Here is a 54,762-nt window from a genome sequence, read left to right as displayed (position 1 = left end):
CATCCGGGCCTTGTCGATGAACGCCTCGATGATCCCCTCGGCGTCCAGGCCGAAGCCCTTGCGGTCCTCCGTCCCGGCGACCAGCCTCCCCGCCGCGGCATAGACATAGCCCGCGTCCACGAAGGCCGCGTAGGTGGACGAGGTGGTGGCGGCCTTGGCGAGGACGTGGGTGAGCAGCTCGTTGGTGCGCTCGATCCCGGCGGCGAGCGCGGCGAGGTCGGTGGGGCCCGTGGGCGGGACGTCGTTCATACGGGACCCATTGTCCGGGCGCCCGCTCGGCGGGCACAAGCGCTCCCCAGAGCAGTACTTAGACCGTCGAAATTTTTCTTTAGCGTAGGGAATGATTGCAGGGTGCGGCTCGTTGTACACATACGGAGCGCCTGGCAGCGAAGCCACGCGAGCCACACCATTCAGTTCTCCGCAGGAGGATCAGACGAAGGGAGAAGCCGTATGCGCTTCGAGATCATGCGCCTGGACGATGTCGACGGCACCGCCGTGGACAGCACCGTCGTGGACGCCGCCTCCGTCAACCGGATCGTGCAGCAGGCCGCAGCCATAGGCCAGCGCATCTACATCCGCCCGGCCGACACCGCCGCCCGCTAGTACCGACGCCCGCCCGTAACGACGCGGCGGCGCCCCCGTACGAACACGTCGTACGGGGGCGCCGCCGCGTTGCCGTCCTGCGGATCAGGCTCCCTCGATCACCTGCAGGACGCCGTTGATGATCTGCTGCACGGCGAGCGCGGAGAGCATCATGCCCGCCAGCCGGGTCACCAGGACCACCCCGCCGTCCTTGATCACGCGGATGATCACCAGCGAGAACCGCATCACCAGATACAGCACGACATGGATCGCCACGATCGCCGCCCAGACGGAGAGCTGCGCCTCGAACCCGTGCGCGTGCTGCACCGCGAGGATCACCGAGACGATCGCGCCCGGCCCGGCCAGCAGCGGCATGCCCAGCGGGACCAGCGCCACATTGACGTCCTTGGTCTGGGTCGGCTCCTCCGACTTGCCGGTCAGCAGGTCCAGCGCGACCAGCAGGAGCAGCAGTCCGCCCGCGATCATCAGCGCGGGCGTGGAGATGTGCAGCCGGCCCAGGATCTGGCGGCCGAAGAGCCCGAAGACGGCGATGACGCAGAAGGCGACGGTGGCCGCCTGCCAGGCCATCCGGCGCTGCACCTTGGCCGGCCGGCCGGAGGTCAGGGCCAGGAAGATCGGAGTGATCCCCGGGGGGTCCATGATCACGAAAAGCGTGACAAAGAGGGTACTGAAGACGGCGACGTCGAACACGGTGAAGGCCTTGCGAGAGGTGGTACGGGCGAGCGGGTCACGGGCCGGCGGCGGGGCGCGGGCCCGGGGGGACATGCGCGCCCGTAGGAGGACGCGCAGGGCCGTGGGGAGAAGGGGGAAGAGGGAAAGGGGCCGGGCTGCCCTCAGCCGCCCGCGCCGGGAACGGGGAAGGCACCGGTGGCACGGCGCACAATCTCGCCGTAGATCTCCGGGTCGGTGGTGTACTCACCGAGGCGGCAGGTCTTGCGGCTGCCGTGGTAGTCGCTGGAGCCGGTGGTCAGCAGCCCCAGGTCGGCGGCCATCCCGCGCAGTCGCGCACGGGTCGGCGCGTCGTGGTCCATGTGGTCGACCTCGATGCCGTCGAGGCCCGCCGCGGCCAGCTCGGCTATCGCGCTCTCGGGCACGCAGCTGCCGCGCTTGACGGCCAGCGGATGCGCGAAGACGGTGACCCCGCCCGCGGCCTTGACCAGCCGGATCGCCTCGAACGGGTCGAGCTCGTGCTTGTGCACGTATGCCCGGCCGTCGTTGGCGAGCCACTCGGAGGTGAAGGCGTCGGAGACGGAGTCGACGACGCCCAGCTCGACGAGGGCGGTGGCGAGGTGCGGCCGCCCCACGGCGCCGTCGCCGGCGATCCGCGCGACCCGCTCCCAGGTGATCGGCACGCCCAGGTCGCGCAGCTTGGCGACCATGGCCCGGGCGCGCGGCACCCGGTCGTCGCGCACCAGCTCCCGCTCGCGGGCGAGCTCCGGCTCCTGGGGGTCGAAGAGGTAGGCGAGCATATGGAGGCTCACCCCGTCGAGCCGGCAGGAGAGTTCGGCGCCGGTGACCAGCGTCAGGCCCGCGGGCAGCGCGGCACGCGCCGCGGCATGGCCGCCGACGGTGTCGTGATCGGTCAGCGCGACGACGTCCAGTCCGGCGGCGGCGGCGTTGCGCACCAGCTCGGCGGGGGTGTCCGTACCGTCGGACGCCGTGGAGTGGGTGTGCAGATCGATGCGCACGACGCGGACTCCAGACTGCTGCGGGGACGGACAGGGGACCCCAGAAGGATAACCGGGCGGCCCGGACGGCCCCCGCCCGGCGCGGCGGCCCGGCGGCGGCCCGCCCACGCGGGGCCGGACCTCAGCTCAGGATCCGCGGCGACAGCGCCCCGCACGGCAGCAGATCCACCTCGGCGCCCGCCTCGCGCAGATCCGTCAGCACCAGCTCGTCGTACATCAGCAGCCCGGCCTGCTCGGGCCAGGCGATGGCCCACAGCCACAGCCCGCGGGCCTCGCCGGCGAAGACCGCGCGGTCCGACGGCACGCCGTCGACGTGCCACAGCGCCGTCGGACGGCCCGCGGCGAGCACCTTGCCGTGCGGCTTTTCGTCCACCCGCATATGGGGGCCGGGGTCGGGGCCGTCGATGCCGGCATAACGGGCACCCAGGCCGACGCCCAGCTCCTCGGCGATCAGCAGGAGTTCGCCGGGGCCGCCGAGCGGTCCGGGCCCCGTGCAGGCCACCGCCGTCGCCCGGCCGCCGCTGCGGTCGTCGCCCGCGCACGCCACGCCGGTGAACAGCCAGCCCACCGGCAGCGGCCAGGGCATCCACACGGGAACCTGCGCACGGTGCACGACGACACCGAGCGCCTCGACACTCGGCGGGACGACCGGCTGGAGCGGGTGCACGGTGCCGTGTACGGCGCACTGCCAGGTGTCGGAGAAGAGACCGGGCGCCCTCACCCGGCCTCCGCACTTCGGGCAACTGGGTTCGCCCCTCATAAGGACCAACGGTCCTCCAGCCCCGCCGCCGCGTCAAGGACGATCACTCGACCGGTGTGCCCCGAATCACGTGCGCGGCCCCGCATTTGGACCGCCCTCCGCGGCCCGCGCGCCGGTCCGCATCCACAGGGTGTCCGGGGCTTAGGTACGCGGTGCCGTCCGCCGGGTCAGTCGAGCGGCACCCCCGCACGCAGCGGGTCCCGCAGGTCCGTGCCGTGCCGCAGCCAGCGCTCCCGGAGGGCCTCGGCGCCGTGCACCCGCTTCCAGGCGGCCTCGTTGGGCGTCATCGGCAGCAGCGGCAGGAAGCGGACCGGGTCCATCGGCTCGTCCAGCTCCAGGTCCTCGATCAGACCTCCGGGCTCGGCCACCAGGACCGAGGTGAACGCCGCCCCCGGCCACAGCGGCCCGCCCACGTCCAGCGAGGCACCCGGCGCCACGATCACCCCTTCGACCTGCGGGGACGCGGCGAGCACGGCGAGCGCCCGCAGCACCTTGTCGGTGTCCGCGCGGCCGCCCCGTACGGACAGCACGAGTTCGGCGCGCGGGCCGCGCAGCGGGTCGGCCAGCACGGCCGTGGGGTCCGCCATCGGCGCTGCGGACATCCCGAGCGTGGCGTACCTCACCACCCCGTCGTCCACGAAGCGGAGCACCTCGATGCGGTCGGTCCCCAGGAACGTGACGGCGGCGCGCGCGTCCGGCTCGCCCAGGCTCGTACGCAGCCGGGCTTCGACCAGCTCAAGAACGTCAGACATGCCGCGAGCATAGGCCGGACCCCCGCCCTCAACGAGCCTGCTCCCGGCCCCGTTCGGGGGAGCCGCGGCGCGGCACGGCGGGCTTCGTATCGAACAGGCAAAACGGCACCGGAACGCTTCAGGCGGCTGATAGCCTGGCCGTCTGGTCAGGGAATGACGTCGTCCCCCAGCGGGGACCGGCCGGAGGAGGTGGGGCTGCGGTGGATCCGAGTCGACCGTGCAGTACCGATAGTTCTCCCGTCATCCCCCTCGCGCAGCGCAGCTCCTGATCCGAGAGCTTCCGTACCCCGCCGTTGAACGGCGAAACACAGGAAGCGCCTTTGCGCCGGACGAGATGACGGAAGAGCGCCTTCGACTCTTTGTCCGTGTCTCTGCGAACTGCCGTCACTGTTCCGCACGGAGCGCCGCCCGCTTTGCGGACGTACAGCCGATGAAGCCTCGTACGTCCACGTTCCGGGCAGCGCTGCGCCCCGCGCCCGCAGCTGACGGCCGGCCCGTGAAGGAGCCTGCCATGTCGATGATCCGCGACCTGCGCGCCGCCGTACGCCCGTCCCGGCGCCGCGACGAATCCCCCTACCGCTACGCCGAGTCCACCCCGGCCTGCCCGAACAGCGCCATCGTCGACTGCGGTGTCTACCGCGAGGGCCGCCGGGTGAGCGACCACGTCAGCCCGGCCGAGGCGATGGCCCAGGTACGGGCCGAGGGCGGCTTCGCCTGGATCGGGCTGCACGAGCCCACCGAGGCCGAATTCGCCGGTATCGCCAAGGAGTTCGGGCTGCACCCGCTGGCCGTCGAGGACGCCGTGCACGCCCACCAGCGGCCCAAGCTGGAGCGCTACGACGAGACCCTGTTCACCGTCTTCAAGACGGTGCACTACGTCGAGCACGCCGAGCTGACCGCCACCAGCGAGGTGGTGGAGACCGGCGAGGTGATGTGCTTCACGGGCCGGGACTTCATCGTGACCGTGCGGCACGGCGGCCAGGGCTCGCTGCGCGCGCTGCGGCACCGGCTGCAGGACGACCCGGAGCTGCTGGCCAAGGGGCCGTCCGCGGTGCTGCACGCCATCGCCGACCAGGTCGTCGACGGCTATATGGCGGTGGCCGGCGCGGTGCAGGACGACATCGACGAGGTGGAGATCGACGTCTTCAGCTCGGGGACCAACGGGAAGGGCGGCAAGGGCTCGTCCGCGAAGGGCGGCGACGCCGGGCGGATCTACCAACTCAAGCGCGAGGTACTGGAGTTCAAGCGCGCGGTGTCCCCGCTGCTGCGGCCGATGCAGCTGCTGAGCGAGCGGCCGATGCGGCTGGTCGACTCCGACATCCAGAAGTACTTCCGGGACGTCGCCGACCACCTGGCGCGGGTCAACGAGCAGGTGCTGTCCTTCGACGACCTGCTCAACTCCATCCTGCAGGCCAATCTCGCCCAGGCGGCGGTCGCGCAGAACGAGGACATGCGCAAGATCACGGCCTGGGCGGCGATCTTCGCCGTGCCCACGATGATCGCCGGGATCTACGGCATGAACTTCGACTACATGCCGGAGCTGAAGTGGAAGTACGGCTACCCGGCGGTCCTGGTCGTCACGGTCGCGATCTGCTTCGGCATCCACCGCGGCTTCAAGCGCAACGGGTGGCTGTGACCCCGCCCCGTCTCAGGCCCTGGGCGGCCCCGGGCGGCCGCGTCCGGGGCCATTAGGCTGAGCCGTATGACGGAGACCGTGTCGCAGGCCCTGCAGGATCGGGCGCTCATCGAAGAGGCCACGAAGAAGTCCGGCCTCATCTGGGTGCGGGGGACGACGGGCCCGGCCCGCGCGCTGTGGCACGTGTGGCACGAGGGGGCCGCCTGCCTGATCGGGGACGGGCCCGGCGAGCAGCCGCTGGCCGACCTCGGGCTCACCGCCGGCTCCGTCGCCACGGTCACCGTACGCAGCAAGGACAAGGGCGGCCGGCTGGTCGTCTGGCAGGCCAGGGTCGTCGAGCCGGAGCCGGGCAGCGAGGCCTGGCAGGCCGCCGTCGAAGAGCTCAAGGGCAAGCGGCTCAACGCCCCGGACGCGGACGTCATCACCGAGCGCTGGCAGCGCGAGTGCCGGGTGCTGCGGCTGGAGCCGGCAGGTCACGAGGCCGAGCAGCGTCCCGGCCGGATGCCGGAGGTCTCGCACGCCGCGCCGCCGCTGGCGTCCCCCGCGATCACCCGGCGGCCCATTCCGGCCGCGCTGCCCAAGCTGCTGCGCCGGGGCCGCAAGGGCTGACCCGCGGGCGGGCGCCCCTGGCGCTCAGCGCGCGCCGGAGATCTGGGTGCCGTAGTCCACGACCTGGTCCTTGGGCGGCGCCTTGAGGTCCACGCGCTTGCCCCAGTCGGCGAGGCGGACCACCCCCGCGCCGCCGGCGCGCTGCAGCCGCAGCGGATAGGGCGTGCCCTCCAGCGAGACGTCCAGCGTGCCGCCGGAGCCGGCGGCGGCGGAGAGCCGGATGGTGCGGACGCCGCCGACGTCGCCGCGGTCACCGGTCGTCAGTTTGCCGTGCAGCGCGAGCAGGCTGGCGAGCAGGGTGTCCTTGTCGGTGAAGCCGCTGAAGCGCCGGTGGACCGGGTCGGCGGCGGGCACCTTGACGTACTTGCCGCCGAGCTTGCGGGCCGCGGCCTGGTCGGGCGCACCGGACGAGCCGCTCTTCTCACCCGCCCAGAAGGCGGCGTCCGCCTTCAGATAGAGCGCCTTGCCGACCCGCAGCAGCTGGAAGGCGGCCGCCTTGGTGGTCAGCTCGCCCTTGGCGCCGTCCTTGGCCAGGCTCATGTCGAGCTTGTACGTACGGCCGTGGCTGACGACGTTGCCGGACAGGCGCACCGAATCGGCGCGCTGGGCCGCCGCCCGCGCCTTGGACTCGATCTTGGCGGGGGGCAGCTTCCCCACACCGTTGGTGCCGGCGTCCGGGTCCTCCCCCGCACAGCCCGCCAGCGCGGCGGCCAGTGCCACACAGGCCGCCCCCGCGAGCGCGGCCCGGCCCGTACGGCGGGCTGGGGCCAGGGGGCGGGGGCCGGCCCCGAAGGGGATTGCGCTCACGTCGGCTCTGCCTCCTGATACGGGTGACCTCGACAGCCAGTACGGCAGCGTACCTGGGCCGTAAGTGCGCTTCAGCAGGGTGCGCGGCGGTCACCCTACGGCCTCGTTCGCCGCAGCGGCGCGGTCCGGGGCGCGTTAGCCTGAACCCGAATTAACGGCTCATTTCTGAAGGAACAGGGAGAAAGGGCGGCGCTCTGCATGGCAGTGGTGACTCCCCGGGTCTTTGTCTCCCACCTCTCCGGCATCGCCGTCTTCGACCCCAACGGCGACCAGGTCGGCCGGCTGCGGGACCTCGTCGCGCTGCTGCGGGTCGGCAGGCGCCCGCCGCGGCTGCTCGGGCTGGTCGTCGAGGTGATCAGCCGGCGCCGGATCTTCCTGCCCATGACCCGGGTGACCGGTGTGGAGTCGGGCCAGATCATCACCACCGGCGTCGTCAACATGCGGCGCTTCGAGCAGCGGTCGTCCGAGACGCTGGTCTTCGGGGAGCTCTTGGACCGCCGGGTGCGGCTGGTGGAGACCGGTGAGGAGGTCACCGTCCTCGACATCGGCATCATCCAGCTGCCGGCCCGCCGCGACTGGGAGATCGACAAGGTCTTCGTCCGCAAGGGCAAGGGCGGGGCGCTGCGCCGCAAGGGCGAGACGCTGACGGTGGAGTGGTCGGCGGTGACCGGCTTCTCGCTGGAGGAGCACGGGCAGGGGGCCGAGAGCCTGCTGGCCACGTTCGAGCAGCTGCGCCCGGCCGACCTCGCCGGCGTACTGCACCACCTCTCCCCCAAGCGCCGCGCCGAGGTCGCCGCGGCGCTCGACGACGACCGGCTCGCCGACGTCCTGGAGGAGCTGCCGGAGGACGACCAGGTCGAGATCATCGGCAAGCTGAAGGAGGAGCGGGCCGCGGACGTCCTGGAGGCGATGAACCCGGACGACGCCGCCGACCTGCTCTCCGAGCTGCCGGAGGAGGAGAAGGAGCGGCTGCTGGGGCTGATGCGGCCGGAGGAGGCCGCCGATGTGCGGCGGCTGATGTCCTACGAGGAGCGCACCGCGGGCGGTCTGATGACCACCGACCCGATCGTGCTGCGCCCGGACGCGACGGTGGCCTACGCGCTGGCCCGGGTGCGCGACCCGGACCTCTCCCCCGCGCTCGCCGCCCAGGTCTACGTCTGCCGGCCGCCGGACGAGACCCCCACCGGGAAGTACCTGGGCCTGGTGCACTTCCAACGGCTGCTGCGGGACCCGCCGTTCACCCTCGTCAGCTCGATCGCCGACACCGACCTGCCGCCGCTGCCGCCGGACACCGCGCTGCCGGAGGTGACCAGCTATCTGGCCGCGTACAACATGGTGGCCGCGCCGGTCGTGGACGAGAGCGGCGCACTGCTGGGCGCGGTGACCGTCGACGACGTGCTGGACCATCTGCTGCCGGAGGACTGGCGGGAGGCCGAGCTGCACGGCGAGGGCGCGGCCGGGCTGACCGGCGCCGCGCGCCTGGGGAAGGCCGCCGATGGGAGCTGAGGAGCGGGAGAGCGGTCAGCGCTCGCGGGCGAACGGCGCCTCGGCGGTGCGGCGGGGCGCCGCCGAGCGGCCCCGGGTGCGCCTGGACGTGCCGCGCGCCCCGCGCCGTACGTTCCTGCCGGAGTACGACCCGGAGGCCTTCGGGCGGCTGTCGGAGAAGATCGCGCGGTTCCTGGGGACCGGGCGCTTCATCGTCTGGATGACGGTCACGATCATCCTGTGGATCGCCTGGAACGTCTCCGTGCCCGGCTACCTGCGGTTCGACCAGTACCCCTTCATCTTCCTGACCCTGGCCCTGTCGCTGCAGGCCTCGTACGCGGCGCCGCTGATCCTGCTGGCGCAGAACCGCCAGGCCGACCGCGACCGGGTCACCCAGGAGCAGGACCGCAAGCAGAACGAGCGCTCCATCGCCGACACCGAGTATCTGACCCGGGAGATCGCGGCGCTGCGGCTGGGCCTGGGCGAGGTCGCCACCCGCGACTGGATCCGCGACGAGCTCCAGGACCTGCTGCGGGACCTGGAGCTGCGGCAGATGGTCGAAGCCGAGAGTGACGAACGCGACCGCTGACGGCCTTTCCGGAGGCATGCTCCTGCGCCGTACCATCAGGGCATGGCTACCGAGACGCCCACAGGCTCCGCCCCGAGCGAGGACGCGATCCGCGCCGCGCTCGCGACGGTGAACGACCCCGAGATCCACCGCCCCATCACCGACCTGGGGATGGTCAAATCGGTGGACATCGCGGCGGACGGCGCGGTGGCGGTCGTGGTCTACCTCACCGTCTCCGGCTGCCCGATGCGCGAGACGATCACCAGCAACGTGCGCGACGCGGTCGCCGGGGTCGCGGGTGTGACGAGCGTCCGGGTCGACCTGGAGGTGATGAGCGACGAGCAGCGCAAGGAGCTGGCGGCGTCGCTGCGCGGCGGCACCGCCGAGCGCGAGGTGCCCTTCGCCCAGCCCGGCTCGCTGACCCGGGTCTACGCCGTCGCCTCCGGCAAGGGCGGTGTCGGCAAGTCGTCGGTGACCGTCAACCTCGCCGCGGCGATGGCGGCCGACGGGCTGAAGGTCGGTGTCGTGGACGCCGACATCTACGGCCACTCCGTGCCCCGGATGCTCGGTGCCGACGGCCGCCCCACCCAGGTCGAGAACATGATCATGCCGCCGTCGGCCAACGGTGTGAAGGTCATCTCGATCGGCATGTTCACCCCGGGCAACGCGCCGGTCGTCTGGCGCGGCCCGATGCTGCACCGCGCGCTCCAGCAGTTCCTCGCCGACGTCTACTGGGGCGACCTGGACGTGCTGCTGCTCGACCTGCCGCCGGGCACCGGCGACATCGCGATCTCGGTGGCACAGCTCGTACCGAACGCCGAGATCCTGGTGGTCACCACCCCGCAGCAGGCCGCCGCCGAGGTCGCCGAGCGGGCCGGTTCGATCGCCGTGCAGACCCACCAGAAGATCGTCGGTGTGGTCGAGAACATGTCCGGGCTGCCCTGCCCGCACTGCGACGAGATGGTCGACGTCTTCGGCACCGGCGGCGGCGAGCGGGTCGCCGAGGGCCTGACGCGTACGACCGGTGCGCAGGTGCCGGTGCTCGGCTCCATCCCGATCGACGTGCGCCTGCGCGAGGGCGGCGACGAGGGCAAGCCGGTCGTGCTGACCGATCCGGACTCCCCCGCCGGCGCGGCGATCCGCGCGATCGCGGGCAAGCTGGGCGGCCGGCAGCGGGGCCTGTCGGGGATGTCGCTGGGGATCACCCCGCGCAACAAGTTCTGAGGGTGTGCGCCCTCGGCGTCACGGGAGCACGCAGGGCTCCTTGATGCCGGTTGAGGTAAAGAGGGGGCGGGCCCGCCGGGCCCGCCCCCTCATGCCTGCGCCGGCGCGCTCAGCCCTCGTACGCGCCCAGGTCCTTGATGACCGAGAAGCCCAGGCCGTAGGCGCTCATGCCGCGTCCATAGGCACCGATGTGCACGCCCTCGGGGTCCTCGCTGGCCGAGCCCGCCAGCACCCAGCCGTACTCCGACTCGCGGTAGGCGAACGAGGTCGGCACCCCGTCCACCGGCAGCATCAGCTCGCTCCAGGCCCCGCCCCCGAGGTCGTCGGCCAGCTCCCAGGCGAGCATCGTCTGCTGGTCCAGCCAGTCCTGGCGCAGCGCCCGGTCCATGTGGGTCGGCCAGGTCTGGGCGAGCAGGCCCGAGCCGGCGAGCCAGGCGGCCGTCGAGACCGAGGTGGCCTCCAGTACACCGGTGCCGTCGGCGCTGCGCCGTACGGGGCGGCTGGCGACCGTCACCACGACCGCGAACCGCTCGTCCTGCGGCGATTCCACCTTGATGGTGGGTCCCTCCCCATGCCCGGTGGCACCATGCTCGACGGTCCCGTCCGCGGCCGCGCCGACCTGCATCAGCCAGCGCGGACCGGTGAACGCCTCGTCGAGGCCGTACCACGGGAACGCGGCCAGCAGATAGCCGTCAACCTTCCGGCCGACCCCGGCGGACGCCGTGTGTTCCGCTGTCCGACTCGTCGTCTCCATCTGCGCGGAGCCTCCTTGTTGCCCTGTGTCGTGGGCGGCCCGCCCCCCTCAGGCGACCAAACCCCGGACACCCGGAGCATAGCCATAGGCGTCAACACAGCCCGGTCATACCGGAGTGTGTCAGGTGGCGTCGGCGTCGAACGGCGGACGCTCGCCCGGCTCCGTCACGGCGGGCTTCTTGACCAGGTCGGGACGGCCCGAGGCGGCCGGGGACTCCTTGGTCAGGCTCGGTCCCGAGCCGCTCGCGGAAGCGGCGGAGGAGGCGCTCTCGCGGCCGTGCACGGCGTCGGTGACCTCGGCCATCTCCTGCTTCAGATCGAAGCCGTTACGGATCTCCTGGAGCTCCTTGAAGCCGTACTCGTCCTTCTCCAGGACGTGCTTGCGCACGAAGTTCTTGGGCTTGAGGTCCTCGAACTCGAAGTCCTTGAACTCCGGCCCCAGCTCGCTGCGGATGTCCTCCTTGGCGCTGTCGGAGAACGCCCGGATCTTCCGGATGACGCCCGTGACGTCCTGGATGACCTTGGGGAGCTTGTCCGGGCCGAAGACGAGCACGGCAAGGACGACGATCGCTACCAGCTCGAGGGGTCCTATGTCGAAGAACACCTAGCAGCTCCTTGGGTCATCCGCGGCCTTCGTCGGCCTAGGGGCCAGGCCGCCTATCACGGTACCTGGCCCCGCGCGTCGGGCGGGAGTCGCCCGTGCCAACACCGTGCAAACGATCAGCCGGCGGTGGAGGAACCCAGCCTGAGCCGGATGGCCTCCTCCTTGCCGCTCCTTTGGAGGGTCAGGATCAGCGTGTCGCCCGGCCGGTGGCTGCGGATCTTCACGATCAGCTCCTCGCCGCTGTGCACCGGGGCGCCGTCCACCTTGGTGATCACATCGCCGGGCTTGATCCCGGCCTTGGCGCCGGGGCCGCCCGGAGTGACCGGCGGCTTTCCGTCCTTGCTGCGGTCGCTGACCCGCGCGCCGTCGCCGGCGTACTCCATCTCCAGCGTGACGCCGATCACCGGGTGCGTCGCCCGCCCGGTGTTGATCAGCTCCTCGGCCACCCGCTTGGCCTGGTTGATCGGTATGGCGAAGCCCAGCCCTATGCTGCCGCCCTGGCCGCCGCCGCCCTGGCCGCCGCCGTCCAGGCCGCTGCCGCTGTCGGCCGCGCGGATGGCGCTGTTGATGCCGATCACCCGCGCCTTGGCGTCCACCAGCGGGCCGCCGGAGTTGCCCGGGTTGATGGGCGCGTCGGTCTGCAGCGCGTCCACGTACGAGATGTCGCTGCCGTCGCCCTTCTCGCCGCCGGCGGTGATCGGGCGCTGCTTGGCGCTGATGATCCCGGCGGTGACGGTGTTGGCGAGGTCGTAGGGCGCGCCGATCGCCACGACCGGGTCGCCGACCCGCACCGAGTCGGAGTTGCCGAGCGTGAGCGGCCGCAGCCCGCTGACGCCCTCGACCTGCACGACGGCGAGGTCGTAGCCGCCGTCCTGGCCGACGACCTTGGCCTTGGCCGTCTGGCCGCCGCTGAACGTCACCGATATCTCGCCGCCGGCGCCGGCCGGCTGGACGACGTGGTTGTTGGTCAGGATGTGGCCCTGCCGGTCGAGGACGAAGCCGGTGCCGGTGCCCTGTTCGGCGTTGCCCCGGACGTGGAGCGTGACCACCCCGGGCAGCGCGGCCTGGGCGATCCCCGCGACGCTGTCGGGCTCGCGGCCGCCCGCGTCACCGGCCGCCTGCGGCAGCTTGATGTCGCTGATCCCGCCGTAGCGCTCGACGTACGCGCCGATGCCGCCCCCGACGCCGCCGGCGAGCAGGGCCAGTGCCACCGCACCGGCGACCAGCAGACCACGGCGGCTGCGGCGCGCGGGCGCGGCAGGGGGCCCGCCCTGCAGGGGCGCGCTCCAGGGGTCGTACTGGTGCCAGGCGCCGTGCGGGGCGGGCGCGTGGTCGTGGGTCGGGGCGGGGCCGTGCCCGCCGCCGGGCAGCGGCGGGTGCGGCTGGGCCTGGGAGCGGTCGGCGTACCCGGCCGCCGCCGGGCGGGGGCCGCCGTCGCCGGGGTGCGGCAGGAAGGCGGTGTCGGCGCCGCCGGGGGCCGGCTGCGCGGCGGCGGGCTGCCGGCCGGCGGACTCCGCGTCGGGCGTATGCGGGGCAGGGGTGTGCGGGGCGGCGGCCTGGGCGGGCGCGGCCGGGGCCTGCGCCGTACGGGGCTGCTGCGGGCCGGCCTTGTGCAGGTCCGGCCGCGGGGATCCGGCGGGCTCGGCGGCCGGCCGGGAGTGCGCGGCCTCGTCCGTGCGGGCCGGGGGCTGCTGATCGGCGGCGGGCGCGGCGGGCGCGCGGTCCTCGGCGGGCGCCGCGGGAGCGGGAGCGGGGGCAGGCTGGGCGGGCGGCGCGGCGGGGCCGCTGCCGTGCGGTCCCTGCGGTGCGGTGTGCGGCGCCGGCGGCGACTGCGGCGGGCCGGGGTAGCCCGCGGCCGGCGCGGGCGCTCCGTACGGGGGCAGCGGACCGGCGGACGGCGGCAGGACGGTGCCCTGCGCGGGGGTCGCTCCGGAGAGCGCGGGGTTCCAGCCCAGGCCGCCGGGACGGGGCTCCGGGCGCTGCACGGGCGGCGCCGGCGCCCACGGCCCGGGACCGCCGTAGGGCGGGGTGCCGTACGGGTCCTCGGGGTGCAGCGGCCGCGGCGGCTGCGGAACCTCGGCGGCCGCCGACTCCTCGCCCGCACCGGCGACTTCGGCCGCCTGGGCCCCACCTGCGGCGTCCGGCGGCGCGGCGGCCTCCGACGCCCCGGAGGGGGCCGGCGGCCCGGCCGGTGCCTCGGCCGCTGCCACCGCCTGCTCCGGCGGGCGCACGATCCAGTCGCCCGGCTCCTGCGCCTCGGGCGCACCGGATATGCCGGACGCTTCGGTCCGCACCGCCTCCGCCGGGCCGTCGGCGGGCGGCATCGCCTGCGGACCGGCCTCGGCGGACGGCTGCGTGCTCGGGGTGCGCCCCGGACGGCTCCACCACTTCAGCTTCGGCCCGGCGGCCTTACCGTCGTCCATGCTCTCCCCAGATTTCGCCCGCGATCGTGCGGGCCGCCACCACCTCACGGCACGCGCCCGGTCAAGGGCGCGCCGCCCGACAGCGATTCAACCAGTTCCGCCGGGGGCTGCGCAGGGGACGGTCAGCGCTGGCCGGTGGTCGTCCCCTGGGTGGCGGGGCCGGCCGCGGCCGCGGAGCCGATCAGCGGACGCTTCGGCTCCAGGGGCGGGAGCGCGGGCGGATGCGCGCGCACCGGCGTACCGGCGGTCGCGATCGCCAGCGGCGAGAGGTGGTACGGCGATCCCGGGCCGGTCGCGGCTATCAACGGTGAGAGGCCGAAGCGGCCGGCCGGGGCCGCGGGCGGCGCCGGCGAGGGCGGGGCGCCGGGGACCTGGAGAGCCATCGCGCTGGGAGCCGGGGCCCGGGTCGGGACTCCGGAGGAGGGCCCGGTGAGCTGCCGGGAGCCTGCAGCCTGCAGGGCCCCGCCATGCAGCAGCGAGCCGCCGTCGGCCGCGGGGCTGGCGCTGAGCGGGGTGACGGCCGTACCGCCGCCCTCGGGGCGTTTGCCCGGCAGATCGACGGCCGCCTCCAGCGGGAGGGCACCGCCGAGCGCGAAGGCCGCGAGCGAGACCGCACCGGCCGCCGCGAAGGCGAACCGGCGCCGCTGCGCGGGCCGTTCGGCCTCGTGCACACGGAAGCCGCGCGTACGGGGCTGGGTGGGGACTGCCGCCACCGCATGGGCGGAGTGCTTGTCGGACGGGACATAGCGGAACGAGCCGCCGCCCCGGGCGAATTCACCGGAGCCGAAACCGCCGCCGCCGGGACCGCCCGCGTCACCGCCGGGCAGCTGCTGCAGCCGCGCCAGCAGCCCCGCGGAGGGGCCGGGCGGCGCCGACTGGGCGAACACGCTCTTGAGCCGACGCTGGGCATCGGCCTCCGCCTTGCACTTTGCGCAGGTCGCAAGATGCGCGAGCACCCGCTCGCGCGCGTCATGCCCCAACTCGCCGTCGACCAGGGCCGCGAGGCGGTCGCCGAGATGCTGCTCGGCGGGGGACGGACCGCCAGTGAGGCTCACGCGATCCCTACCTCCCCCGTGGGCACCACGGCCAGCGCCCGGCGCTGCTCGCGCTCCTCGCCACGGGTGGCCGGGGCGCGGTGCTTGAGCGCCTTGCGCAGATGCGAGCGGCCACGGTGGATCCGGCTGCGGACCGTGCCGAGCTTGACGCCGAGCGTCGCGGCGATCTCCTCGTACGACAGACCCTCGATGTCGCACAGGACGACGGCGGCGCGGAACTCGGGCGCGAGGGTGTCCAGCGCCTGCTGGACGTCGGCGTCGAAGTGCGTGTCGTTGAAGTGCTGCTGCGGGGAGGGCTCGCGGCTGGGCAGGCGCTCGGCGGCGTCGTCACCGAGCGCGTCGAAGCGAATACGCTGACGGCGCCGGACCATGTCCAGGAAGAGGTTGGTCGTGATGCGGTGCAGCCAGCCCTCGAAGGTGCCGGGGGTGTACGTCGACAGCGAGCGGAAGACGCGGACGAACACCTCCTGGGTGAGGTCCTCGGCGTCGTGCTGATTGCCGGTGAGGCGGTAGGCGAGACGGTAGACCCGTGCGCTGTGAGTGCTGACGATCTCCTCCCAGGTGGGCGGAGTCCACGCCTGCGCATCCGCGTCTGCGGCGAAGGTCGCGGTCGTTGCGGAGTCTGCGGTGCGGATACGGTCAGCGGTGTTAGTCACGGATTTCGGCTCGGCGAACGACCTTCTCAAGCGCCTCAGCACTCCTCGGTCACCCGCCGCAGCCGCACCTCCCCTGGTGGCTCTGGTGGTGTCCAGTAGAGCCCCTACCATATCCACCTCGCCCGTTAGCTCCGGATAAGCAGTTTTGACCTGCATTTGGTGCTGCTTCTGGTCTTGATTCGTGTCTCGCGCGGTCTTCACCGGTGCGTCCCCCCGTCTTCCCCCTCCCCCTCCTTAACGCCCGGTCCCATCTGCGGGTTCCCGCACACAGCGGATACAGTCACGGTTGCGTCAACTACGGGGACAGGAGAGGGCCATTACCGGCAACCGGCAGACGAGCTTGGCATTCGCCGAGGCGTACGGCGCCGGGACCATCGACGACAGCGCCGAGGCCGCCCTGCGCTGGTCCCGGGACCGCGCCCGCGAGGCCGGCATCCGTACGGTGACCACCGGCACCGGCGCCGCCCTGCGCATGCTCGCCGCCACCGCGGACGCCAAGGCGGTCGCCGAGATCGGCACCGGCACGGGCGTGTCGGGCATCTACCTCCTGCACGGCATGCGGCCCGACGGCGTCCTGACCACCGTGGATCCCGAGCCCGAGCGGCAGACCTTCGCCAAGCAGGCGTTCCGTTCGGCCGGCTTCGCCGGCAACCGCGCCCGCTTCATCCCCGGCCGGGCGCTGGACGTGCTGCCGCGGCTCGCCGACGGCGGCTACGACCTCGTCTTCTGCGACGGCGACCTGATGGAGTGCCTGGAGTACCTCGCTGAATCGTTGCGTCTGCTGCGCCCGGGCGGCCTGGTGTGCTTCGAGGGCGTCTTCGCGAACGGCCGTACGGTCGACTCGGCGGTGCAGCCCGCGGAGGTGCTGCGGCTGCGGGAGCTGCTGCGGGCCGTCCGGGAGAGCACCTCGCTGGTGCCGTCCCTGCTGCCGGTCGGCGACGGGCTGCTCTGCGCGGTCAAGCGCGCCTGACCCCTCCCCGTCTGCGGTCCGCGCCGCCGCGCCCGCGCACGAAACGGCCCCGGCACGCGGCGCGTCTCTCCTGCGCGCCGCGTGCCGGGGCCGGGGTGATGTCGGCTGGGGATACCGGGTCAGCCCGGGAATCCGCCGGATTCTCCGCCCTCGTCAGACGGTGACCTTCTCCAGTGCCTCACCCAGGGCCTTGGCTTCGTCGGGGGTCAGCTCGACGACGAGTCGTCCGCCGCCTTCGAGCGGAACGCGCATGACGATGCCCCGCCCCTCCTTGGTCACCTCGAGCGGGCCGTCACCCGTCCGCGGCTTCATGGCCGCCATGCTCGTTCCCCTTCCTGAAACCAGCTCATCTCAGCCGACGGCCCGGATAGGCACGTGTCACCGGCATCGAACACATTGCTTCCAGGCCATTATCCCGCATCGAACGACCCGATGACCAACATCGGGGAGCATCCCTTCGGCAACGCGCTCTCTCAAACCCACCCAATTCGGGGAGGGGGCTGCGATACTCCTCCACCCGCCGACGTCCGACGCGCCCGCTTTCTTTGATGTACGTCACATGCGAACGGCCGATGATCTCCGGCATCCTGAGCGCTGACTGCCGCTGCCCGGCAGTCCGATCCGCGACGGAGGGGACTCCCACCATGGCCGACACCGTGCTCTATGACGTGACCGACGGACTCGCGACGGTCACCCTCAACCGCCCCGACGCGATGAACGCGATGAACACCGAGGCGAAGGTCCTGCTGCGGGACACCCTGAAGGAGGCCGCCGCCGACCCCGCCGTCCGCGCGGTGCTGCTGACCGCCACCGGGCGCGCCTTCTGCGTCGGCCAGGACCTCAAGGAGCACATCGGCCTGCTGGCGCAGGACCGGGCCACCGGCTCCGGCGGCACCATGAACACCGTGCGTGAGCACTACAACCCGATCGTGACGGCGCTGGCCGAGATGCCCAAGCCCGTGGTCGCGGGCGTCAACGGGGTCGCCGCGGGCGCCGGCGCGGGCTTCGCGCTGGCCGCCGACTACCGCGTCGTCGCCGACTCCGCGTCCTTCAACACCTCCTTCGCGGGCGTCGCGCTGACCGCGGACTCCGGGATGTCCTGGACCCTGCCCCGGCTCATCGGCCACGGCCGGGCCGCCGATCTGCTGCTCTTCCCGCGCAGCATCAGCGCCCAGGAGGCGTTCGACCTGGGCATCGCCAACAAGGTCGTACCCGCCGGGGAGCTGGCGCAGGAGGCCGCGGCCGTCGCCCGCCGGCTGGCCCAGGGACCGACCGCCGCCTACGCCGCGATCAAGGAGTCGCTGGCCTACGGCGCCGGGCACTCGCTCGCCGAGACCCTCGGCAAGGAGGACGAGCTCCAGGTCCGCGCCGGGGCCTCGGAGGACCACCAGATCGCGGTCGAGGCGTTCGTGAAGAAGGAGAAGCCGGTCTTCCTGGGCCGCTGAGCGCGCCGGCCGGCCCGGGCGGCCGGGTCAGCCGGCCGCCGCCTCCACGCTCGCCCGCACATGACAGGCCGCCAGATGGTCGTTGACCAGGCCGCATGCCTGCATCATCGCGTAGGCGGTGGTCGGGCCGACGAAGCGGAAGCCGCGCTTTTTGAGGTCCTTGGCGAGCGCCGTCGACTCCGGCGTCACCGGCTGCAGATCGCCGAGGGTGTGCGGCACGGGCCGGCCGGCCCGGTCGGGGGCGTAGGACCAGATCAGCTCGTCCAGCTCACCGGGGGCCAGCTCGGCGGCGACCCTGGCGTTGTTGATGGTCGCGGCGATCTTGGCGCGGTTGCGGATGATGCCGGGGTCGGCGAGCAGCCGCTCGGCGTCCGCGTCCGTGAACCGCGCCACCTCGGGGATCTTGAAACCGGCGAACGCGGCCCGGAAGCCGGGGCGGCGGCGCAGGATCGTGATCCAGGAGAGCCCGGACTGGAACGCCTCCAGGCTCATCCGCTCGAAGAGCGCGTCATCGCCGTGGACCGGCAGGCCCCACTCCGTGTCGTGGTACTCGCGGTAGTCGGCCATCGCCTCCGACGCCATCCCCCAGGGGCAGCGCGGAACGCCGTCCGGTTCGGTCACGACCCCGCTCATGCCCGGTCCTCGCCTTCCGGCCGCCGGGGGGTCTCCGGCGCGTCGGAGGCCTCCGCCCCGCCGGCCCCGGGCGGTGTCCCGCGCGCCGCCCCGCTCGTCTGCGGGCCGTCCTGTATCAGCGCCGCGCCGCCCATCGCCTCGGCATGGGCGCCGGCCAGCGCGGCCTCCAGCTCGGCGATCCGGGCGTCCCGCTCGGCCAGCTCGGCGCCCAGGCGGTCCAGGACGTCGTCGACGTCGTCCATCCGATAGCCGCGGACCGTCACCGCCAGCCGTACGGCGTCCACATCGGCGCGGGCCACCGGACGGTCCTGCGGCAGCGGGTCGTACAGCCGGTCGGGCTCGGAATCCCGCAGCCCACCGCCGTCACCGCCGCCGACGACCACGAGCGTGACCGCGGCCACCACCACGACCATCGCGATCAGCAAGAACCAGAACACGACCAACTCCCCGGACTATGTGCCTGCTCCGATCGTGCCATGCGGGTCTGACAGTTAGGGTCGCTCCCGGACCACGGAGAGGGAGTCAGGGAATGCTGCGGCTGGGAAAACGCGAGTTCGGGGCGCATGAGCCGGTGATCATGGCCATCGTCAACAGGACCCCGGACTCGTTCTACGACCAGGGCGCCACCTTCCGTGACGAGCCCGCGCTCGCCCGTGTGGAGCAGGCGGTGGCCGACGGCGCGGCGATCATCGACATCGGCGGCGTCAAGGCCGGCCCCGGCGAGGAGGTGACCGCGAAGGAGGAGGCCCGCCGCACGGTCGGCTTCGTCGCCGAGGTGCGCCGGCGCTTCCCCGATGTGGTGATCAGCGTCGACACCTGGCGGGCCGAGGTCGGCGAGGCGGTCTGCGAGGCCGGCGCGGATCTGCTCAACGACGCCTGGGGCGGCGTCGATCCGCGGCTCGCCGAGGTCGCGGCGCGCCATGACGTCGGCCTGGTGTGCACCCACGCGGGCGGCGTCGAGCCGCGTACCCGCCCGCACCGGACGACCTACGACGACGTGATGGCGGACATCCTGCGGGTGACGCTCGGACTGGCGGAGCGGGCCGCGGAGTTGGGCGTCCGCCGCGACGCGATCCTGATCGACCCGGGCCACGACTTCGGCAAGAACACCCGGCACAGCCTGGAGGCGACCCGCCGGCTGGGCGAGATGACCGACACCGGCTGGCCGGTGCTGGTCTCGCTGTCCAACAAGGACTTCGTCGGGGAGACGCTCGACAAGCCGGTCAAGGAGCGGGTGCTGGGCACACTGGCGACCACCGCCGTGTCCGCCTGGCTGGGCGCCCAGGTCTACCGCGTCCACGAGGTCGCCGAGACCCGGCAGGTGCTGGAGATGGTGGCCTCGATCGCCGGCCACCGGCCCCCGGCGGTCGCCCGCCGGGGACTGGCCTGAGGAAACCGGCGGCTGCCCTAGGGATCGTGCGAACAGATCCCGTAGGGGTTGGCTGCGCCCCCTGCGGGGCCACAACGGGGCGGGGGGCGGCGGTATTCCCGTGCGTCGCCGGTTCCTGGGCGTCGCCGGTTCCTGGACGGCGCCGGTTCCTGGGCGTCGCCGGTTCCTGGAAGCTGTCGCTTCCCGGATGCCGCCGGTTCCCGGATGCCGCCGGTTCCTAGATCCCGACCTCCTTGGTCACCAGTGCGATCGCCTCGTCCACGTCGTCGCTGAGGTGGAAGAGCTCCAGGTCGTGCATCGACGCCTTGCCCTCGGCGATGACCGTGTCGCGCAGCCAGTCGACCAGTCCGCTCCAGTAGGCCGTACCGAACAGCACGATCGGGAAGCGGGTGACCTTGCGGGTCTGGACGAGGGTGAGCGCCTCGAAGAGCTCGTCGAGCGTGCCGAGGCCGCCGGGGAGCACCACGAACCCGCGGGCGTACTTCACAAAACACGTCTTCCGTACGAAGAAGTACCGGAAGTCGACGCCGAGGTTCACATAGTCGTTCATGCCCTGCTCGAAGGGCAGCTCGATGCCCAGCCCGACAGAGACCCCGCCGGCCTCGTTGGCGCCCTTGTTGGCGGCCTCCATCGCGCCGGGGCCGCCACCGGTGATCACCGCGAACCCGGCGTCGACCAGGGCCCGCCCGATGCGCACACCGGCGTCGTACTCCTTGGAGTCGCGCGGCGTCCGGGCCGAGCCGAAGACGCTGACGGCCGGGCCCAGCTCGGCCAGCGCACCGAAGCCCTCGACGAACTCGGACTGGATGCGCATCACACGCCAGGGATCGGTGTGCACCCACTCGGAAGGGCCCTCGGAGTCCAGCAGCCGCTGGTCCGTGGTGCCGGCCTGCACCTGGTCGTGACGGCGCAGAACGGGCCCCAGCCGCTGCTCCTCGGGGACCGGCGCTCCCTCGGGACTGGCCATGACGTGCTCCCTCCGCAGACAGATCGTTTGCCGTTTCAGCGTAGATCCGCGGACATGAAGAGCAGGGGAATTCAGCTCGGACGAGATCGGTCGGCAGCCGGTCCCCAAGGCCGCGGGCGGGTTCTCAGGCGGTCAGCCAGGCGCGCAGCCGCTCCTCGCAGTGCAGAATGCGCTCGACCGCGACCCGCTCGTCCTTCTTGTGCGCGAGCAGCGGGGCGCCGGGGCCGTAGTTGACGGCCGGGACGCCCAGGGCACTGAAGCGGGACACGTCGGTCCAGCCGAACTTGGGCATCGCGGTGCCGCCGACGGACTCCATGAACGCCCTGGCCGCCGGGTGGGAGAGCCCCGGCAGCGCGCCCGGAGAGTGGTCGTCGACGAGGAACTCGTCCACCGGGCAGTCCGCGAAGACCTCGCGCACGTGGGCGATCGCCTCGTCAGGAGTGCGGTCGGGTGCATAGCGGAAGTTGACGGTGACCGTGCAGGCGTCGGGGACCACGTTGCCGGCCACACCGCCGTCGATGCGGACGGCGTTGAGGCCCTCGCGGTACTCCAGGCCGTCGATCACGGGGCGGCGCGGCTCGTACGCGGCGAGCTTCGCCAGGATCGGGGCGGCGGCGTGGATGGCGTTGGCGCCCATCCAGCTGCGGGCGGAGTGCGCGCGCTCCCCGGTGGTGCGCAGCAGGACCCGCAGGGTGCCCTGGCAGCCGCCCTCCACCTGGCCGTCGGAGGGCTCCAGGAGGACGGCGAAGTCTCCGGCGAGCCAGTCGGGGTGGGCGTCGGCGACCTTGCCGAGGCCGTTGAGGTGGGCGGCGACCTCTTCGTTGTCGTAGAAGACGAAGGTCAGGTCGCGGTTGGGCGCGGGGACCGTGGCGGCCATCCGCAGCTGCACGGCGACGCCGGACTTCATGTCGCAGGTGCCGCAGCCCCACAGGACGCCGTCCTCGTCGAGCCGGGACGGGACGTTGTCCGCGATCGGGACGGTGTCGAGGTGTCCGGCGAGCACCACCCGCTCGGCGCGGCCCAGGTCGGTGCGGGCCACGACGTTGTTGCCGTACCGGTCGACGCGCAGATGCGGCAGCGCCCGCAGGGCGTGCTCGACGGCGTCGGCGAGGTCCTGCTCGTCGCCGCTCTCGGAGGGGAAGTCGACCAGCTGCGCGGTGAGCGCGGCGGCGTCGAGCGACAGGTCGAGGGCGGGGTGGTGTGTGGAGCGCTCCATGGATCCGACCCTATCGGCAGCACTCCAGTACGGTGGGCTCGTGTCCGCCCAGCCCGTAGCCCCCCACCGCCGCACGCGTCTGTGGCGTACCGCCGCCGCCTTCGCCGTGCTCCTCGGACTGGCCTGCTATCTGGTGGTGCAGTACGTGACCGGCGGCCCGGGGGCGCCGCGCTGCACGGTGCGCGCCGAAGGGGACGGGAAGGCGTACGAGATCTCCCCCGAACAGGCCGCCAACGCCGCGACGATCTCGGCGGTGGCGTCCTCGCGCGGACTGCCGGAGCGGGCGGTGACCATCGCGCTGGCGACCGCGATGCAGGAGTCGGGGCTGCGCAACATCGACTTCGGCGACCGGGACTCGGTCGGGCTCTTCCAGCAGCGGCCGTCCCAGGACTGGGGAACCGTCAAGCAGATCATGGACCCGGTGTACGCGGCCGGGGAGTTCTACCGGCATCTGGCCAAGGTGCCCGGCTACTCCCGGCTGCCGCTGACGGTCGCCGCGCAGAAGGTGCAGCGCAGCGGCTATCCGCAGGCCTACGCGAAGCACGAGGCGAACGCCGCGCGGCTGACCGGGGCGCTGACCGGCCGCGACGGGAGCGCGATGACCTGCACGGAGAGCCGCCCGGTGGACAGCAAGGCGGGCGGCGCCGCGAAGGTGCGGGAGAAGCTGGTGCGGGAGTTCGGGCCCGAGGTGCTGCCGCGTGCGGCGGTTTCCGCGGGGCGCGGCGCGGGCGGCGACCGCGGTCTGACGGTGCCGGTGCGGCAGGGCGGCCCGGTGGCGGCGGGCGATGATGCCGCACGGCGCGGCTGGGAGCTGGCCATGTGGGCGATGGCGCACTCCGCGGAGCTGCGCATCGAACAGATCTCTTACGCCGGCCGGACATGGTCGGCGGCCGATGCGGACAAGGGCTGGCAGCGCGGGCCGGCCGGCTCGGCCGCGGCCGCGCGCGACGTTCATATCATCACCGCGCAATAGTCCGCAGGGTCCCCCTCAAGAGACCCGGAAATTCGTGCGGCGCCAATTCCCGTTGCGCGTAAGGGAATTGGGATCACCGCGTCCGGACGGCGTTCCGTTGCGCGCCAATTCCCTTGTGAACAAAGGGCTGTGGCGCCTCGGGGCCCCTTCGGGCCGTGCAATATTGCCCGCCTTTCCCCACGGCCGAATATGTGTCGCGTTACCAATTCTTTACCGGAATTCACCGAAACCTTCGGGGGTCTGAAGCGGTAGTCAGTGCGTCCGCCCGGCGGACATGGCACATCTGTCAGAAGAACGAGTCCTTCTCCGTAAAAGGAGCACCATGTCCCTCCCCGTTACGCGTCGGATCGCCCGAGCCGCTCTGCTCGTCGCAGCAGGCGCCGCTCCTGTGGTCGGTGCGGCCGGTACCGCCAGCGCTGCGGCACTGCCCGTCAAGGCGCCCGACCTGGTGGGCGGGCTGACCGCACCCCTGGACTCCCAGAGCACCAACAAGTCCCTCAACCACGCCGCGCAGGACGGCGCCCGCGTGCTGAACAAGACCGCCAACAAGGCGGTGACGAAGCTCGCCCCGGGGCTCATCGAGACCGCGAAGCCGCTCGCCCAGAAGGCCGCCCCCGCCGCCCAGGGTGCCGCCGCCAAGGCGGAGCGCGTGGTCCGTCCGGTCACCAGGGGGGTCGCCAAGAAGGGCGCGCCGACCAACATCCTGCCGGCCAACAACGGGGTCCTGGGCACCGCCCTGCCGCTCCTGCTCGGCGGCATGCCGGTCCACGGCGGCCGCTGACCAGGCCGTTGGACCGCGTGAACCACGCGCGGGGGCCCGGGGAGTTCTCTCTCCCCGGGCCCCCGCGCGTGTGCGTGTCCGCGCCCCGGCTCACCCCGCCAGGCGGCGCACCGCGGCGTCGATCCGCTCGTCGGTGGCGGTGAAGGCGATCCGTACGAACCGCTCCCCCGCCGGGCCGTAGAACTCGCCGGGGGCGACGAGGATGCCGCGTTCGGCGAGCGCGCCGACGGTGTCCCAGCAGGGTTCGTCGCGGGTCGCCCAGAGGTAGAGCGACGCCTCGCTGTGCTCGATGCGGAAGCCCGCGGCCTCGAAGGCCCCGCGCAGCGCGGCCCGGCGGCGGGCGTAGCGCTCGCGCTGCTCGGCGACGTGCGCGGTGTCGGCGAGCGCGGCGACGGTGGCGGCCTGGACGGGCGCGCCGATCATCATGCCGCCGTGCTTGCGGATCTGGAGCAGATCGCCGAGGACCGCGGCGTCGCCGACGAGGAAGGCGGAGCGGTAGCCGGCGAGGTTGGAGCGCTTCGAGAGCGAGTGGACGGCGACGATCCCGTCGAGGGAGCCGCCGCAGACGTCCGGGTGGAGCACGGAGACCGGGTCGGCCTCCCAGCCCAGTTCGAGGTAGCACTCATCGCTGAAGAGCAGCACCCCGTGCTCGCGTGCCCAGGCGACGGCGCGGCGCAGCTCGTCGGCGCCGAGCACCCGGCCGGTGGGGTTGGACGGGGAGTTCAGCCAGAGCAGCTTCAGACCGCTGGGGTCCAGGTCCCAGGGGTCGTCGTAGACGACCGGCTCGGCACCGGCCAGCCGGGCGCCGACCTCGTACGTCGGGTAGGCCAGGCGCGGGTAGGCGACCTTGTCGCCGGGGCCGAGGCCCAGCTGGGTCGGCAGCCAGGCCACCAGCTCCTTGGAGCCGACGACCGGCAGCACGTTGGTGTGCGCCAGGTCCCTGGCGCCCAGGCGGCGTGCGGCCCAGCCGGTGAGCGCGTCGCGCAGCGCGGCCGTCCCCCACACCGTCGGATAGCCGGGGCTGTCGGCCGCCGCGGTCAGCGCCTGCTGGACCACCGCGGGGACCGGGTCGACCGGGGTGCCGACGGACAGGTCGACGATCCCGTCGGCGTGCGCGGCGGCGGTGGTCTTGTACGGCTCCAGGCGGTCCCAGGGGAATGCGGGCAGCCGGTCGCGGAGCGACGCGCGGGGGGATTCGGGCTGGGGGGTGGAGGCTGCTGCGCCCACGGTGCTCTCTTTCTCGGTGGTGCCGGGACGCTCGGCGCACACGCTTCGGTCCCGTACGGCGGTGGCCGTACGGGACCGGGCAGGCGGCGCCGTGCGACCGCTGACGACGCAAAGACCCCGGGGAGCGGCGAGCTCCCCTCGGATCCCCGGGTCGTTACTGGTTCTGCGGCGGCAGCTCCGCGATGAAGGGGTGGTCACGCTCGATCAGGCCGAGCTTGCTGGCGCCACCGGGAGAGCCGAGCTCGTCGAAGAACTCCACATTCGCCTTGTAGTAGTCCTTCCACTCCTCCGGGGTGTCGTCCTCGTAGAAGATCGCCTCGACCGGGCAGACCGGCTCACAGGCGCCACAGTCGACGCATTCGTCCGGGTGGATGTACAAGGAGCGGCTGCCCTCGTAGATGCAGTCGACCGGGCACTCCTCGATGCACGCCTTGTCCTTGACGTCGACACAAGGCTGCGCGATGACGTAGGTCACGCTGTCGTTCCTCCTCGGTAGGGCCGGCGGACCGATTGGCAGTACCGCCGCTGGGCGCGCGGGAGCGCGGCGTCGTCGATGCCCGCCACCTAGTATCTCCGTTCCCGGGCACGAGACGAACAAGAGGGGCGGTTTGAGCGATGGAATTCCTGGCCGGCGGTCACGCGGAAGTCCGGATCACCCGTGCTGACGTGGGCAAAAGGGTATCCGTCCGGCGCCGCACGGGGGGTGGGCCCGGGGAACCGGCGTTCACGGACGTGGTCGGTGTTCTCACATCCTGGAACGAGGGTGTGCTGAGCATCACACGTCGCAGCGGGGAGTGCGTACGGGTCGGGGAATCCTCGCTGGTGGCGGCGAAGGTCGTGCCCGCCACCCCGCCCCGCAGAAAGCTGCCCGCGGCCGGCGCACGGGAGCTCCAGGAGGTCGCGGCCCGGGGCTGGCCGGCCATCGAGACAGAGCGTCTCGGGGAGTGGACGCTGCGCGCCTCGGGGGGCTTCACCCGGCGGGCCAATTCCGTACTGCCCCTGGGCGACCCCGGCGTCCCGCTGGATGACGCCCTGGAGCGGATCGTGCGCTGGTACGGCGCCCGCGGGCTGCCGGCGGTCATCGCGGTGGCCACCGGGCGGGCGGGCACCGGCGGCGAACTGGCCGCCGAGCTGGCCGCGCGCGGCTGGTCCGGCGAAGGGCACACCAGCGTCCGGATCGCGGCGCTGGCGCCGCTCGCCGACACCGCGGCCGAGCTCTCCCGCGTCACGCTCTCCCGGGAACCGGACGCGCAGTGGCTGGCGCTGTACAACCGGACCGGCCAGAGCGGCGGTCTCACGGCCGACGCGCGCAAGGTGCTGACCGGCGGCCCGTCGGTGTGGTTCGCCACGGTGCCCGGCGCGCAGGGCGCAACGGCCGCGATCGGCCGCCTGGTCGTCGACGGGCGCTGGGCGGGGTTCGCGGCACTGGAGGTGGACCCGGCGCAGCGGCGGCAGGGGCTGGCCACACTGGTGATGGCGGCGCTCGCCCAGCGGGCCCTGGACGAGGGTGCCTCCGCGGCGTACCTGCAGGTCGAGGCGGACAACGCGGGCGCCCTGGCGTTCTACGACCGGCTCGGCTTCAGCGACCACCACGGCTACCACTACCGGTGTGCCCTGCCGGGCGGCCGGGACTGACAGGGGAGACGGATGCCCCAGGAACCCGAGCCGGAGATGCCCCGGGAGCCCGAGCCGGAGCAGCGCGCCCGTGCCGCGCGGCGTCGGATGTTCGCCGACGCCGCGCGCGCCGAGGCGCCCGATCTGGTGCTGCTGTGCCTGCTGATCGGCGCCGAGGCCGATCCCGGGCTGGACGAGACGGACTTCGACGACGTCCAGATCGAACTGGACCGCCTGGCCGGCCTGCTGCCGTACTCCCCTGCCGGCGGCCCCGGCGCCTGGGCCCGCAACCTCGCCGAGCTGCTCGGCACCCGCTGCGGCTTCGGCGGCTCCCCCGCTGACTACCGGCGGCTGGAGTCCTCGCTGCTGCACGAGGTGGTGCGGCGCCGCCGGGGCCTGCCGATCATGCTGTCGGTGGTGTGGATGGAGGTCGCCCGGCGGGCCGGCGCACCCGTGTACGGGGTGGCGCTGCCGGGGCACTTCGTCGTCGGTTTCGGCGACCCGTACGGGGCCCACGTACTGGCCGATCCGTTCGCGGGCGGGCGGCCGCTCACCGACGGCGACGCGGCGCTGCTGGTCGCGGGGGCGACCGGCGGGCGGCTGACCGAGCAGGTGACCACGCCCGCCGGGCCGCTGGAGATCGTGCTGCGGGTGCTCAACAACATCCGGGCCTGGGCGCAGGCCCGCCCGGAGCACAGCGCGGTGCAGCTGTGGGCGCTGGATCTGTCGCTGCTGCTGCCGAGCCATCCGGCGCGGCTGCGCCATGAGCGGGCCAGGCTGCTCGTGCAGCGGGGCGAGTTCCTCGCCGGGGCGGCCGAGCTGGAGGAGTACGCGCAGGTCGTGGCGCCGGTCGAGCCGGCCGGCGCGGCCGCGATCCGCCGCGAGGCCGCCGCGGCGCGCGCCATGCTCAACTGAGCGGCGGCGGGGGTGCGTCCGGCGTCGGCCGGGGCAGTGCCGTACCGGAGGCCGCGGCCGCGAGCCCCGCGGGAGGCGTCCTGCGCCGGACGACCAGTGCGGTGGCATCGTCGAGCAGCTCGCCGCCGGTGAAGCGTTCCAGGTCGGCGCGGAGGGTGCGGGCCAGCTCGGCCGGCTCCAGGCCGGTCCAGCCGGCCAGCCGCTCGGCCAGCGGGTAGAACTCGCCGTCCTGGCCGCGCGCCTCGGTGACGCCGTCCGTGCACAGCACGACCCAGTCGTCCGGCCGCGGGTGGACCCGTACGCTGCGGCGCGGCTCGGCGCTGAGCGTGCCCAGGCCCAGCGGCAGCCCGCCCTCGCCGTCCCGGCGCTCGTACACCGCGCCGTCGCGCACCAGGTAGTACGGGATGTGGCCGCAGGACAGCACCCGGCCCTGCGCCCGCCCCGGCTCGTCGCGCACCTCCATCAGCAGCGCGGTGACGAAGCGCTCGTCGGTGCCCTGCTCGACGGAGCGGGTGTTGTAGCGGGTCAGCGCGCTCTCCATGCGCTCGGCCACCGACTCCAGGGAGTCCTGGTAGTGCGCGGCCTCCCGGAACGACGCCAGCACCTCCAGGCCGGCGCCGATCGCCGGCATGCCCTTGCCCTGTACGTCGCCGATCATCAGCCGCAGCCCGTGCGGGGTCTCGACGGCCTCGTAGATGTCGCCGCCGACCCGGGCGCCCTCCTGCGCGGAGACATAGAAGCCGTACGCCTCGACCGGTCCGGCGCTCAGCGGCAGCTCGCGCAGCATCGCCCGCTGCACCGTGTCGGCCACCAGGCTCGTGCGGGCGTGCAGCGCCTCGCGCTGCAGACGGGTGCGGCACAGCACCAGGGAGAAGACCGCCACCAGGACCGCGCCGAAGATGCCGACGACCCGGCTGGCCGGGGCCCAGTCGGGCACCGTGAAGATGTCGACGTAGGTCAGGCAGACCACGAAGACGGCCGCCACCAGACGCGTCTGGCGGTATGAGCAGCGCAGCGCGGCGTACAGCGGGGCGATGCCCATGAAGGCCGAGATGTGCAGCTCGGGGCCGGTCGTCGCGTCCAGGGTGGTGACGACGAGGATCGCGAGGATCAGCAGCCCGGTGGCGCGGCGGCCGTTCTCCGCGGGTCGGTTGGCAGGCATAACACTTCAAGCCTGCGGGACGCCGCCGGACACCGCACAGGGGCGAAGGTCCCGTGGACGACCGGGGCGGCGGCCGGTGGCCGGGGCTGCCCCCGGCGCCGCTCCCGGGGCCGCTACAGCCAGCCCTTGTCGCGGGCCGTGCGGAACGCCTCGGCGCGGTTGCGGGCGCCGGTCTTCTGGATGGCGGTGGAGAGGTAGTTGCGGACCGTGCCCTGGGACAGATGCAGGGCGCGGGCGATCTCGGCGTTGGTGGAGCCGTCGGCGGCCGTCCGCAGCACCTGCCGCTCGCGTTCGGTCAGCGGGCTGGCGCCGTCGGCGAGCGCGGCCGCGGCCAGCACCGGGTCGATGACCCGCTCACCGCCGAGCACCCGCCGTACCGCGTCCGCGAGCCGGGCCGCCGGGGCGTCCTTGACCAGGAAGGCGTCGGCGCCGGCCTCCATGGCGCGGCGCAGATAGCCGGGCCGGCCGAAGGTCGTGAGGATGACGATCTTCACGCCGGGCAGCTCGGCGCGCAGCGCGGCCGCCGCGTCCAGCCCGCTGATGCCGGGCATCTCGATGTCCAGCAGCGCGACATCGACGTCCTGTGCCCGCGCCGCCGGGAGCACCTCGTCCCCGCGGGCCGCCTGCGCGACGACCTCCAGGTCCCCTTCCAGCGACAGCAGCGCGGCCAGCGCCTCCCGGACCATCGACTGGTCCTCGGCCAGCAGCAACCTGATCATGCCCGCCAGCTTAGGACCCCGCCCCTGACCCGCCGGACGGGCCCTCGGACGTACGGCACCGGCCCCGGTGCCGGGTGTGCCTACGCCGAGCCCTCGCGGGCGGGGGCGTCCGGGGAGGCGGCCCGCGGGCCGGTCCCGGGCCCGGAGGGGGTGTACGCGGTGGCCTCCGGCGCGCCGGCGGGGGCGGGGGTCAGCGGTACGCAGGCGCGCAGGGCGAAGCCGCGGCCGCGGGGGGCGGGGCCGGTCTCCAGGCGGCCGTCGGCCAGGGCGAGGCGTTCCCGCAGGCCGCTGAGGCCGTTGCCGTCCTGCTGGGCGCGGGGCGGGCCGGCACCGTCGTCGAGCACGGTCAGGCACAGACTGCGGCGTTCGTCGGCCTCCCACTCCTCGGTGAGCAGCAGCTCGCAGCGGCGGGCGCCGCTGTGCCGTACGACGTTGGTGACGGCCTCGCGCAGCGCCCAGGCCAGCGCGCCCTCCTCGTCGGGCGCGAGCAAGCGGTGCTCGCCCTCCAGCGCCGGGTCGACGGTGACCGCGACCCCGGCGGTGCGCAGCGCGGCGCGCGCCCCGGCCAGCTCGACGACGAGCCGGGGGCGGCGGTAGCCGGTGACCGCCTCCCGGACGTCGACCAGCGCCTGTCTGCTGACCCGCTCGATGTCGGCGACCTGCTGGGCGGCGTCCGCCGGCCGGTCGGGCAGCATCCGCCCGGCCAGCTCGCTCTTGAGCGTGATCAGCGAGAGGGAGTGGCCGAGGAGGTCGTGCAGATCGCGGGAGAGGCGCAGCCGCTCCTCGTTGGCGGCGAGGCGGGCCACCTCCTGGCGGGCGGCGCGCAGCTCCGCGGTCGTACGGATCAGATACTGCACGCCGACCATGGCGAAGCCGCTGAGCAGACACGGCAGGGCGTAGGCGAAGAGATATATCCGCACGTCCGCGTAGCGCATGCCGATGGCGATCAGCACGGCGGTCAGCGCCGGGATGATCCAGCGGGACTCCTTGAAGGACAGCGTCACGGCGGAGGCGACGCACGTGAAGGTGAACAGCACCAGCCAGTTGGGGCCCAGCGTCACCGACAGGGCGACGGCCAGCACCACGAGGAACACCACCGTCGCCCGCACCAGCACGCCGCTGGTCGAGAGGTGGATCATGTGCCGGAAGACGAGTACGAAGTAGGTGCCGACGAAGGTGATCAGGCCCAGCCAGCCCAGGACCTCGGCCCGTGCGGACAGGCCGCCGTCCAGCAGCTGTCCGACCGGTCCGGCCAGATACAGGAACCAGATCACGATCCACAGGGACTTCACCGCCGCCTGACGGCGGTTGCGCGGCGCCGTCCCGATCATCACCGGGTTGCACTCGGTCTCCGGACTGCTCATGCCGTGCGGTTGTCCTTTCGGTAGAGCCAGGCCGCTCCGGCGGCGAAGACCACCAGATACACGGCGAGTATCACCATGTCCTTCACATGCGGGGCGCCGCCACCCTCGACCGCCGTGCCGAGCGCCGCGTAGGCATGGGTCGGCAGCCACTCGGCGATGTTCTGCACCCACTGCGGCAGGATCGTCAGCGGCATCCACAGGCCGCCGAGGAACGCCAGGCCGAAGTAGACGAGCATGGATATCGGGCGGACCGCGTCACCGGTGGCCAGATAGCCGAGGGCGACGCCCAGCGCGGCGAAGACGAAACTGCCGAGCCAGGTGCCCGCGGCGATGGCGATCCACTGCCAGGCGTCGAGCCGGACGCCCTTGACGGCCGCGGCGACGCTCATGACCAGCAGGATCGAGGGCAGGCTGACCGTCGCGGCGGCGGCCATCTTGGCCGCGACATAGCCGCGCCCCGGCAGGGCCGTCAGCCGCAGCTGCCGCACCCAGCCCTTCTCGCGCTCCTTGGCGATGCGCTCGCTGTTGCCCAGCAGCACGGCGGTCATGGCGCCGAACGCGGCCATGGAGACCATGTAGTAGAGCCCCATGTCCAGCTTCATGCCGGGGATCGGCCGGCTGTCCGCGCCACCGGCGATGATCAGATACAGCACCGGCGGATAGATCACCGAGAAGAACATGAACTTCTTGTTGCGCAGCGCGCGGACGATCTCCAGCTTGATCAGAGTGGTCATCGGGCCGCCTCCCCGGCGGTGGCATCGGTGGCATCGGTGGCATCGGACGCCGTGGTGAGGGCGAGGAAGGCCTGCTCCAGGCCGAGGCCGGAGACCTCCAGATGCCGCGGGCGAAGGCCGAGGGCGTACACGGCGTGGACGGTGGCGTCGGCGTCCTGGGACTGGATGCGGACCGTCCGGCGGCCGGAGCCCGCGGCCGGGCCGCTCTCGGACACGGCCAGCGAGGTCAGGGCCGGCAGGCCGGACAGGGCGTCATGGTCGACCGGGGCGTCGAGCTCGAAGCTGATCCGGCGGATGCCGGCCCTGGCCTTGATCTCGGCGGCGCTCCCGTCGGCCAGCACCCGGCCGCGGTGCAGCACGATCACCCGGTCGGCGACTTCGTCGGCCTCTTCGAGGTAGTGCGTCGCGAAGAGGACCGTACGGCCCTGGCGGGCCTGCCGGCGCATCGCCCCCCAGAAGCTCTGCCGGGCCGAGACGTCCATACCGGTGGTCGGCTCGTCCAGCACGATCAGGTCATGGGCGCCGGCGGTGGCCAGGGCGAAGCGCACCCGCTGCTCCTGGCCTCCGGAGAGCTTGTCGACCATGCGGTCGGCGATGTCCGTGATGCCGGCGGCGGTCATGATCTGGTCGAGGGGGTAGCCGCGCGGATGCAGATCGCGGGCCAGCCGGACCAGCTCCTTGACCTTGACGCCCTCCATCAGGCCGCCGCTTTGCAGCATCGCGCCGGCCCGGCCCTGCTGTATGGCGCGCTGCGGGGTCGTGCCGAACAGGGTCACGCTGCCGGAGTCGGCGGTGCGCAGCCCGAGGAGCAGGTCGAGGGTCGAGGACTTGCCGGCGCCGTTCGGGCCGAGGAGGGCGACGGTCTCTCCCGGATACAGCTCCAGGTTCAGGTCGGCCACCGCGCGCACCGCGCCGTAACTCTTGCTGACCTGACGGAAGCTGACCACGGGTGCCCGGCCGCCCGCCTCCCGAGCGGTGGTGGCTGTGGTGGTCGCTGTGGTCGTCATGCTCTTCAGCTTCCGGGATCCGCCCGCCGCCCGGCAGTGTCGGATATCCGCACTCCGCCATGACATCTGTCATGGGTGAGGCCCCGCGGGGGTCTTCTCGGAGCGTGCCGAGAAGACCCCCTCGGGGCCCGTTCACCTGCGGTTCCGGGCGGTTGGAAGGTCAGCCGCCGTCCGCCCCGATGGTCTGGATCCGCTCGGCCGGGGTGGTGCCCTGCAGCGCCTTGCCGACCGCGCTGGCCACCTCCTCGACCGCGACCGGCTTCTTGGAACCGTCGCCCTTGGTCAGCAGTACGCCGTTGAAGGTGTCGCCGTAGAGCGCCTTGAGGGCCTGCCGGTCGTAGTACGGCACCAGCTCGCCATTGCTGCCGATCTTGAAGGACAGGAACTTCGGGATGGACTTCTGCGGGCTGAAGGAGACCGTGTGCCCCGGGTCCGTGCGGACCGTCACCAGTCCGGACATCGCGGGCTCGGCGTACTGCTTCATCGCCTTGTCCACCGCGGCCTTGCTGACCCTCGGCTGCTGGGTGCTCGCGGCGAGCACCACCGGCGTGTCGTTGCCGGTCGTGATGCGGTCCCGATAGGCGTCGGCGATCTTGTCCTTGGACGCCTTGACGTCGATCGCCTTGTGCGGCACGCCGTAGTGCGGCACCGCCTTGCCGTTCTCGAAGGTGATCCCGCCGTCCTGGGCGGCGCCCCCGGGTCCGGCGGCGTTCTCCAGCGCGACCTGCAGCTTCTCGTCGTCGACGATCATCGCCGGCTTGGCGGTGCGGGTGCCGCCGAACAGCGAGCCGATGACGGAGACCGGGTTGTAGTCCCGCCCGGCCGCGTTGCGGACCGTCGCCTGCGGGTCGATGTCCAGGCCCGCCCTGGCCGGCTGGAGGGTGACGGCCTTGCCGTCGACGGTGAGCTTGAGCGGCGCGTTACGGCTCTGCTTGAGCGCCGCCTCCAGCTTCTTGACGGCCTCCTCCTTGCTGGTGCCGCCGATGTCGACGCCCAGCGCGGTGGTGCCGTTGGGCACGTCGGCGTGGTCGAGCAGCAGGCCCGCGCCGTAGGCGACACCGGCCAGGACCACGACCGCGACACCCGCGAGGACGAGCTTGTTGCGGCCCTTCTTGGGCGGGTTGATCGGCTCGGGGATCTTGGGCCGCGGCTTCGGGGCGGCGTCGCCGGCCGGGGTGGCCGCGAACGGCGACGGGGCGGACGGTCCGTCGGCCCCGGGGACCGCCGGGATGCCGCTGACCAGCGTGTCGCCGGACACCCGGTCACGGCCTGCGGGGCCGCCCGGAGGGGCGCCCTTCGCACCGCGCTTGCCCTTCGGGCCGCCGGGCACCGCGGCGCTCTGCCCGCCGGGCAGTCCGCCCGAGATGCCCCCGCCGGCGCCGACGCCGCTGCCCGGTCCGGTGAGCGGCGCGGGCGGCTGCGGAGTGAGCTCCGCGGTGTCGTCACCGATCCGGGGTGCGGAGCCGGCGTTGGCCAGCGGGTCGCTGAAGCCGGGCGGGAGGTTGAGCGCGGAGGTGCCGCGGGCCGGCCCGGTCGTCGGGCCGCTGGGGCCCGCCGGGGCCTCGAACGGGCTGTGGTCGCGCGCGAGTCCGGCCGGCGGATCGAACGCCGGTCCGTCACCGCGCCCCGCGCCGTCGAACGGCGAGCCGCCGCCGTGCTCCGCACCGTCGAACGGCGAGGCGGCGCCGCGCGGACCGCCGTCGAAGGGCGACCCACCGCTCGGCCCGGGACCGCCGTCGAACGGTGACGCGCCGCCCTGCGGGGCCGGACCGTCGGAGAAGTACGGCAGGTCGGGGCGCTGCTGGGGCGTGGCGCGCGGCGGCACCGCGCCGCCCGGTGCGGCCGGCGCCGCGTGGGTGCCGGTGGTCGAGGACGAACCGGACGGCCCGCCCTGCGGCTTGCGCGGCGCGAACCAGTCGCTGGCCTTGTCGGACGCGGCGCCCGTGGTGGTCTCGTCCGCGGGGACGTCGGGCCTGGCGGTGTTCGCCGTACGCTCCGCGGCGCGCTCGCCGCCGCGCGCGGTGCGCGGCGCACCACGGGAGCCGGCGGACGAGGCCGGTCCGCTCCGGGCGGAGTCCTCGCCGACGGGCTTGCGCACGACGACCGGCGGGATGGGGCGCGACCCCGGAATGTTGATCTTGATCCGCGTCGTCAGCGTGGTCTCGGTCTTGGGCTCCTCCGGCTGCGCCGCGGCACCTGGTGCCAGCGCCTCGTCGGCATCTCCCCTGGGCGAGCCGTACGGCGGCGTCCCCGACGGGTACGCGGCTCCGCCACGGCCCTGGGGGCCGGAGGACGAACTGTCAGATTCACGACTCAAAGCAGGTTCTCCCGGTTGGCTCCGCCGCTCGTCAGAGATGTTCCCCGGCCCGTGGCCGGGGGGTGCCCCCAGGGCGGCGCGACGGCGCGCACCACCATACTGTCCGCCGCGGGCGGACACCCGGGGAGCGTACGAAGACCGCCGCCGTGGGCGGTACCCCCGTACCCGGGCCGTTCACCCGGACTTCACCCGGACCGGCGCGGCATCCGTCCCGGTATGGACCACGTCATCCGCCAACTCGGCTGTGCCGTACGCCCGTAGCGCGCATCTGCGCGGCGGTGGCGCAGATCACAGCCGCCAGGATGCCGCCCAGCAGGAAGATGTACGAGCCGGCACCCGGGCTGAAGAGGAAGTCACCTTCCGGCCGTACCTCGCCGAGCAGCAGGAACACGGTCACCAGCCAGGCCGCCCCGGGCGCCAGCACACCGGCCGGGGTGCCGGTCGCCCTGGCGCCCCCGTAGAACAGGCCGCCGACGCCGCCCAGCGCCAGCACCAGCCCCCCGGGGAACCAGGCCGCCTGCACCAGCGTTCCGGCGATCGCGACCAGCACGCCCGCGACCAGGAGCAGCACGTATATGCCGATCCGGCCGGGCGTCAGCGGCGCGTTCGGCGCGGACCCGGCGGGCGGTGTCGCGGGCGGGCCGGACCGCGGCCGGGACCCGGCGCCGGACGCACCGCCCGAACCCGCCCGCGACCGCTGCCCCTTGCCGGCGGCCGCGCCGTCCTTCGCGTTACCGCCGCCACCGCTCTTCGCCGCGCTCATTCCGCCGCCTCCTCAATCCGGGCACTCTCCTCCATACCCACCATTTCGCCGATACCTGCGAAGAGGTCACCCTCGCTCCCGCCGGCGGTCGCGCCCGCCGCGCCCCGCACCAGCCGATAGTGCTCCGTACCGAACAGCGGCTGCCCGAGGTCGTTGGAGAGCGCGAAGAACGGCCCGTCGACCGCGATCTGGGTGTAGTGCGCGCGCATCGCGGCGGCCTTCGCGGCCGCGTACGCCGGGTCGCCGGCGATCGACGCGGTGACCTCGGAGTCCGCCACCACGCCGGGCACCTCGTCGACGGCGGCGATGCCGCGGAAGCCGTGGCCTGCGGCGCGCAGCCGCGCGAAGCCCTCCTCGACCGCGGAACGGGGGTTGCAGTTCCAGTAGATCTTCCCGATCGCATACGCGGCGCCCAGCTCGGGCCGGAAGTCCGCCCGCGCGGCGAGCTCCGCGCCGCGCATGGCGACGCGGTGCGCCTGAATGTGGTCGGGGTGCCCGTATCCGCCATTCGGGTCATAGGTGACCAGAACCTGCGGGCGGACCTCGCGGATGACGGCCACCAGGTCGGCGGCGGCCTCGTCGAGCGGGGCCTGCCAGAAGCAGTCCGGCCGCTCGTTCTGGGGGGCGCCCATCATCCCGGAGTCGCGGTAGCGGCCCGGCCCGCCGAGGAAGCGGTGGTCGGTGACGCCCAGGACCGCCATCGCGGCGGCCAGCTCGCCCTCGCGGAACGGCCCGAGCGCGTCCTCGCGGTCCGGCGCCAGATGGGCGAGCTCGGACGGGATGACCTCGCCCTCCTCGCCGCGCGTGCAGGTCACGAGGGTGACCTGCGCGCCCTCGGCCGCGTACTTGGCCATGGTCACGCCGTTGTTGATCGACTCGTCGTCCGGGTGCGCGTGCACGAACAGGATCCGACGGGCGGGGAGGTCACTGCGGGGCGGCGGGTGGGCGGTCATGCGGACAGCCTAATCCGGCGGCGCCGGCGGCCCCGGCGGGAAGAGATCCGCACGGGACCCCCACGAATCCCCTACGAGCCGACGCCCATGCGGGTCCCCTACGAGCCGACTCCCCTACGAGCCGACCGGCCCGCCGCCACCGTGCGGACCCGTTCGCCGGCCGTGCGGCCGGACGGACTGGGGGCGCGGTGGCGGCGGGCCGGTCCGAAGACGGCTCAGAACTTGATGCCCCCGATCATGCTGGCGACGTTCGTCGTCAGCGACTTGACCGTCGGCGCGATGGACGAGCTGGCCAGATAGAAGCCCAGCAGCATGCAGACGAAAGCATGCGCGGCCTTCAGTCCGGACTTCTTGACCAGCAAGAAGACGATGATCGCCAGCAGCACCACCGCCGAAATCGAGAGTGCCACGGCGGCTCACCTCCAAGTACACACGGTCCGGTCAGAGTTGATGGTGCGCGGACCGCGTCCGCAAACCCGCGCACCGGGGTATGCCATGGGCTCTTTACCCCGTACCCACTACGCGCAAGGGATCATAACTTTCCGTCCTAGCGCATAAGTCGGAGCACGGAAGCAGAGTGGGGGCGCACACGATCTTCACGGACGCGACCACGGTGAGCCCCGGCCTTCCCGGGACGGCCGCGACGGCGGGCCGCCCGTGTACCGCGGACCCGGCCCCGATCCGCCGGACAGGCTCTAGGCTCGGGCCATGACCGGACAGCCTTCGTTTCCGCGGCAATCCGCCCGTACGCAGCGCTTCACTCTGGGCGCACCGCGCGGCTACACCATCTCCCCCGACGGCAGGCGCGTCGCCTTCCTCCGCTCCGCCTCGGGTACCGATCGCAGCCAGCAGTTGTGGGTGCTCGACCTGGACGAGGGACGGGAGTTCACCGCCGCCGATCCGCGGGCCCTGCTGGCCGGCGCGGAGGAGCAGCTCCCCCCGCAGGAGCGGGCCCGCCGCGAGCGCAGCCGGGAGGGCTCGGCCGGCATCGTCGGCTATGCGGCCGACTCCGCGGTGGAGTTGGCGGCGTTCCCGCTCTCGGGCCGGCTGTTCGTCTCCGAGCTGCGGGCCGGGACGACCCGCGAACTCCCGGTGCAGGGGCCGGTGGTGGACCCCCGTCCGTCCCCGGACGGGCGGCATGTCGCCTTTGTGGCGGAGGGCCGGCTGCGGGTGGTCGCGGTGGACGGCGCCACCACGTCGGACGACGGCGCGGCCGGGGCCGGCGGCCCGCGGGCGGACCGGGTGCTGGCGGAGCCCGACGGGCCCGAGGTGACCTGGGGCCTCGCGGAGTTCATCGCGGCCGAGGAGATGGGCCGCTACCGGGGCTTTTGGTGGTCGCCGGACAGCGATGCGGTGCTGGCCGCGCGGGTCGACGAGGCACCGGTGCGGCGCTGGTGGATCTGTGACCCGGCGCATCCGGACCGCGAGCCCGCCCAGGTCGCCTACCCGGCGGCGGGCACCGCCAACGCCGCGGTGACCCTCGCGCTCTTCGGTCTGGACGGCTCGCGCACCGACGTCAGCTGGGACACCGTGCGCTACCCCTATCTGGCGCGCGTCCACTGGTCGGCGGCCGGTCCGCCGCTGCTGCTGGTCCAGGCCCGCGACCAGCGCGACCAGCGCTATCTGGCCGTCGACACCGCGACCGGCGCGACCCGCACGGTGCACGAGGACGAGGACGAGGTGTGGGTCGAGCCGTTCCCCGGCGTGCCGGCCTGGACCCCGGACGGCCGGCTGGTGCGCATCGCGGACGAGGGCGGCGTACGCAAGCTCTTCGTCGGCGACCGTCCGCTGACCGGGGCGCCGCTGCACGTGCGGGCCGTACTGGACATCGGCGAGGAGGACGTCCTGTTCTCCGCGAGCGGCACCGAGATGCACGACATCGGCGTCTACCGTGCCTGGTTCCGCGGCAGCGGGGACCAGGGCGGCTGGGAGCGGGTGGGCGAGCGGCCGTATCCGACGGTGTCCTCGGCGGTGCGCGGCGGTGCGCTGACCGTGCTGTCCCAGACGTCGCTGGAGCGCCCCGGCACCCAGGTGGACGTGGTCCGGCTGGACCCCGACGGCGGGGAGAAGACCCTCGCCACGATCGGTTCGTACGCCGAGGAGCCGGCGCTGACCGCCCGGCCCCGCCTCGTACTGGCCGGGGAGCGGGAGATTCCGTGCGCGGTGCTGCTGCCGGGCGGATATGCGGAGGGCGATGGTCCGCTGCCGGTGCTGATGGACCCGTACGGCGGTCCGCACGGCCAGCGGGTGGTCGCCTCGCACAACGCCCATCTGACCTCGCAATGGCTCGCCGACCAGGGGTTCGCGGTGATCGTGGCGGACGGCCGGGGCACCCCGGGCCGCTCCCCCGGCTGGGAGAAGGCGGTCTCCCGCCGCCTCGCGGAGATCGCGCTGGACGACCAGGTCCACGCCCTCCAGGCGCTGGCCGGATCCTTTCCCCTCGACATGCGGCGGGTGGCCATCCGCGGCTGGTCCTTCGGCGGCTATCTCGCCGGGCTCGCCGCGCTGCGCCGACCCGATGTCTTCCACGCGGCGGTGGTCGGCGCCCCGGTGACCGATCTGCGGCTGTACGACACCCACTATCAGGAGCGCTACCTCGGCCACCCGGACGAGGAGCCCGCGGTCTACGCGGAGAACTCGCTGGTCACGGACGAGGGACTGGCCCAGGCGGCGGAGCCGCACCGCCCGATGCTGATCGTGCACGGGCTCGCGGACGACAACGTGGTGGTGGCGCATTCGCTGCGGCTGTCCTCGGCGCTGCTGGCGGCCGGCCGCCCGCACGAGGTGCTGCCGCTGTCAGGCGTGACCCATATGACGCCGCAGGAACAGGTGGCCGAAAACCTCTTGCTGCTCCAGGTCGACTTCCTCAAACGGTCGTTGGGGATGACCTCCTGATACGGCGGTCCGCCGCCGGGGCCCCCGAGGCGCTGCCCGCCCGGGGCTGATCACCAGCCCGGAGGGAGGGTGGACGGCGGGGGCGGGGCGTGCGGGGGCCGTGCCTCGCCGGGCGCGGAGCCGTACGCCCGCACGCCGCCCGTGTCCCCGGCGGCGGCGACGCCGGGGCAGGCGGCCGCGATCAGCGCGGTCAGCCCGGCGGCCGCCACGAAGGCGGCGGTGGCCAGCTCCAGCCGGGCCCCGGCGGGCAGCGCGGCGAAGCGGCCGAGATCCCCGGTGTGCAGGGCGAAGGCGAGCGCGGCGGCGCCGTGCACGGCCAGCAGCGCCGCGGCGGTGATCGCCGCGGGCCGGGCCCACGGCGCGCGGCGCAGCGCGGCGGCCGCGGCCGCCATGGCCAGCAGGGCGAGCGCCGCCGCATGCCAGTGCACCGGCGGCTGCAGCAGTGCGCGGGAGACCGACGCGTCACCGAGCAGCCCCGTGCGGTAGACGTCCCCGCCCAGCCGCATCCGCCAGTGGATCTCCCAGGCGACGAGGACAGGACCCGCGGTGCCCAGGACGGCGGCGGCGGTCACGGCCGGCCCCTGGTATGGCCGTCCGGGCGGGCCGGGGTCGCCGCCGAGGGGCGCCGCACGGACGACTCCGTAGGCCGACGAAGCCACCTCCGGCAGCCCTCGGGGGCGCCCCGTATGGCGGCCCGGCCGCCTGCCCGTCCGCCGGTGCGCCGCGACCACCGCGAACAGGGCGAGGGCCAGCGCGAGCTGGACGAGGGCACTCGCCCGTGCCTGTGCCGCCAGGTGGCCGTGCGGCCCCGGCAGCCGGCCGGCGCCCAGCATCCAGGTCAGGGGGAGGCGCAGCAGGGCGGTGGCGGCCGCGAGGGAGAGCAGCGCGCCGGCGGCCACGGGTGCGGGGACGGCGGGGCGCAGCGCGGCGGCCGCGGCGGTGAGCGCGCCGAGGACCAGCAGCGGGTCGAGCGGCGAGGTGGCCCAGGCGGTCAACTCCCGTGGCCGGCGGGCCTCTCCGAGCCAGGTCCACCACACGTCCGCGGTGTGCCGGGCGACGGCGAGGTCCCGGAGGATCCAGCCCGCGCTGAGCAGCGCGAGCAGCAGGCAGACCAGCGCGCCGGTGCGGCGCGCACCGCGGGTGAGAACGCGGTCCCGCACTGTGGACACGGCCCGCCCCCCGTCCGTGTCGATGCACCAGGGTCGTCCACGGCGCCCCGTATACGAGGCGTCTACCGCAGGTGTACTCCGGTCCCGGCGCCGGGACAACACACCCGTACGGAACGGTGGGCCAAACAGGTGCAAAACGGCGACCGGCCGGGGCGCCGACTGGCGTCCCCGACCGGTCTACGGCACCCGCACGGCCGTACGTTGTTCATCATGGCGCGTCCGTATATCGGTGTTGCGACAGTGAAGTTGCCTTCATGTTAAAGAGGTTGATGGCCATATGTCCCCCATGACGCATATCCGGACCTCCTGTCAAGCACGCCCTGGCGTCGATCTGCGCAATCTTCGCTCAAGAAGTAGACGACCTGTTCGCAAGCACACCCGATCCCCTTGACTCCGCCATAAATCACTTGCGAAAGTCCGCTCATCCAGCGGTGCGACCAGGCGCCGCTTCACGTTCCAAGAGAACTCGGCGCGGGGGCACTTCGCGATGACTAGTCCATCCCAGACCGCGGTTACCAAGTCCGATACCCCGGGACTTGGCCCTGAAGGTCTGAAGAAGGGAAAGAAGGGCAAGAGCGGTGAGCTCGCCGGCCGTTCACCCGGCCAGCTGATGTGGACGCGCTTCAAGCGCGATCGCATGGGCGTGGTGTGCGCGATCGTCGTGCTCGCCTTTTTCGTCGTCGCGGCACTGGCACCGGTGATCGGCTCGCTGTACGGCAAGGACCCGTACACGCTCTACGGCAACGAAGATCCCAATCTGCTCGACGAGTTCGCCTATCCGGCCGGTCCCAACGGCGGCATCTCCCCGGAGCACTGGTTCGGCATCGAACCGCAGCTCGGCCGCGATCTGTTCATGATGCTGATCTACGGCATGCGGATGTCGCTGGGGATCTCCGTCGTGGTGACCATCCTGACCGTGCTGACCGGCATCATCATCGGTGTCACGGCCGGCTATGTCGGCGGCAAGACCGACTACTTCCTGAGCCGGGTGATCGACTTCCTGCTGGCCTTCCCGAGCCAGCTGACCTTCGTGGCCTTCACCCCCATCGTGGTGGCGCTCTTCGTGCCGCCGGGCGACGAGACACCCACGTACGTACGGGTCTGCGCGCTGATCATCGTGCAGTGGTTCCTGGGGTGGATGGGGCTCGCGCGCCTGCTGCGGGGTCAGGTCCTGTCCCTGCGTGAACGGGAGTTCGTCGAGGCAGCGAAGATCACCGGTGCCTCGCCGTGGCGGATCATCCGCAAGGAGCTGCTGCCGAACGTCGTCACGCCGGTGCTGGTGCAGGGCACGTACATGCTCCCCCTCTTCGTGACCGCCGAGGCGGGACTGTCCTTCCTCGGCGTCGGCATCATCGAGCCGACACCCGACTGGGGCCGCCTCTTCCAGGCGGGCGCTCGCTACTACGAGAACGACCCCACCTTCTTGCTCTTCCCCGCCGCGGCCATGCTGATCTTCGTGCTCTGCTTCAACCTGCTCGGAGACTCGGTCCGCGACGCCTTCGACCCCAAGTCCGGGCGCTGATCGTCCACTTGAGGGGGCTTGCTGTCACCCCCACCGGCCGGGCCCGTACCCGTCTGTTCCTGACAGCACATCTGGACCCCAACCGACAGGCAGGTGCTTGGAACTCATGAACGCATTTTCTACGCGCAGAGCGCGCGCGGTGATCGTGGCCCTGGCGGCCGGATCACTCGCGCTCACCGGTTGCAGCGGCGGCAGCGGCTCCAACAAGGGCAAGGCCCAGACGGACGAGGACGCCGCGGCCCAGGCCAAGGCGATCCCGCTGGGCACCGCCGCCGACTCCACCGGCCCGGCCGTCGCCGTCAAGGGCGCCCGCTCCGGCGGCACCATCCGCGTGTACCAGCGTGACAGCTACAACCACCTCGACCCGGGCCAGATGTACGTCAGCGACATGAAGGCACTGTCGCAGCTGATCTTCCGCGGGCTGACCTCGTTGAAGCAGGACGACAAGGGCAACGCCAAGGTCGTGGGCGACCTCGCCACCGACGCCGGCCAGATGTCCGACGGCGGCAAGACCTGGAAGTTCACCCTCAAGGACGGCATCAAGTTCGAGGACGGCAAGCCGATCACCTCGAAGGACATCCGGCACACGATAGAACGGCAGTACGCCAAGTTCATCACGGATGGTCCGACCTACATCCAGACCTGGCTCTCGGGCGCGGGCACGACCTACCGCAAGGCGCTGCCCGACGGTCCGTACAAGGGCGACCACCTGCCCAAGAACGTCCTGGACACGCCGGACGAGAAGACCGTCATCTTCCACTTCAAGAAGCCGCAGACGCAGCTGCCCTACGCGCTGACGATGCCCGGCTACAGCGTGGTGCCGGAAGGCGCCAAGGACACCAAGGACGCCTACGACGTCAAGCCGGTGTGCGCGGGTCCGTACAAGATCGCGTCGTTCAAGTCCGGCAAGTCCATGCAGCTGGTGCGCAACAAGAACTGGGACCCGAAGACGGACCCGATGCGCACCGCCTACCCGGACGGCTACAACATCACCTTCAACCACCAGGCGTCGGACTCCACCAAGCGTCTGATGGCCGACCAGGGTGAGGCCAAGAACGCGGTGAGCTTCACCAACTCGGTGGAACCCACGCTCACCAAGGACGTGCTGACCAACGCCAGCGCGAGCAAGCGCCTGGTGCAGGGCTACCAGCCCTACGTCTGGCAGATGAACATGAACATGGACCGCCTCAAGGACAAGAAGATCCGCGACGCGATCACCTACGCGATGCCGAGCCAGCAGATCGTCCGGGTCAACGGCGGCAGTTACGGCGGTGAGGTCGCCGGCGGTCTGCTCGCCCCGACCGTGGCGGGCTACAAGAAGGGCTACGACCCCTACGGCAAGCTGAAGCACCCCAACGGCGAGCCGGAGAAGGCCAAGAAGCTCCTCAAGGAGGCCGGCAAGGTCGGCATGAAGCTCGTCTACGCCTTCTCCAACACCGAGGCGCGCCAGAAGGAAGCCGTCGTCATCGAGGACGCGCTGACCAAGGCCGGCTTCGACGTGCAGAAGAAGGAGGTCGAGGCGGCCTCCTGGTACGAGCAGATGGGCAAGGTCGACAACGGCTTCGACATCTACATGACCGGCTGGGGCCAGGACTGGGCGGACGCCTCGACCGTCATCCCGCCGTCGTACGACGGCCGTCAGATCCAGGACGGCGCCGCGAACTACTCGCACGTCCGGGACGAGCACGTGAGCTCCGAGGTCGACCGGATCGAGAAGATCACGGACGTCAACAAGGCGACCGCAGAGTGGGAGAAGCTGCACAAGTACATCGTGGAGAAGGTCAACCCGGCGGCGCCGGTCTTCTACACCAAGGTGCTCCAGCTGCACGGCTCGAACGTCGGCGGCGTCCGCTACAACCTGGACGTCAGCTACCTCGACCCGAACACGCTGTACCTGAAGAAGTAGCGGTAGCCGCTTCGGCGACCACCTGAACGAAGGCACTCCGGACGGCGCGCACACGGCGGAACGCGCGCCTTCCGGGGCCTTTGTCCGCCACCCCTCACGCCCACTGCCGCCGCCGTCCTGAGAGCAGCGAACTGCCATGCTTCAATTCCTACTTCGCCGGACGTTCGGCGCTGTTGTCATCCTTCTTCTGCTCAGTGCCTTCACGTTCTTCGTGTTCTTCGGCGCCGGTGACCCGGCGACGATGTCCTGCGGAAAGAACTGCACCGCGGACAACATCGCGCTGATCCACCAGAACCTCGGCCTCGACAAACCCCTGCCGACGCAGTACTGGGACTTCCTCGTCGGCATCTTCGCCGGCCGTGACTACTCCATCGGCCACTGTGACGCCCCCTGCTTCGGCTACTCCTTCGCCACCAAGCAGGACGTCTGGGCGACGCTGCTGGACCGGCTGCCCACCACCGCCTCGCTGGCCTTCGGCGGCGCCGTGGTCTTCCTGACCGTCGGCCTGGGCACCGGCCTGCTCGCCGCCTGGAAGCGCGGTTCGTTCCTGGACAAGACGCTCACCTCCATCTCGATGGTGCTGAGCTCGGCGCAGATCTACATCCTCGGTCCGATCGCGCTCGGTCTGTTCGTCTACAGCGGCCTGATGGACTCCCCCAAGTACGTGGAGCTGAGCTCGAACCCGGCCGGATGGTTCATGGGCCTGCTGATCCCCTGGCTGGTGATGTCGACGATCTTCACCGCGCAGTACACCCGTATGTCCCGCTCGACGATGATCGAGCAACTGCAGGAGGAGCACGTCCGTACGGCCAAGGCGAAGGGCATGCCGGCGCGGTACGTCTTCATGCGCTACGCCTGGCGCGGTTCGCTGATTCCCATCGTGACCATCCTCGGCATGGACCTCAGCTCGCTGTTCGGCGGCGCGATGATCACCGAGTTCACGTTCCAGCTGGCCGGCGTCGGACGGCTCGCGATCGACTCCGTCGTCACCCTTGATCTGCCCATGATCATGGGCGTGCTGATCTTCAGCGCCGCCCTGATCCTGGTGTTCAACATCATCGTGGATGCGACGTACGCCTTCATCGACCCGCGCGTGCGCCTGTCCTAGGAGAGCCTGAAGTGACCACACTCACCAAGACCGAAGGCACCACCGTGCCGCCCGGGTCCGACCCCTTCCTCTCCGTGCGTGACCTGCGTGTGCGGTTCTCCACCGAGGACGGCATCGTCAAGGCGGTCGACGGCCTCTCCTTCGACCTGGAACGCGGGCAGACGCTCGGCATCGTCGGCGAATCGGGCTCCGGCAAGTCGGTGACCAACCTCGCGATCCTGGGTCTGCACAACCCCAAGTCCACCGAGATCACGGGCGACATCACGCTGGACGGCGAAAAGCTGACCGGAGCCAGGGAGAAGACCCTGGAAAAGCTCCGCGGCAACAAGATGGCCATGATCTTCCAGGACGCGCTGACCGCGCTGTCGCCGTACTACACCGTCGGCCGGCAGATCGCCGAACCGTTCATCAAGCACACCGGCGCCAGCAAGCGCGAGGGCCGGCAGCGCGCCATCGAGATGCTGACCAAGGTCGGCATCCCGCAGCCGAACCTGCGGGTGGACGACTATCCGCACCAGTTCTCCGGCGGTATGCGCCAGCGCGCCATGATCGCCATGGCGCTGGTCTGCAACCCGCAGCTGCTGATCGCCGACGAGCCGACCACGGCCCTCGACGTCACCGTCCAGGCGCAGATCCTCGACCTGCTCAAGGACCTCCAGCAGGAGTTCGGCTCGGCGATCATCCTGATCACCCATGACCTCGGCGTCGTCGCCAACACGGCGGACGACCTGCTGGTGATGTACGCGGGACGGGCGGTGGAGCGGGGCTCCGTCAAGGAGATCCTCACCGAGCCGCGGCACCCGTACACCTGGGGCCTGCTGAGCTCCATGCCGCGGCTCTCCTCGGACGTCAACGAGGCGCTGCACCCGATCCCGGGCAGCCCGCCGAGCCTGCTCAACCCGCCGTCCGGCTGCGCCTTCAACCCGCGGTGCGGCTTCACCGGCGAGGTCGGCGGCGCACGCTGCACCGACGAGCGGCCGCCGCTGGAGCCGGGGCGGGCGTCCGCGTGCCATCTGAGCGCCGAGCAGAAACAGACCTTCTTCACCGAGCAGATCAAGCCCCGGCTGGGCTAGGGAGCGACCACCATGACCGACAACGCCACCCTCCCCTCGCCCCGCGACGCCGCACCCGCCCAGGGCGAGCCGCTGCTCACCGCCGAGGGGCTCACCAAGCACTTCCCGATCTACGGCGGCTTTCCGTTCAAGCGGAAGGTCGGCGCGGTGCAGGCCGTCGACGGCGTCGACCTGACCGTGCACGCCGGCGAGAGCTTCGGCCTGGTCGGTGAGTCGGGCTGCGGCAAGTCCACCACCGGACGGCTGCTCACCCGGCTCATGGAGCCGAGCTCCGGCAAGATCACCTACGCGGGGCAGGACATCACCCACGCCGGCCGCAAGGAACTGGCGCCGATCCGCTCCGAGATCCAGATGATCTTCCAGGACCCGTATGCCTCGCTCAACCCGCGGCAGACGGTCGGCACCATCATCGGCGGCCCGATGGAGATCAACGGGATCAACCCGCCCGGTGGGCGGGAGAAGCGGATCCGCGAACTCCTGGAGACCGTGGGCCTGAACCCGGAGCACTACAACCGCTTCCCGCACGAGTTCTCCGGCGGCCAGCGGCAGCGCATCGGCGTGGCCCGGGCCCTGGCCCTGGAGCCGAAGCTGATCGTCGCCGACGAGCCCGTCTCGGCCCTGGACGTCTCCATCCAGGCGCAGGTCGTCAACCTCCTCCAGCAGCTCCAGCGCGAGCTGGGCATCGCCTTCCTCTTCATCGCCCACGACCTGGCGATCGTGCGGCACTTCAGCGAGCGGGTCGCGGTGATGTACCTCGGCAAGGTCGTCGAGATGGGCCCCCGCGACGAGATCTACAACCGGCCGCGCCACCCGTACACCCACGCACTGCTCTCCGCGGTGCCGGAGGCCAAGCTGGTCGAGGGCGACGAGGAGGAGCGCGAGCGCATCCGGCTCGCCGGTGACGTCCCCTCCCCCGTCAACCCGCCGTCCGGCTGCCGCTTCCGCACGCGCTGCTGGAAGGCGCAGGACAAGTGCGCGACGCAGGAGCCGCCGCTGATCCAGATCAGCGGCAACGAAAGCGGTCACCTGACGGCGTGCCACTTCCCGGAGGAGCCGACGACGGCGGCACGGGGCGAGGACATCGTCCTGGATCCGGCACTGGCGGCGATCGAGGAAGCGGACCGGGCTGAGGACGGTGGCCGGGCCGACTAGACGGTCCGCGATCACCGCCGCACGCCCGGGCCCGCCTCCCGCACAGGAGGCGGGCCCGGGCGTGTCAGGCCACCGCCGGCCGTCGCCTCCGGGGCCCGGAAAGGCCCATCGGCGGAGGGGTTCCGGCTAGTTGTAGTCGGCCATCCACCACTTGCTCTGCGTCTGGTGGCCCGGGGTGCACACCACATCGCCGCCCGAAATCTTGAGGTAGCAGCCGTCGGTGTTTCCGTAAGGAGTCTTCTGCCCGTCGTGGAACGAACCCACCATCCACGTCATGGCCCACTTCTGCGGATCATCCGTGCAGGACTTTGCATAAACGGCCCCATGGCTCGACTTCTTGGTCGCCAAGCAGGGGCCCGCCGCCGGATTGGCGAACGCGGATATGATCTGGTTGCCGGGATACATCGACCAGTTCTGCTTCGGGTCACCGGTGTTGCACTTCACGGCGGTCACGCGCTTGTCGAATCCGTTGTACTTGAGACACTTCCCGGTCTCGACGTGCTTGATGTTGAACCCCTGGACCGGCGCCGCAGACGCCGTCGTCGTCCCGAACGTCGCCAAGCCGGCCGCCGCCAGGCCGATCACGGCCATACCGAACTTACGCTTCATATTTTCCCCTTGACATTCTCTGCCCCATTCCCTTGAAGCGGTCACCTTCATGGGAGGCATCTCGCTCGTCGTTTTCCGACGGGCGATCAACAAGACCATCCAACACGAAGTCGATCTTCTTCACCACCGGCTTTAACGCGTATTGAACATGCATTTCCGGGTGTGCGCTCATTACTTACTCAATGCCCCTATGGGATCGATGCCCGAAATTGGAGGACTTTCCCTGCCCCCTTCCGGCGCCACTGCCGACCGGTGGCGCCACGGCGGGAATGCCTCCCGCCGCACCGGTGTTGTCCGTCAGCGAGGGCGCGGACGAGGGGGTGGCGCGGAATGCGGATCGGAGAGCTGTCGGAGCGTACGGGGACGCCGCGGCGGCTGTTGCGCTACTACGAGGAGCAGGGGCTGATCGTCTCCGAGCGCTGCGCCAACGGCTACCGCAGCTATGACGCGTCCTGCGCCGACCGGGTCCTGCAGATCAGAGGCCTGCTCGACGCCGGGCTGCCGACCCGGATCATCCGGCAGATCCTGCCCTGCCTCGACAAGCCCCGGGCCATCCACTTCCCCGACGCGACGCCGGAGATGCTCGCCACGCTGGAGGGCGAGCGCGATGCGATGACCCGGCGCATCGAGACCCTGATACGCAACCGGAACGCCATCGGCGAGTACCTCGACGTGGTCCGCGGCACGGTCCGCGGCGGCTGATCCGGCGAGCGGGCGCTACTCCGTCGGTACGACCCGCCGCTCCTCGGCGAAGTGGCAGGCCGAGGCGTGCCGCGCCGGGCCCTCGGTGTCGCCGAAGGCGGGGGGCACCTCCAGCGGCGGCACGACCTCGGCGCACAGCTGCTGGGCCTTCCAGCAGCGGGTGCGGAAGGGGCAGCCGGACGGGGGGTCGGCGGGTGAGGGGACGTCGCCGGTGAGCAGGATGCGGTCACGGTGGACGCGGGCGTCGGGGTCCGGTACGGGGACGGCGGAGAGCAGGGCCTGGGTGTAGGGGTGGGTGGGGTGGTCGTAGATCTGCTCCTCGGTGCCGATCTCGGCGAGCCGGCCCAGGTACATCACCGCGATGCGGTCGGAGATGTGCCGTACGACGGACAGGTCGTGGGCGATGAAGACATAGGAGAGGTCGAAGTCGGCCTGCAACTGGTCGAGGAGATTGACCACTTGGGCCTGGACGGAGACGTCCAGCGCGGAGACCGGCTCGTCGGCGACGATGATCTCCGGGCGCAGGGCGAGGCCGCGGGCGATGCCGATGCGCTGGCGCTGGCCGCCGGAGAACTGGTGCGGATAGCGGTTGATGTACTCGGGGTTGAGCCCCACCACGTCCAGGAGTTCCTGCACCTTGCGGCGGCGGTCTCCCCTGGGGGCCGCCTCGGGGTGGATCTCGTACGGCTCGCCGACGATGTCGCCGACCGTCATCCGGGGATTCAGGGAGGTGTAGGGGTCCTGGAAGACCATCTGGATGTTGCGGCGTACGGCCTTCATCGCCCGGCCCGACAGGCGGGTGATGTCCTCGCCGCGGTAACGGATCTGACCCGCCGTCGGACGCTCCAGGCCGACCAGCAGCTTGGCCACCGTGGACTTCCCGCAGCCCGATTCGCCGACGATGCCGAGGGTTTCGCCCTTGCACAGGTCGAAGGAGACCCCGTCGACGGCCTTGACCGCGCCGATCTGCTTCTTGAAGAGCACGCCCTGGGTCAGGGGGAAGTGCTTGACCAGGTCGCGGACCTCCAGGAGGGGTTCGCCGAGCGCCACCGGGGCCGTGCCGTCACCGCGCACCATCGAGGGTCTCCTTCCAGAAGTGGCAGGCGCTGGCCCGGCCGGGGCCGGCCTCGTAGAGCGGCGGCAGGTCCGTGCGGCAGACGTCCCGGGCCAGCGGGCAGCGCGGGTTGAAGGGGCAGCCCGGCGGGATGGCGGTCAGGTTGGGCGGCAGGCCCTTGATCGCGTAGAGCCGCTGCCCCTTGTGGTCCAGCCGGGGGATGGAGTCCAGCAGTCCGCGGGTGTAGGGGTGGGCGGGCGCCTTGTAGAGCTGGTGGACGGGCGCGGTCTCCACGATCCGGCCCGCGTACATCACCGCGATGGTGTCGGCGACGTCGGCGACCACACCCAGGTCATGGGTGATCAGGACCAGCCCCATGGTGAGCTCGCGCTGGAGCTCCGCCAGCAGGTCCATGACCTGCGCCTGGACGGTGACATCCAGCGCCGTGGTCGGCTCGTCCGCGATGATCAGGTCGGGGCCGAGGGCCAGCGCCATCGCGATCATGATGCGCTGCCGCATCCCGCCGGAGAACTGGTGCGGATAGTCCCCCACCCGTGCCCTGGCCGCGGGAATGCCCACCCGCTCCATCAGCTCCACCGCCCGGCCGCGGGCCCCCTTACGGGACATCCCCTCATGGACCCGGAACATCTCCCCCAGCTGCTCCCCGACGCTGAGCACCGGGTTCAGCGCGGACAGCGCGTCCTGGAAGATCATCGCCATCCTGGCGCCGCGGACCCTGCGCCGTTCGTCCTTGCGCATCTTGAGCAGATCGCGCCCCTCGAAGAGGATCTCGCCGCCGGTCACATAGCCGGGCGGCGAGTCCAGGATGCCCATCACGGCCTGCGCGGTGACCGACTTCCCGGAGCCGGACTCACCGAGCACCGCCAGCGTCTGCCCGCGCGCCACGGTGCAGCTGACGCCGTTGACGGCCTGGGCGATCCCGTCCCTCGTACGGAACTCCACCCGCAGGTCACGCACGTCGAGCAGGGCGCCGGCCGCACCGCCCGCGGGCTGCCCGGGTTCGTTCGTCATCTGCCGCCTCCTCAGCGCAACTTGGGGTCGAGGGCGTCGCGTACGGCGTCGCCGAGCATGATGAACGCGAGCACCGTGACGCTCAGCGCGCCCGCGGGCCACAGCAGCATGTGCGGCGCGCTGCGGATGTGGGTGGAGGCCGTGGAGATGTCGATGCCCCAGGAGACGGTGGGCGGCTTCAGGCCCGCGCCCAGATAGGACAGCGTCGCCTCCAGCGCGATGTACGTACCGAGCGCGATGGTGGCGACGACGATGACCGGCGCCACGGCGTTCGGCGCGATATGCCGCAGCAGCAGCCGCCCGTTGCCGGCGCCCAGCGCGCGGGCGGCCTGGACGTAGTCGTTCTGCTTGGCGGTGACGACGGAGCCACGGGCGATACGGGAGACCTGCGGCCAGCCGAGCAGCACGATGAAGCCGACCACCGGCCAGACCGTGGTGCCGGGGACGACGGAGAGGAAGACCAGACCGCCCAGGATCACCGGGATGCCGAAGAAGATGTCGGCGAGCCGGGAGAGCAGGGTGTCCGACCAGCCGCCGAAGAAGCCGGCCAGTCCGCCCATCAGGCTGCCCAGCAGCGCGGCGCCGGCGGTGGCGCAGACGCCGACGGTGATGGAGGCGCGGGCCCCGTAGACCACCCGGGTGTAGACGTCCCGGCCCTGGGTGTCGAAGCCGAAGGGGTGGCCGGGCTGGGAGCCCTGCTGCGCCTTGGCCAGGTCGGCGCGGTACGGGTTGCCGGTGGCGATCAGCTGCGGCCAGATCGCGATGACCACCAGGAAGAGGATGACCAGCGCGGAGAGCACGAAGACCGGGTTGCGGCGCAGATCGTGCCAGGCGTCGCTCCACAGGCTGCGCGGCCTGCCGAGGGGCACCGCGGCGGGCGGCCCGGCGCCGGGCGGTGCGCCGCCCGGCCGCCGCTCCAGCGACTCCGCCTCGCCGATGGCCAGCGCGGCGGAGGCGCCGTCGCCGTGTCCGACGGCTTCCTTGGGGACGTAGGACTCAGGCATAGCGGATCCTCGGGTCGAGGACGGCGTAGAGCAGATCGACGAGGAGATTCGCGAGCAGGAAGACCAGCACCAGGATCGTCACAAAGCCGACGACGGTCGGTGAGTTCTGCCGCAGAATTCCCTGGTAGAGCTGGAATCCGACGCCGTGGATATTGAAGATGCGCTCGGTGACGATCGCGCCGCCCATCAGGGCGCCGATATCCGTGCCGATGAAGGTGACCACCGGGATCAGTGAATTGCGCAGCAGATGGCGGGTGATGACGCGGTGCCGGGGCAGGCCCTTGGCGACGGCCGTGCGCACATAGTCGGCGCGGGCGTTCTCCGCGATCGAGGTACGGGTCAGGCGGGTGACGTACGCGAGCGAGACCAGCGCCAGCACCAGCCCCGGCAGCAGCATTTCGCCCAGCGGCGCCTCCGGGGCGACGGACGGCGCGGCCCATCCCCACCGCACCCCGAAAATGAACTGCAGCAGATATCCGCTCACAAACGTCGGAATGGACACCACGACGAGCGAGAGGACCAGCACCGTGGTGTCGATGCCCCGGCCCCGCCGCAGCCCGCTGAACACGCCCAGCACGATGCCGATGACCATCTCGAACACAATGGCGACCAGAGTCAGCCGCAGGGTGACGGGAAAGGCCGAAGCCATCAGCTCGGTGACCGACTGGCCGTTGAATGCGGTGCCGAATTCTCCCCGGAAGATCTGCCCCATGTAGTGCAGATACTGTTTCCACAGCGGCTGGTCGAGGTAGAGGTCGCGGCGGATCTGCGCGGCGGTGGCCGGGTCCGGCGCCCGGTCGCCGAACATGGCGGCCACCGGATCACCCAGCGCGTACACCATGAAGAAGATCAGGAACGTGCTGCCGATGAACACCGGCACCATCTGGAGCAGCCGCCGGATCACATAGCGTCCCACAGGCAACGACCTCCCTCACCGCGCGGGCAGCACGCTCAGTTGACCTTGATCTCGTTGTAGACCGGCACGCTGAACGGATTCAGCGACACATTGCTGATCCGGTCCGAATAGCCGCCGCTGCCGTTCTGGTACCACAGCGGAATCGCCGGCATCTGCTGGTTGAGGATCCGCTCCGCGTCCTGGAACTTCGCGACGGCCTCCTTGCCGTCCGTCGCCGCGTTCGCCGCGTTCACCAGCCTGTCGAATCCGGCGTTACTGAACTTTCCGTCGTTGGCCGAGGAGTTGGTGTAGTACAGCGGCTGCAGAAAGTTCTGGATCAGCGGATAGTCCATCTGCCAGCCGTTCCGGAACGGTCCGGGCATCCTGTTCGCCGCGATCTTGTTGCGGAAATCGGCGAACGTCCCGACCGGAGCGCCCACACACGCGTTGTCGTTCCCCAGCGACGTGTTGATGCTGTTGCAGATCGCATCGACCCAGTCCTTGTGCGATCCGGTGTCCGCGTTGTACGTGATCGTCATCCGTCCCCCGGGAATTCCGCCGCCTTCCCTGATCAGCGCCCTGGCCTTCGCCGGACGGAATGCGCAGACCTCACCGCACAGCCCCGCCTTGTACCCCCCGTCCACTCCCAGCACCGGCGAGGTCCAGTCCGTCGCGGGCGTCCGGGTCCGCTGGAAGATCTCCCTGGTGATCTGCTCCCGGTCGATCGCCATCGACAGGCCGCGGCGCACCTTTTCCTTGCCCGGCCCGCCCCATTCCTTGTCGTACATGGGGAAGGTGATGGTCTGGATGATTCCGGCCGGCTGGTTGATGTACCGCTTTCCGAGATCGGCGGTGACGCTCTTGAGCTGCGCGGCCGGCACATCGTCGACCAGGTCGAGGTTGCCGGCCTGCAGATCGGTATAGGCGGTGTTGTTGTCCGTGTAGACCCGCAGATCGATCCCGGCGTTCCGCGCCGGATCGTCCCCCGGATACTTCTCCCATTTCCGCATCCTCAGCACGGACCCCTTGTCGTACGAGTCCACGACATACGGGCCGTTCCCGACGGGCTGCTCCAGCCATGCGTCATGGTCCGTGAAGAACGCCCGCGGCAGCGGCATGAAGGCCGAGTAGCCCAGCGTGTCCGGCCAGCTGGAGAACTTCTGACGGAGTGTGACGGTGAATGTCCTCTCGTCCTTCACCGCCAGCCCCGACAGGGTTCCGGCGGTCGGCGCGCCGCGCTCCGGATGCACCCGGTCGAAGCCCTCGATGTACTGGAAGAAGGGCGCGTTCTTCTGCTTGTTGTCCAGCAGCGCCCCGTAATTCCAGGCATCCACGAACGACTTGGCGGTGACCTTCTCGCCGTTGCTGAAGAACCAGCCCGGCTTCAGCGTCACCGTGAAATGCCGCGAATCCGTCGTCTCGATCCGCTCCGCGATGACGTTCTCCGCGGCCCCGGTCTTCGGGTCGTACCGCTTGAGCCCCCGGAACAGCATCTCCAGGACCTTGCCGCCCTGGACCTCGTTCGTGTTGGCCGGCTCCAGGGGATTCTGCGGATCGCCCCACGAAGCACTGACCACCCCGGCCCGGGCCGCGCTCCCCCCGCCGCAGGCGGTGGCCACGAGGGCGACCGCGACGGCGCACGCGCCCCACTTCGCGCGCGTGGCTCCCTGCATGAGGCCTCCTCAGCTCGCGATCATGCCTAGGGGACATAAGATCGCAAACCTGGATCTCTCGCACGCCGGGTACTCCGTTTATCCCAAGGGTTAATCGCCATTGCGCCTGCGGCGGGCGTTGCCGCTGCGCGGGGCTGTTCGGCTGCCGGTGACGGTCCTCCGGGGCCTGGTGTGTGGACTGCTTCGCTTTACGTC

General features: G+C 71.9%; 55 protein-coding genes (1 of these 55 only partly in view). 20 read left to right on the top strand and 35 right to left on the bottom strand.

Annotation, left to right across the window (positions count from 1 at the left end; translation table 11 throughout):
- A protein-coding gene (locus tag ACWD6P_RS21220) for an NYN domain-containing protein (RefSeq protein ID WP_451445681.1) crosses the window boundary here: on the bottom strand, positions 1-249 show its beginning. It extends 678 nt beyond the left edge of the window; only the first 249 of its 927 coding nucleotides appear in the window; its start codon is at positions 247-249; its stop codon lies beyond the left edge, outside the window.
- Between the two features lie 201 nt (positions 250-450).
- Between ACWD6P_RS21220 and ACWD6P_RS21215 the strand changes: the two genes are divergently transcribed.
- The gene (locus ACWD6P_RS21215) at positions 451-603 is read left to right on the top strand and encodes a hypothetical protein (RefSeq protein ID WP_099871903.1); all 153 of its coding nucleotides are present in this window, start codon (positions 451-453) and stop codon (positions 601-603) included.
- Positions 604-687: 84 nt separating this feature from the next.
- Here ACWD6P_RS21215 and ACWD6P_RS21210 read toward each other — a convergent pair whose 3' ends face one another.
- The 4 genes from ACWD6P_RS21210 to ACWD6P_RS21195 form a co-directional block, all read right to left on the bottom strand.
- The gene (locus tag ACWD6P_RS21210; protein ID WP_451445703.1) at positions 688-1,293 is read right to left on the bottom strand and encodes a MarC family protein; all 606 of its coding nucleotides are present in this window, start codon (positions 1,291-1,293) and stop codon (positions 688-690) included.
- Between the two features lie 143 nt (positions 1,294-1,436).
- Entirely contained in the window at positions 1,437-2,291 is an 855-nt protein-coding gene (locus ACWD6P_RS21205; protein WP_451445680.1) for a PHP domain-containing protein, read from the bottom strand.
- A 121-nt stretch (positions 2,292-2,412) separates the two neighbouring features.
- Positions 2,413-3,051, bottom strand: a complete 639-nt coding sequence (locus ACWD6P_RS21200) for a DUF6758 family protein (RefSeq protein ID WP_451445679.1) — start codon at positions 3,049-3,051, stop codon at positions 2,413-2,415.
- A 167-nt stretch (positions 3,052-3,218) separates the two neighbouring features.
- Complete coding sequence (locus ACWD6P_RS21195; protein ID WP_451445678.1) at positions 3,219-3,803, bottom strand: suppressor of fused domain protein; 585 nt, start codon at positions 3,801-3,803, stop codon at positions 3,219-3,221.
- A 511-nt stretch (positions 3,804-4,314) separates the two neighbouring features.
- Between ACWD6P_RS21195 and ACWD6P_RS21190 the strand changes: the two genes are divergently transcribed.
- Complete coding sequence (locus ACWD6P_RS21190) at positions 4,315-5,439, top strand: magnesium and cobalt transport protein CorA (RefSeq protein WP_451445677.1); 1,125 nt, start codon at positions 4,315-4,317, stop codon at positions 5,437-5,439.
- 66 nt (positions 5,440-5,505) lie between these two features.
- Entirely contained in the window at positions 5,506-6,048 is a 543-nt protein-coding gene (locus ACWD6P_RS21185) for a hypothetical protein (RefSeq protein ID WP_451445676.1), read from the top strand.
- 24 nt (positions 6,049-6,072) lie between these two features.
- Here ACWD6P_RS21185 and ACWD6P_RS21180 read toward each other — a convergent pair whose 3' ends face one another.
- Positions 6,073-6,855: a hypothetical protein gene (locus ACWD6P_RS21180; RefSeq protein WP_451445675.1), complete on the bottom strand. Its 783-nt coding sequence runs from the start codon at positions 6,853-6,855 to the stop codon at positions 6,073-6,075.
- A gap of 198 nt (positions 6,856-7,053) precedes the next feature.
- Between ACWD6P_RS21180 and ACWD6P_RS21175 the strand changes: the two genes are divergently transcribed.
- Genes ACWD6P_RS21175 through ACWD6P_RS21165 form a run of 3 tightly spaced genes read left to right on the top strand, consistent with a single transcriptional unit; the run spans position 7,054 to position 10,132 of the window.
- Positions 7,054-8,361: a magnesium transporter MgtE N-terminal domain-containing protein gene (locus ACWD6P_RS21175; RefSeq protein WP_451445674.1), complete on the top strand. Its 1,308-nt coding sequence runs from the start codon at positions 7,054-7,056 to the stop codon at positions 8,359-8,361.
- Complete coding sequence (locus ACWD6P_RS21170) at positions 8,351-8,929, top strand: DUF1003 domain-containing protein (RefSeq protein WP_451445673.1); 579 nt, start codon at positions 8,351-8,353, stop codon at positions 8,927-8,929. Before ACWD6P_RS21175 ends, ACWD6P_RS21170 begins: the two co-directional genes overlap by 11 nt.
- Before the next feature lie 42 nt (positions 8,930-8,971).
- Positions 8,972-10,132 carry an Mrp/NBP35 family ATP-binding protein gene (locus tag ACWD6P_RS21165; RefSeq protein WP_451445672.1) on the top strand — a complete coding sequence of 387 codons (1,161 nt, stop codon included), beginning with the start codon at positions 8,972-8,974 and terminating at the stop codon, positions 10,130-10,132.
- Positions 10,133-10,241: 109 nt separating this feature from the next.
- Here the strand turns inward: ACWD6P_RS21165 and ACWD6P_RS21160 are convergent, their stop codons facing one another.
- The 5 genes from ACWD6P_RS21160 to sigE form a co-directional block, all read right to left on the bottom strand.
- Entirely contained in the window at positions 10,242-10,886 is a 645-nt protein-coding gene (locus ACWD6P_RS21160) for a hypothetical protein (protein WP_451445671.1), read from the bottom strand.
- A 120-nt stretch (positions 10,887-11,006) separates the two neighbouring features.
- Positions 11,007-11,489 carry a sec-independent translocase gene (locus tag ACWD6P_RS21155; protein ID WP_451445670.1) on the bottom strand — a complete coding sequence of 161 codons (483 nt, stop codon included), beginning with the start codon at positions 11,487-11,489 and terminating at the stop codon, positions 11,007-11,009.
- Positions 11,490-11,605: 116 nt separating this feature from the next.
- Positions 11,606-13,912, bottom strand: coding sequence for a S1C family serine protease (locus ACWD6P_RS21150; protein WP_451445669.1), 2,307 nt, complete (start codon positions 13,910-13,912; stop codon positions 11,606-11,608).
- A gap of 122 nt (positions 13,913-14,034) precedes the next feature.
- Positions 14,035-14,967 carry a zf-HC2 domain-containing protein gene (locus ACWD6P_RS21145; RefSeq protein WP_451445668.1) on the bottom strand — a complete coding sequence of 311 codons (933 nt, stop codon included), beginning with the start codon at positions 14,965-14,967 and terminating at the stop codon, positions 14,035-14,037.
- Positions 14,964-15,734 carry an RNA polymerase sigma factor SigE gene (gene sigE, locus ACWD6P_RS21140; RefSeq protein ID WP_451445667.1) on the bottom strand — a complete coding sequence of 257 codons (771 nt, stop codon included), beginning with the start codon at positions 15,732-15,734 and terminating at the stop codon, positions 14,964-14,966. The genes ACWD6P_RS21145 and sigE overlap by 4 nt, the downstream gene beginning before the upstream one ends.
- 175 nt (positions 15,735-15,909) lie before the next feature.
- On the opposite strand from sigE, the gene ACWD6P_RS21135 reads away from it, so the two are divergent.
- Positions 15,910-16,593 carry an O-methyltransferase gene (locus tag ACWD6P_RS21135; RefSeq protein WP_451445666.1) on the top strand — a complete coding sequence of 228 codons (684 nt, stop codon included), beginning with the start codon at positions 15,910-15,912 and terminating at the stop codon, positions 16,591-16,593.
- A gap of 153 nt (positions 16,594-16,746) precedes the next feature.
- Here the strand turns inward: ACWD6P_RS21135 and ACWD6P_RS21130 are convergent, their stop codons facing one another.
- Entirely contained in the window at positions 16,747-16,914 is a 168-nt protein-coding gene (locus tag ACWD6P_RS21130; protein ID WP_003985072.1) for a DUF3117 domain-containing protein, read from the bottom strand.
- A gap of 323 nt (positions 16,915-17,237) precedes the next feature.
- Here ACWD6P_RS21130 and chcB point away from each other — a divergent pair, with 323 nt between their 5' ends.
- On the top strand, positions 17,238-18,038 hold the full coding sequence (gene chcB / locus ACWD6P_RS21125) for a 2-cyclohexenylcarbonyl CoA isomerase (RefSeq protein ID WP_451445665.1): 801 nt from the start codon (positions 17,238-17,240) through the stop codon (positions 18,036-18,038).
- Between the two features lie 27 nt (positions 18,039-18,065).
- On the opposite strand, the gene ACWD6P_RS21120 is transcribed toward chcB, so the two are convergent.
- Entirely contained in the window at positions 18,066-18,671 is a 606-nt protein-coding gene (locus ACWD6P_RS21120) for a DNA-3-methyladenine glycosylase I (RefSeq protein ID WP_451445664.1), read from the bottom strand.
- Positions 18,668-19,108 carry a DivIVA domain-containing protein gene (locus ACWD6P_RS21115; RefSeq protein ID WP_451445663.1) on the bottom strand — a complete coding sequence of 147 codons (441 nt, stop codon included), beginning with the start codon at positions 19,106-19,108 and terminating at the stop codon, positions 18,668-18,670. Before ACWD6P_RS21115 ends, ACWD6P_RS21120 begins: the two co-directional genes overlap by 4 nt.
- A gap of 92 nt (positions 19,109-19,200) precedes the next feature.
- On the opposite strand from ACWD6P_RS21115, the gene folP reads away from it, so the two are divergent.
- Positions 19,201-20,061, top strand: a complete 861-nt coding sequence (folP, locus tag ACWD6P_RS21110) for a dihydropteroate synthase (protein WP_451445662.1) — start codon at positions 19,201-19,203, stop codon at positions 20,059-20,061.
- A gap of 217 nt (positions 20,062-20,278) precedes the next feature.
- On the opposite strand, the gene ACWD6P_RS21105 is transcribed toward folP, so the two are convergent.
- Both ACWD6P_RS21105 and dapE read right to left on the bottom strand, forming a co-directional pair.
- A complete protein-coding gene (locus ACWD6P_RS21105) occupies positions 20,279-21,028 on the bottom strand; it encodes an LOG family protein (RefSeq protein ID WP_451445661.1) in 750 nt (249 codons plus the stop codon).
- A 124-nt stretch (positions 21,029-21,152) separates the two neighbouring features.
- Positions 21,153-22,244: a succinyl-diaminopimelate desuccinylase gene (dapE, locus tag ACWD6P_RS21100; protein ID WP_451445660.1), complete on the bottom strand. Its 1,092-nt coding sequence runs from the start codon at positions 22,242-22,244 to the stop codon at positions 21,153-21,155.
- Positions 22,245-22,284: 40 nt separating this feature from the next.
- Here dapE and ACWD6P_RS21095 point away from each other — a divergent pair, with 40 nt between their 5' ends.
- Together ACWD6P_RS21095 and ACWD6P_RS21090 are read left to right on the top strand one after the other, a co-directional pair.
- Positions 22,285-23,217: a heavy metal transporter gene (locus ACWD6P_RS21095; RefSeq protein WP_451445659.1), complete on the top strand. Its 933-nt coding sequence runs from the start codon at positions 22,285-22,287 to the stop codon at positions 23,215-23,217.
- Positions 23,218-23,539: 322 nt separating this feature from the next.
- Complete coding sequence (locus ACWD6P_RS21090; protein ID WP_451445658.1) at positions 23,540-23,998, top strand: ATP-binding protein; 459 nt, start codon at positions 23,540-23,542, stop codon at positions 23,996-23,998.
- Positions 23,999-24,088: 90 nt separating this feature from the next.
- Here the strand turns inward: ACWD6P_RS21090 and dapC are convergent, their stop codons facing one another.
- Complete coding sequence (gene dapC / locus ACWD6P_RS21085) at positions 24,089-25,225, bottom strand: succinyldiaminopimelate transaminase (protein WP_451445657.1); 1,137 nt, start codon at positions 25,223-25,225, stop codon at positions 24,089-24,091.
- Between the two features lie 154 nt (positions 25,226-25,379).
- Positions 25,380-25,700 (bottom strand): ferredoxin, encoded by a 321-nt coding sequence (gene fdxA / locus ACWD6P_RS21080; RefSeq protein WP_033319951.1) that lies wholly within the window; start codon positions 25,698-25,700, stop codon positions 25,380-25,382.
- A 140-nt stretch (positions 25,701-25,840) separates the two neighbouring features.
- On the opposite strand from fdxA, the gene ACWD6P_RS21075 reads away from it, so the two are divergent.
- Together ACWD6P_RS21075 and ACWD6P_RS21070 are read left to right on the top strand one after the other, a co-directional pair.
- On the top strand, positions 25,841-26,860 hold the full coding sequence (locus ACWD6P_RS21075) for a GNAT family N-acetyltransferase (protein WP_451445656.1): 1,020 nt from the start codon (positions 25,841-25,843) through the stop codon (positions 26,858-26,860).
- 36 nt (positions 26,861-26,896) lie between these two features.
- Entirely contained in the window at positions 26,897-27,754 is an 858-nt protein-coding gene (locus tag ACWD6P_RS21070) for a transglutaminase family protein (RefSeq protein ID WP_451445702.1), read from the top strand.
- On the opposite strand, the gene ACWD6P_RS21065 is transcribed toward ACWD6P_RS21070, so the two are convergent.
- The 9 genes from ACWD6P_RS21065 to ACWD6P_RS21025 all read right to left on the bottom strand — a co-directional run bounded on the left by ACWD6P_RS21065 (position 27,747) and on the right by ACWD6P_RS21025 (position 37,183).
- Positions 27,747-28,916: a PP2C family protein-serine/threonine phosphatase gene (locus ACWD6P_RS21065; RefSeq protein WP_451445655.1), complete on the bottom strand. Its 1,170-nt coding sequence runs from the start codon at positions 28,914-28,916 to the stop codon at positions 27,747-27,749. The two genes, ACWD6P_RS21070 and ACWD6P_RS21065, sit on opposite strands and share 8 nt — an antisense overlap.
- Positions 28,917-29,029: 113 nt before the next feature.
- Complete coding sequence (locus tag ACWD6P_RS21060; protein ID WP_451445654.1) at positions 29,030-29,635, bottom strand: response regulator; 606 nt, start codon at positions 29,633-29,635, stop codon at positions 29,030-29,032.
- A gap of 80 nt (positions 29,636-29,715) precedes the next feature.
- Positions 29,716-30,999: a sensor histidine kinase gene (locus tag ACWD6P_RS21055; protein WP_451445653.1), complete on the bottom strand. Its 1,284-nt coding sequence runs from the start codon at positions 30,997-30,999 to the stop codon at positions 29,716-29,718.
- Positions 30,996-31,733 carry an ABC transporter permease gene (locus ACWD6P_RS21050; protein WP_451445652.1) on the bottom strand — a complete coding sequence of 246 codons (738 nt, stop codon included), beginning with the start codon at positions 31,731-31,733 and terminating at the stop codon, positions 30,996-30,998. The genes ACWD6P_RS21055 and ACWD6P_RS21050 overlap by 4 nt, the downstream gene beginning before the upstream one ends.
- Complete coding sequence (locus ACWD6P_RS21045) at positions 31,730-32,740, bottom strand: ABC transporter ATP-binding protein (RefSeq protein WP_451445651.1); 1,011 nt, start codon at positions 32,738-32,740, stop codon at positions 31,730-31,732. Before ACWD6P_RS21045 ends, ACWD6P_RS21050 begins: the two co-directional genes overlap by 4 nt.
- A 160-nt stretch (positions 32,741-32,900) precedes the next feature.
- The gene (locus ACWD6P_RS21040; RefSeq protein ID WP_451445650.1) at positions 32,901-35,057 is read right to left on the bottom strand and encodes a hypothetical protein; all 2,157 of its coding nucleotides are present in this window, start codon (positions 35,055-35,057) and stop codon (positions 32,901-32,903) included.
- A 226-nt stretch (positions 35,058-35,283) separates the two neighbouring features.
- Positions 35,284-35,820 carry a DUF6113 family protein gene (locus ACWD6P_RS21035; protein ID WP_451445649.1) on the bottom strand — a complete coding sequence of 179 codons (537 nt, stop codon included), beginning with the start codon at positions 35,818-35,820 and terminating at the stop codon, positions 35,284-35,286.
- Positions 35,817-36,773 (bottom strand): N-acetyl-1-D-myo-inositol-2-amino-2-deoxy-alpha-D-glucopyranoside deacetylase, encoded by a 957-nt coding sequence (gene mshB, locus ACWD6P_RS21030; protein ID WP_451445648.1) that lies wholly within the window; start codon positions 36,771-36,773, stop codon positions 35,817-35,819. The genes ACWD6P_RS21035 and mshB overlap by 4 nt, the downstream gene beginning before the upstream one ends.
- A 215-nt stretch (positions 36,774-36,988) precedes the next feature.
- Positions 36,989-37,183, bottom strand: coding sequence for a hypothetical protein (locus tag ACWD6P_RS21025; protein ID WP_451445647.1), 195 nt, complete (start codon positions 37,181-37,183; stop codon positions 36,989-36,991).
- 298 nt (positions 37,184-37,481) lie between these two features.
- On the opposite strand from ACWD6P_RS21025, the gene ACWD6P_RS21020 reads away from it, so the two are divergent.
- On the top strand, positions 37,482-39,668 hold the full coding sequence (locus ACWD6P_RS21020; RefSeq protein ID WP_451445646.1) for a prolyl oligopeptidase family serine peptidase: 2,187 nt from the start codon (positions 37,482-37,484) through the stop codon (positions 39,666-39,668).
- Between the two features lie 50 nt (positions 39,669-39,718).
- Here ACWD6P_RS21020 and ACWD6P_RS21015 read toward each other — a convergent pair whose 3' ends face one another.
- On the bottom strand, positions 39,719-40,837 hold the full coding sequence (locus ACWD6P_RS21015) for a hypothetical protein (RefSeq protein ID WP_451445645.1): 1,119 nt from the start codon (positions 40,835-40,837) through the stop codon (positions 39,719-39,721).
- A 487-nt stretch (positions 40,838-41,324) separates the two neighbouring features.
- Here ACWD6P_RS21015 and ACWD6P_RS21010 point away from each other — a divergent pair, with 487 nt between their 5' ends.
- From ACWD6P_RS21010 to ACWD6P_RS20990, 5 genes are all read left to right on the top strand, one after another.
- Positions 41,325-42,359 (top strand): ABC transporter permease, encoded by a 1,035-nt coding sequence (locus tag ACWD6P_RS21010; protein ID WP_451445644.1) that lies wholly within the window; start codon positions 41,325-41,327, stop codon positions 42,357-42,359.
- A gap of 106 nt (positions 42,360-42,465) precedes the next feature.
- On the top strand, positions 42,466-44,265 hold the full coding sequence (locus tag ACWD6P_RS21005; RefSeq protein ID WP_451445643.1) for an ABC transporter substrate-binding protein: 1,800 nt from the start codon (positions 42,466-42,468) through the stop codon (positions 44,263-44,265).
- A gap of 136 nt (positions 44,266-44,401) precedes the next feature.
- On the top strand, positions 44,402-45,373 hold the full coding sequence (locus ACWD6P_RS21000) for an ABC transporter permease (RefSeq protein ID WP_451445642.1): 972 nt from the start codon (positions 44,402-44,404) through the stop codon (positions 45,371-45,373).
- Between the two features lie 11 nt (positions 45,374-45,384).
- Complete coding sequence (locus ACWD6P_RS20995; protein WP_451445641.1) at positions 45,385-46,446, top strand: ABC transporter ATP-binding protein; 1,062 nt, start codon at positions 45,385-45,387, stop codon at positions 46,444-46,446.
- Between the two features lie 12 nt (positions 46,447-46,458).
- Positions 46,459-47,598, top strand: a complete 1,140-nt coding sequence (locus tag ACWD6P_RS20990) for an ABC transporter ATP-binding protein (RefSeq protein ID WP_451445640.1) — start codon at positions 46,459-46,461, stop codon at positions 47,596-47,598.
- Between the two features lie 126 nt (positions 47,599-47,724).
- On the opposite strand, the gene ACWD6P_RS20985 is transcribed toward ACWD6P_RS20990, so the two are convergent.
- Together ACWD6P_RS20985 and ACWD6P_RS20980 are read right to left on the bottom strand one after the other, a co-directional pair.
- Entirely contained in the window at positions 47,725-48,207 is a 483-nt protein-coding gene (locus ACWD6P_RS20985) for a ricin-type beta-trefoil lectin domain protein (RefSeq protein ID WP_451445639.1), read from the bottom strand.
- Entirely contained in the window at positions 48,197-48,379 is a 183-nt protein-coding gene (locus ACWD6P_RS20980; protein WP_451445638.1) for a hypothetical protein, read from the bottom strand. The genes ACWD6P_RS20985 and ACWD6P_RS20980 overlap by 11 nt, the downstream gene beginning before the upstream one ends.
- Before the next feature lie 158 nt (positions 48,380-48,537).
- Between ACWD6P_RS20980 and ACWD6P_RS20975 the strand changes: the two genes are divergently transcribed.
- A complete protein-coding gene (locus ACWD6P_RS20975) occupies positions 48,538-48,909 on the top strand; it encodes a MerR family transcriptional regulator (protein WP_451445637.1) in 372 nt (123 codons plus the stop codon).
- Positions 48,910-48,924: 15 nt separating this feature from the next.
- On the opposite strand, the gene ACWD6P_RS20970 is transcribed toward ACWD6P_RS20975, so the two are convergent.
- Genes ACWD6P_RS20970 through ACWD6P_RS20950 form a run of 5 tightly spaced genes read right to left on the bottom strand, consistent with a single transcriptional unit; the run spans position 48,925 to position 54,567 of the window.
- Positions 48,925-49,986 (bottom strand): ABC transporter ATP-binding protein, encoded by a 1,062-nt coding sequence (locus tag ACWD6P_RS20970; RefSeq protein WP_451445636.1) that lies wholly within the window; start codon positions 49,984-49,986, stop codon positions 48,925-48,927.
- On the bottom strand, positions 49,973-50,995 hold the full coding sequence (locus ACWD6P_RS20965) for an ABC transporter ATP-binding protein (protein WP_451445635.1): 1,023 nt from the start codon (positions 50,993-50,995) through the stop codon (positions 49,973-49,975). The genes ACWD6P_RS20970 and ACWD6P_RS20965 overlap by 14 nt, the downstream gene beginning before the upstream one ends.
- Before the next feature lie 11 nt (positions 50,996-51,006).
- The gene (locus ACWD6P_RS20960) at positions 51,007-51,999 is read right to left on the bottom strand and encodes an ABC transporter permease (RefSeq protein ID WP_451445634.1); all 993 of its coding nucleotides are present in this window, start codon (positions 51,997-51,999) and stop codon (positions 51,007-51,009) included.
- Entirely contained in the window at positions 51,992-52,915 is a 924-nt protein-coding gene (locus tag ACWD6P_RS20955) for an ABC transporter permease (protein WP_451445633.1), read from the bottom strand. Before ACWD6P_RS20955 ends, ACWD6P_RS20960 begins: the two co-directional genes overlap by 8 nt.
- A gap of 35 nt (positions 52,916-52,950) precedes the next feature.
- Positions 52,951-54,567, bottom strand: coding sequence for a peptide ABC transporter substrate-binding protein (locus tag ACWD6P_RS20950; protein WP_451445632.1), 1,617 nt, complete (start codon positions 54,565-54,567; stop codon positions 52,951-52,953).
- Positions 54,568-54,762: the final 195 nt, after the last annotated feature.

This window comes from Streptomyces sp. NPDC002446, from assembly GCF_053595675.1.
Note: the sequence above shows the minus strand (reverse complement) of the source record. Positions and strands in the feature narration are given on the sequence as shown.

What these genes read in the sequence shown, in the direction of transcription:
- ACWD6P_RS21070 (WP_451445702.1), top strand. Translation starts at nt 26,897, where the DNA reads ATGCCCCGGGAGCCCGAGCCGGAGCAGCGCGCCCGTGCCGCGCGGCGT.
- ACWD6P_RS21055 (WP_451445653.1), bottom strand. Translation starts at nt 30,999, where the DNA reads ATGAGCAGTCCGGAGACCGAGTGCAACCCGGTGATGATCGGGACGGCG.
- ACWD6P_RS20950 (WP_451445632.1), bottom strand. Translation starts at nt 54,567, where the DNA reads ATGCAGGGAGCCACGCGCGCGAAGTGGGGCGCGTGCGCCGTCGCGGTC.
- ACWD6P_RS21045 (WP_451445651.1), bottom strand. Translation starts at nt 32,740, where the DNA reads ATGACGACCACAGCGACCACCACAGCCACCACCGCTCGGGAGGCGGGC.
- ACWD6P_RS21195 (WP_451445678.1), bottom strand. Translation starts at nt 3,803, where the DNA reads ATGTCTGACGTTCTTGAGCTGGTCGAAGCCCGGCTGCGTACGAGCCTG.
- ACWD6P_RS21150 (WP_451445669.1), bottom strand. Translation starts at nt 13,912, where the DNA reads ATGGACGACGGTAAGGCCGCCGGGCCGAAGCTGAAGTGGTGGAGCCGT.
- ACWD6P_RS21105 (WP_451445661.1), bottom strand. Translation starts at nt 21,028, where the DNA reads ATGGCCAGTCCCGAGGGAGCGCCGGTCCCCGAGGAGCAGCGGCTGGGG.
- ACWD6P_RS21075 (WP_451445656.1), top strand. Translation starts at nt 25,841, where the DNA reads ATGGAATTCCTGGCCGGCGGTCACGCGGAAGTCCGGATCACCCGTGCT.
- ACWD6P_RS21175 (WP_451445674.1), top strand. Translation starts at nt 7,054, where the DNA reads ATGGCAGTGGTGACTCCCCGGGTCTTTGTCTCCCACCTCTCCGGCATC.
- ACWD6P_RS21000 (WP_451445642.1), top strand. Translation starts at nt 44,402, where the DNA reads ATGCTTCAATTCCTACTTCGCCGGACGTTCGGCGCTGTTGTCATCCTT.
- ACWD6P_RS20965 (WP_451445635.1), bottom strand. Translation starts at nt 50,995, where the DNA reads ATGACGAACGAACCCGGGCAGCCCGCGGGCGGTGCGGCCGGCGCCCTG.
- ACWD6P_RS21130 (WP_003985072.1), bottom strand. Translation starts at nt 16,914, where the DNA reads ATGGCGGCCATGAAGCCGCGGACGGGTGACGGCCCGCTCGAGGTGACC.
- ACWD6P_RS21035 (WP_451445649.1), bottom strand. Translation starts at nt 35,820, where the DNA reads ATGAGCGCGGCGAAGAGCGGTGGCGGCGGTAACGCGAAGGACGGCGCG.
- sigE (WP_451445667.1), bottom strand. Translation starts at nt 15,734, where the DNA reads ATGGTAGGGGCTCTACTGGACACCACCAGAGCCACCAGGGGAGGTGCG.
- ACWD6P_RS21165 (WP_451445672.1), top strand. Translation starts at nt 8,972, where the DNA reads ATGGCTACCGAGACGCCCACAGGCTCCGCCCCGAGCGAGGACGCGATC.
- ACWD6P_RS20975 (WP_451445637.1), top strand. Translation starts at nt 48,538, where the DNA reads ATGCGGATCGGAGAGCTGTCGGAGCGTACGGGGACGCCGCGGCGGCTG.
- mshB (WP_451445648.1), bottom strand. Translation starts at nt 36,773, where the DNA reads ATGACCGCCCACCCGCCGCCCCGCAGTGACCTCCCCGCCCGTCGGATC.
- ACWD6P_RS21160 (WP_451445671.1), bottom strand. Translation starts at nt 10,886, where the DNA reads ATGGAGACGACGAGTCGGACAGCGGAACACACGGCGTCCGCCGGGGTC.
- ACWD6P_RS21020 (WP_451445646.1), top strand. Translation starts at nt 37,482, where the DNA reads ATGACCGGACAGCCTTCGTTTCCGCGGCAATCCGCCCGTACGCAGCGC.
- ACWD6P_RS20990 (WP_451445640.1), top strand. Translation starts at nt 46,459, where the DNA reads ATGACCGACAACGCCACCCTCCCCTCGCCCCGCGACGCCGCACCCGCC.
- ACWD6P_RS21090 (WP_451445658.1), top strand. Translation starts at nt 23,540, where the DNA reads ATGTCCCTCCCCGTTACGCGTCGGATCGCCCGAGCCGCTCTGCTCGTC.
- ACWD6P_RS21215 (WP_099871903.1), top strand. Translation starts at nt 451, where the DNA reads ATGCGCTTCGAGATCATGCGCCTGGACGATGTCGACGGCACCGCCGTG.
- ACWD6P_RS20960 (WP_451445634.1), bottom strand. Translation starts at nt 51,999, where the DNA reads ATGCCTGAGTCCTACGTCCCCAAGGAAGCCGTCGGACACGGCGACGGC.
- chcB (WP_451445665.1), top strand. Translation starts at nt 17,238, where the DNA reads ATGGCCGACACCGTGCTCTATGACGTGACCGACGGACTCGCGACGGTC.
- ACWD6P_RS20970 (WP_451445636.1), bottom strand. Translation starts at nt 49,986, where the DNA reads ATGGTGCGCGGTGACGGCACGGCCCCGGTGGCGCTCGGCGAACCCCTC.
- ACWD6P_RS21065 (WP_451445655.1), bottom strand. Translation starts at nt 28,916, where the DNA reads ATGCCTGCCAACCGACCCGCGGAGAACGGCCGCCGCGCCACCGGGCTG.
- ACWD6P_RS21050 (WP_451445652.1), bottom strand. Translation starts at nt 31,733, where the DNA reads ATGACCACTCTGATCAAGCTGGAGATCGTCCGCGCGCTGCGCAACAAG.
- dapE (WP_451445660.1), bottom strand. Translation starts at nt 22,244, where the DNA reads ATGGAGCGCTCCACACACCACCCCGCCCTCGACCTGTCGCTCGACGCC.
- ACWD6P_RS21190 (WP_451445677.1), top strand. Translation starts at nt 4,315, where the DNA reads ATGTCGATGATCCGCGACCTGCGCGCCGCCGTACGCCCGTCCCGGCGC.
- ACWD6P_RS21060 (WP_451445654.1), bottom strand. Translation starts at nt 29,635, where the DNA reads ATGATCAGGTTGCTGCTGGCCGAGGACCAGTCGATGGTCCGGGAGGCG.
- ACWD6P_RS21200 (WP_451445679.1), bottom strand. Translation starts at nt 3,051, where the DNA reads ATGAGGGGCGAACCCAGTTGCCCGAAGTGCGGAGGCCGGGTGAGGGCG.
- ACWD6P_RS21120 (WP_451445664.1), bottom strand. Translation starts at nt 18,671, where the DNA reads ATGAGCGGGGTCGTGACCGAACCGGACGGCGTTCCGCGCTGCCCCTGG.
- ACWD6P_RS20980 (WP_451445638.1), bottom strand. Translation starts at nt 48,379, where the DNA reads ATGAGCGCACACCCGGAAATGCATGTTCAATACGCGTTAAAGCCGGTG.
- ACWD6P_RS21185 (WP_451445676.1), top strand. Translation starts at nt 5,506, where the DNA reads ATGACGGAGACCGTGTCGCAGGCCCTGCAGGATCGGGCGCTCATCGAA.
- ACWD6P_RS20985 (WP_451445639.1), bottom strand. Translation starts at nt 48,207, where the DNA reads ATGAAGCGTAAGTTCGGTATGGCCGTGATCGGCCTGGCGGCGGCCGGC.
- folP (WP_451445662.1), top strand. Translation starts at nt 19,201, where the DNA reads ATGCTGCGGCTGGGAAAACGCGAGTTCGGGGCGCATGAGCCGGTGATC.
- ACWD6P_RS21170 (WP_451445673.1), top strand. Translation starts at nt 8,351, where the DNA reads ATGGGAGCTGAGGAGCGGGAGAGCGGTCAGCGCTCGCGGGCGAACGGC.
- ACWD6P_RS21010 (WP_451445644.1), top strand. Translation starts at nt 41,325, where the DNA reads ATGACTAGTCCATCCCAGACCGCGGTTACCAAGTCCGATACCCCGGGA.
- ACWD6P_RS21005 (WP_451445643.1), top strand. Translation starts at nt 42,466, where the DNA reads ATGAACGCATTTTCTACGCGCAGAGCGCGCGCGGTGATCGTGGCCCTG.